This window comes from Spirosoma soli (assembly GCF_042684525.1).
Classification (GTDB): Bacteria; Bacteroidota; Bacteroidia; order Cytophagales; family Spirosomataceae; genus Spirosoma; species Spirosoma soli.
In genome coordinates, this window is the sequence record NZ_JBHULN010000001.1 from 691,248 (window position 1) to 748,918 (window position 57,671).

Sequence of the window (57,671 nt, forward strand, 5' to 3'; positions counted from 1 at the left end):
CGTTGTAGCCCACTTCCATTTCGTGATGGGGGGCGTATCGTCATTCGGTTTTCTGGCGGGTATTTATCAATGGTTTCCGAAGATGTTTGGCCGGATGCTTAACCCAAAACTAGGGTATATTCACTTCTGGGGGCTATTTATTGGCATCTATCTGCTCTTTTTCCCAATGCACTACATGGGCATTGCCGGGTTTCCGCGTCGGTACTACGCGTTCACGAGTTACGACTGGCTAAAAAATACCTATGCCGACATGAATGTGTTTATAACGCTGGCAGCCTTATTGGTTCATGCAGCCAATTTCACGTTCCTGTTCAATTTTATTCACAGCATCTTCTGGGGTAAAAAAGCGCCCCAAAATCCCTGGCGAGCCAATACGCTGGAGTGGACAACCCCTGTTGAGGAGCTTCACGGCAACTGGCCTGGGCCGATCCCAGCAGTATATCGGTGGCCTTACGATTATAGTAAGCCAAACGCTAAAGAAGATTATATTCCGCAGAACGTACCTTACTCACAAACGCCTGAGTCCAATCTGGCTCACGAAAACGAGCTCATTGAGCTGGAGAAACAAATTAATGCTCAAAATCTGAACGACCAATTCAAACAGCCGCATTAAACCAGTAGCGCTTACGGTATTCGATCTAAGGACCATTTCATGCCGGATGGTAGGTCGAATACTGTATTTTCTACCACCGGTAATGTAGTTGGTGTGAATACTAGCCGTCTTGTTTTACTCCTTCAATTCAGCAAACGGTATTGGCCGATTCACACTCTCTTCGAGCGATATAAAGGTTTCGGTACGTTGAATACCGCTTACCTTCTGAATTTTATCGTGCAGTACTTCGCGCAGGTGTTGCGTATCACGGCAAACGATCTTGGCGAAGATGCTGTAAATGCCCGTCGTGTAGTGAATATTGACGACTTCCGGAATCTTCTCCAGTTGTTTAGATACCTCGGCGTACAGCGAACTCTTGTCCAGGTAAATTCCCAGAAAAGCGCTGATGTCCCAACCCAACTTAGTATGATCGATCACTAACTGTGAGCCGCAAACGATGCCCATCTGCTTTAGTTTGTTCATTCGGACGTGAACGGTACCGCCCGATACAAAAATACGTTTACCGATTTCGGTATACGCCATATTGGCGTCCTGCATCAACAAACTCAGGATTTTCAGATCAGTATTATCAATTTCTAAATTTTTCTCGACCATTTTCAAAGACTTTTTGATGAGTGCTAACAAATCTAGCTATATTTTGAATGATTTGTAAATTTATAGAAATTTATATGCAAAATTTGCAATGAATTGCGTAGCTGTATTACCTTTGCATTGTCAAGTTGATCGAGCGGGGTCACACGCCGGTCTTCTTGATGTTTTTCTCACACTGTAGGATGTCGAAATTGGCAGACGTGCCCTCCTGTCTCGGGGGTGGTGATAAGGGATAAACGCAGTATAATGCCGCCTTTCGGGGCGACTGGGGTTGACCACCAGGATTTGTATTGTGGCTAACTGCACCGTGGGCGGTTCGAGTCCCCCTCCTACAGCATTGGTGTTCTAATTAGAACGCCGGATTGATTTTAGTTTGTTGATGAAGTGTAATTGAACACGCCGGTCTCGTTGAGGTCGGCGTTTGTTTTTTTGGAACACGGATTAATTACGGCTAGATGACTAATAATTTATGGTTAATCCATAGAATCCGCTCAATCCGTGTTCCATTCCTTATCATCCTGCAGCTACCGGACTTTTTTGCCTATTTTTGCGGTTATATTGTCGTATGATTTAGCGCATAGCTTCATACTCCATCCATCGTATTTCGTAAATTACTTACGTGAAACATATCCGTAATTTTTGCATTATCGCCCACATCGACCACGGCAAGAGCACGCTGGCCGACCGACTACTGGAGTTTACAAAAACCGTTGGTGCCCGCGACATGCAGGCACAATTGCTGGATGATATGGATCTGGAACGGGAACGTGGCATCACCATTAAGAGCCACGCGATCCAGATGAATTATACGTACCAGGGCGAAATCTACACGCTTAACCTGATTGACACGCCAGGCCACGTCGACTTTTCGTACGAGGTGTCACGCTCGATTGCAGCTTGCGAAGGTGCGCTGCTGCTCGTTGATGCCTCACAGGGGATCGAAGCTCAGACCATCTCGAACCTCTACCTGGCCATGAATAACGATCTGGTCATCATTCCTGTCCTGAACAAAATTGACCTGCCGGGCTCTATGCCGGAGGAGGTGAAGGACGAGATGGTGGACCTGCTCGGCTGCGAACGTGACGAAATCATTCCGGCCAGCGGGAAAGAGGGCATCGGCGTTCCTGAAATTTTGGCAGCTATCGTTGAGCGAATTCCCGCACCGAAGGGTGACCCGAATGGTGAACTGCAAGCGCTTATTTTCGACTCGCACTTCAATTCATACCGAGGCATTGAGGTCATTTTCCGGGTTAAGAACGGCCGCATCCGTAAAGGAGATCGGGTTAAGTTCATGAACACCGGCAAAGAGTACATTGCTGATGAAGTCGGCACACTAGGCCTGGAACAGGTACCGAAGAGCGTTATTGAGTGTGGCGACGTAGGTTACCTCATTTCGGGGATTAAAGTTGCCAAAGAAGTTAAAGTTGGAGATACGATCACGGAGCTTGACCGTCCGGCAAAGTCGGCCATTCAGGGGTTCTCGGAGGTTAAGCCTATGGTTTTCGCGGGTATCTATCCCGTAGAAACCAGTGAGTTTGAAGATCTCCGCGAAGCGATGGAAAAGCTTCAGCTTAATGACGCAGCGCTCGTTTGGGAACCTGAAACGTCGGCGGCCCTTGGCTTTGGTTTCCGTTGCGGCTTCCTGGGCATGTTGCACATGGAGATCGTGCAGGAGCGGCTCGAACGCGAGTTTGATATGACCGTCATCACAACGGTGCCATCCGTACGCTTTGAAGTTATCACGACCAAAGACGAAACGCTCATTGTTTCTGCCCCGGCTGAAATGCCTGATCCCAGCACAATCAGTTGGATTGAGGAGCCGTTTATTAAAGCACAAATCATTACAAAGGCCGATTACGTTGGCGCCATCATTGGTCTGTGCATGGATAAGCGTAGCCTGCTAAAAAATCAGGTATATCTGACTCAAGACCGGGTTGAGTTGCAGTTCGAGATGCCCCTGGCCGAAGTCGTTTTCGACTTTTTCGACAAGCTTAAGACGATCTCTCGTGGTTATGCCTCTCTTGATTATGAGTTCATTGGCAACCGCGAGTCGACGATGGTAAAATTAGACATCATGCTCAACGGCGACCGTGTTGATGCGCTTTCGGCCATTGTTCACCGTGACAAAGCGTATGAGTGGGGCAAAAAGCTCTGCGAAAAACTGCGTGAGCTGTTACCCCGCCAGCAGTTCGAGATTGCCATTCAGGCGGCTATTGGTCAGAAGATCATTGCCCGCGAAACGGTAAAAGCCCTTCGCAAAGACGTATTGGCGAAGTGTTACGGTGGTGACATTTCGCGTAAACGGAAACTGCTCGAAAAGCAGAAGAAAGGTAAAAAGCGGATGCGCCAGGTCGGCAACGTCGAAATCCCGCAGGAAGCGTTTATGGCCGTGTTGAAGATCAACTAACCCATTAAAAAAGCCAGCCTTCGTACGAAGGCTGGCTTTTTTAATAAAACAATCCCCAATCGTCGGGGGCGTCGTTGTCTTTATCAAATCCGTTGACCCACTCTACAAATAGTAGTCGAAACTGTTCAATCTCATCGCGTAGCACATTGAGATAAGCGGGGGTCGCTAGCTTCTCAGCTTTGCAATATGAGGTTTGAGCTAATAGCTCGCGGGCATGCATCTTAATGATGACTGCGTTCTCCATCCGGAGCGTATACAGATCTCCGCCTTCGGCGCCAACAATCTTAGGAGCCAGCATCATGGCATTGGCCAGCATCTGCTCGTGCATCATCAGCACGTCATCCTCCTTATTAATCGTTTCAACAATGGCCTGGGTCAACTCCATAAGTTCGTTGGCCTTGCGCAAAATAGGAAGGTTCTTGATCCGCCGGTTTTCGGCTTCCATTTCTGCACGAGCTTCTTCAGGGTCGTAGTCTTCATCGAAACCGTCCCAGTCCATAAAGTTGTCGTCGTCCTCGTCGTCAAAATTCATCGCAAAACGGGCAAAGGGGTTGACTATCTTCTATCTGACAAAGTAACAGAAAGGTTTACCAAAAACAAACCTTTCTGGGCAAAAACTGCCTCTGCACAAGACAGTTTACAAACCGTTGCCGTTGATAGTACTACTGCCCAAATCCTCTTTGCTTAATTCGTTGTAGAGAAGAATATTTTGCTGAATGCTTCTGCGTAAGTTGTACAGTATATGTACGTGTGAATGCAGGAGAAGAATTAGAAGTGGCCTTATAGGGACTCGAACCCCAACCAACAGTTCCGAAGACTGTGATGCTATCCATTACACCATAAGGCCAGCTTATTGCCGCTATCTCATCTCTTGGTAAGCAGGGATTAGATAAGACGAGTGAGGGACAAAGATAGAAAGAGTTTCTCAACAATCGTCTTGTCTGTATCTCTGAACGTATACTATTCTCTAAATAGGTCTGCCCAAAGACTGGCCTCATAAGGCATTAAAAAAACCCCAGTCGAAAAAACGCTGAGGTAAACAAGACGTATGAAAACTAAACGCTGCATATGCAGGTTTATTGTGCGTGCTGAAACAGGATGCCACTAATTTTTCAGTTTTTTGCTGGCGAAAATTTATAGGCATGCAATCTGAAATGTACAGACTAGCGGAAGCCCTTCAATGCTGATTACCAATGCCGCTGATTATATCTCCAAAGTGTGTTCCAAGCATTCATGGAGATCTGCGTACAATGAGCTAACGGTCCCTGCTCTTATTTCTCCTCTTATCCTGCCCCAAAGTAGCCTCCGAATAATAAATATTAGAACTATTTATATATTAAATGGTGGACTTCCAAAATGTTTTGCATCAATCACGCCAATATTAAGTTATTATTAACTACACATCATATATAGATTAAACAATTACAATTTTCGCTTGACGTACTTATTAAATCCGCTTACCCATAAGGTTAATCGATGGCAACGGTTAACATGTATCGATTTTCTCCCATCGGTACAATCATCTCTTGTATACATTGTCTCGCCAATTCGCTATTTGTTAGCAGTGTTACTCATCCTAGTCACGTTTACGCTGGGTATAGCTCAGAAGACCTACTACCTGGCGGCCAACGGTAACGATACAAACAATGGTTTATCGGTCAACGCACCTTTCAGAACGCTCACCCGCGTCAATAAGCTTCTATTACAGCCCGGCGATACGCTTTTGCTAAGACGGGGTGATACGTTTCGGGGCAGTTTACAGATCCGGCAATCGGGTTCGTCAGGCAAACCTATTGTTGTAGACGCTTACGGAAGTGGCAGAAAACCTATACTATCGGGTTCGGTACCTGTTACCGGCTGGAAGAGCCTGGGCAGTAACCGTTGGCAGGCCGTTTGTAAAGAATGTGGAGACCGTGTTACAGGGCTGTTTAAAGCGGATTCAGCCTTGCCACTGGGCCGTTATCCCAATCTAAATGATCCGAACAAAGGCTACTTAACTGTGCAGTCTCACAGTGGCGCCACCCAACTTACGAGTCAGCAACCCTTAACAAATGACTGGACAGGTGGGGAAGCCGTGATCCGGCCAACGCAGTGGATACTTGACCGAACTACTATTACAAAACAGACTGGTAATACACTGTTACTTAACAACAAGTCGAGCTATGCCCCCACTGATGGATTTGGTTATTTCATCCAGAATCATCCGGCGGCACTCGACCAGCCAGGCGAATGGTGTTACAATCCAGCCGATCAGACCATTAAACTTTACGCCAACAAAGGTAACCCCAATGCGCTGGTCATCACGGCAACAATACTCGACAAAGGGATAGAACTTACGAACGCGTCCTTCATAGTCATCCGCAATTTGCACATCACACAAACGCTTAGTACGGGGCTGTACATATCCAATGCATCGAGCTTCACTGTAACCGGCAATGATATTACGTCCTCGGGCGAAGATGGCGTGACCATTGTGGCAGGTGGCAAAGACGTTCTCATTGAGAACAACCGCGTTATCGATGCCAACAACAATGGTTTTCTACTTGACTCTTATCACGACATCATTGTCCGGGGCAACGAATTTCGCCGGATGGGGCTGATTCCTGGTCGGGGTCGGTCGGGCGATGGCCAGTATAATGGTGTTCGCTTTGGCCCTACCCTGAATGCGCTGATTGAAAACAACCGAATTGATAGTGTTGGCTTCAATGGACTTAGTTTCATGAGTGATGTGATGATCCAGCACAACGTCATCTCTAACTACTGCATGACGAAAACCGACGGGGGCGGCATCTATTCGTGGAATGCCAATAAGCTACCTACGCAGAACATCCACATTGTCTCCAACATCATTTATAATGGCATTGGGGCTCCAGAAGGCACCTTACAGAACGGGCACCACGGCACCAACGGCGTTTTCCTCGACGACTGCATGGAAAATGTCGATTTGATCAATAATACCGTATTTAGTAACCGGGGCTGGGGTATTTTCATGCGGGGCGACCATCACATTAACGTACTGGGTAACACGTTTTTTGATAATGCCGATGCACAGTTTGTGATGTATCACAACGGAGGTTTCTGTCCGTTTCGGGAGAATGTAGTCAAACAAAATATATTCTTCAGCAAATCTTCGTCGCAGCTCGTCGCCCGCTACGAATCAAATACTGATGACCTCGACCAGTATGGCCTGCTGGATTATAATTATTATGTTCGTCCCTTTGCCGACGTGTTTACCATTCGGGCGGTGTACAACTGGTGGCAAGTCAACGAGGTTACCCTTGACCAATGGCGAAATCGTTTCAAACAGGATGCCAACGCTAAAAACAGCCCATTAACTTATCCGGAGTATACGGTTAAGAGTGTAAATCCTAAACTACGTATCAATACCGACTTCGCGAAAGATGGGCAAGGCTGGTCTACATGGAGCCCATATAATAACGGGCAGGCAATATGGGACCCTAAAAAAGGAAACGGCAACGGAAGCCTATGCGTGACATTTCCAACGCCTACCACGGCCACTAACTCCTACGTATTGGTTACTAAGGATATCGGCTCCGTAACTAAATCCCGCAGTTTTTTGCTTCGGTTCGATGCCATAGCATCGGCCGATAAAAAGATACAGGTCTTCATTCGGCAACGAGATGCTCCTTATCAAGATCTGGACAAACGATTTAACTTGCTGGTTGGGCCGACGCGCCAACACTACGAAATAGCATTCACGGCCTCAGCGGATGAAGCAAATGCGCTGCTTACGTATCAGCTTAACGAAGACGGACAGTCGGTCTGGTTCGATAATATCCAGTTACAGGAAGCTACCATTACACCGACGAATACGGACGACCATATCCGGCTGGTCTACAACCCCACCTTAAAAGACAGTCTTGTTACGCTGCCTGGCCGGTATCGGGATGTACGAAATCGCTATTACGACCGCCAGGTTAGGGTGCCTCCGTTTAGATCAGTAATTTTACTAACTGACTCGCTGCCCCCCATTGACCTTAGCTTAAAGCTACGAACTGATAAGCAAGCCTTACAAGTAGGTGAGGTTACGTCGTTTTCGTTAACCGTTCGTAATGACCGACCGAGCAAAACAACGGAACAGGCGCAGTGGACCTGTCGCCTGCCTCCTAATCTAGAGGTTGTTAGTGGCGCTGGCCTTCAATACAGCGAAGGTGTTCTAACAGGTACGGTTCAGAATCTACTGACCGATACAACCTTTGTTTTTCAGGCTAAATCGACTGTAGCGGGAACGTATAAAACAGCCGCTCAGGTAACGACAACGACTCATGGCGATCCTGACAGCACACCAGATTCTGGAACGAGCGACGGTGAAGATGATACGGCAACCGCCACCTTTCGAGTCGGAGAACCCAATGACAAAGTGTTTTCCTCCCCTAACCCTGGCCAGATGATACTACCGTCGCTCGTGTCTACGCCCGCTTCCGTTGACTTAAGCCTTCGCATGGCCCTAAGTAGCCGTACACCCGCCTACAGCCAGACCGTTACCTGCACAATATGGGTTAATAACACGGGTGAAAGCGCTTCGGGAGCCGTTCAGATTCAGAACTTACTCCCTGCTGGCTTGCGGTTTGCAGGCGGAACAGGTTGGACAGCAAATGGCAATTTGCTCATAACTAACCTCACAGACATTCCGGCCGGGAAAACTATAAGTGTTTCTTTCCAGGCACGGGTAGTTGGCCTGGGTCAAATGATTAATCAGGCTCAGATCAGTACGTGTGCTACGAGCGATATAGACTCGACACCAGGCAATGGCTTTGGCAACGGTGAAGATGACCAAGTGCAGGCCGACTTCCGGGTTCGGTTAACGAATGGCGGCAGCGGTATCTTTAGCCCAGACTAGAAGCTTCCTGGCGTTTGATATACCGACAGCAGTGCACAACAAAACGGCTACCAATACAAGGTTGATCAATGGCAGGCAAGTTGCAGCAGTTTACTATAGCCCAGCAGTTTTACCTAAGATTCTGATTAACTAAACTCTCCCATTCTTCTTCCAATGAGCCATTGAAGAAGGACGCACCCGCCCGTCGGTACCAATAATTAGCGTTGAAGCGGTCGCCTTCCTTACGGTGCAGATACGCATGAAGTTGATCGTAACGGGGTTCGCCTTCCCGACTTTGGGCAATATTATGGGCCTGTTCCCAATCGTCTTTGGCGTCGTACCAAAGTGCTTGTAAAATCGGATGAACATCAGCAGGCGGCTCTGTCTGATTGAGCGTAGCGGTAAATTGTTGACGTGTCATTTGAGAATAGCGTTCACGTAAGGTTCGTAGGCTGGCGAGAAAAACAACGTGTACGTCTCTAACCGACGAGACCGTAGGGGTTGCTTCATAACGCGTGGCATTCGCTCGCCTAGCTTTTGAAAATCATTATTCGGAATAATGGCCAGGTCGGCTTTTTCCCATTGTTTCTCCGTTGGCCAGATATTGTAATGTTTGTGAAAAAGTGGAATCAGGTAGTCAAACACAAAAACATTCGAACGGGCGGGAATTGTTTGCGCTAACTGCTCAATAATGGCCACATCGTTATCTGGTAACATGGGCTGCTTCTGCGGATCGAACCGATGAGCGAACGTATCACGAAGCTCAGCTGACCATGTAAAATCAGGCCGGGCATAAGGCACAATTAACAATTGAATCAGGAATAAACCACTGGCTAGCGCCGTAGGTTGCCAGGAAGCTACCGGTCGCATAGCTCGTTTGAAAACGAATACTGCGGCCAAAATGTAGCATACACTAAACGCATAGGTTAACACAAACCGGGGCGGCCAGGTCAGCGACACCAAATGAAAGAAAGGGTTGGAGCCGTAATACGTAGCGCCCTGCACCCAATTTGACATTAAAATGCCGATCTGAGCAACCATATACACCAGCACAATGCTACCAATTTGGCGAACCTCAAACCGCCATAACAGATACAATAACAACAGGAACGAGGGTAAAATGAGCAACACTACGTGCCCCAGCAATGCCGCATGGATACGCACGAACTCGGTTTGATGGAGGCCAGTAGTAATGGCGTTTAAGGCTTGCTGCAAACGAGGCTCGGGTTCAACAGCATGGTTTTTGTAGGACAAAAAAAGCATACCGGCCACGAACAACACCGCCCAGCTGACAAGAGTGACCCAGAAACGAGGGTGAGTCAACACACTAAAAATAGACGTGTGCGGGTTGTTCTTAAGGTACTGTAAACAGACGTAGGCCAAATGAATGCTTCCCGCCAATAACGCGCCGTCTTCTTTGACCAACACAATAAGTGCCCCGGTTAGCACTACCCAGCCTTTTTGTCGGCTATCGAGGGCTAGAATGAACAGAATCGATAAAGGTAGGTAAGTAAGCTCAGGGTGCCAGCCAATACCTGGATGCTCGTTGAACCAAAACCAGACCGGACCGAGCAATACCGTAAACAGCATTGTCCAGCTAAGCCAACCGGGTAAACCATTTGAGAGCTGCCGAATCAACAGCGTATAACTGACAGTATAAAGCGCTGTCTGAACGATGAATGCCCCGTAAGCCCCCCAAACGTAGATGAGTGGTCCCCATAGAATCAATCCGTAATTATTATGGATGCGATCGTCATAACCCCAAATGTTCTCGTACAGCAGCGGTCGACCGTCCATCCAACTGCAGGAAGCCTGAAGAAAAATGTACATGTCGTTGAAGACATAATACAGCGCTTGAAATCGAAGAACTTTGAACCCCAGAAACAAGAGCAACAACACGCTACTCACGATGGCGACATACATCCATCTACGCATAATTCATAAAACGAGCTGATACCCGCTGATACTGTGTAGTGCAAAACTAATAGCCGTTGCAACGAGTACCTGATTTTAATGCACACATTGTTCGACAATGTGTTCGTACGGAGTTGAAACGTACAAGTTGTAGGCGTTTAATCGAATGATGCGGTAAGGGTGACGTAAAGGCATTTTTGTTCGCAATTTCTGCGGATCATCAATGGGTAAGAGTGCGATATCGGCCGGACGGTACTGTTTGCCCGTCGGCCAGATCTCATAATTCCGGTGAAAGAACGGCACCAGATAATCAAATGCAAAGACATTTGATTGAGCGGGTAGCCGATCGGCCAGGCAACGAACAATGGCCAAGTCGGCAGCCTGTAGGTACTTCGAATTTTTTTCGGAACTATATCGTCCTCTGAAGGTAGAAATCAGTTCATTCAACGATATAAAATCAGGCCTTGCCAGGTAAAGCAACGGCAATTGAACGGTAACCAGTGTTGCGATTAATAGCCAGGCTAGCGTTGGCCGAGTTTTCTTCTGCAGTTGATCGGCAAACTGCCCAAGCAGCAGGGTGAAAAAAGCCGCTGAAAACGCCCACAAAAGTATAAACCGAGGAGGCCAGGTCAGCGATACCAGGTGAAACAAGGGTTGCCCATAGTAGTGAGAACTCTGCACGAAATTAAGCCCGGTCAGTAGGCCAACACCTACCCACCACAACAGGAGCAGCTGAGGAGTAGAACGCGTTTTTAGTTTACCTGCTACCCAAGACAATGACCCGGCAACTGGCAATAACAAAACTAGTGATTGCCCGGTGATCATGCCTATTTGTCGCCAGAACGTACTTTTGCCTACGTTATCCCCGATTAATTTCAAGGCAATCTGGAGTCTGGGTTCCGCAAAGTTGTTCTTGTAGCTAAGCCAGATCATTCCAGCCACAAAGACAACGAACCAGCCCAACGCAATGAACCAGAAGCGACGTTGGGTTACCCATCCCCAGATAGCTTTGTCGGGATGCTGGCGAACGTAACGTATCCCATCAAACGATAAGTGGATAAGAGCAGCCAGCACAGCGCCGTCTTCTTTGACCAGCACAACACCCAGGCCCGCCAGAAAAGTACCGATCTGACTGTTGCCCATCAGGGCCAGCGCAAAGAGCAGTGCCAATGGCAAGTATGTCAGTTCGGTATGCCACCCGATGTTGGGGTGATCATTCAGCCAGAACGTTACGGGACCAAGCAACACTACCCCTAACAACGTATAGCGTGCCCAGTTCGGCAGTTTAGATCGTACCAATCGCTCATTAACCAGGGCATAACTAATGAGCAACAAACCCGACTGCACGGCAAATAAGCCATAGGCCCCAAACAGTCGGCAAAAGGGCCCCCAAAGCAAAACGGTATAGTAATTATGAATTTGATGGTGATATCCCCAAATGTTTTCATACATGAATGGCCGACCGTCCATCCAACTGCGTGACATCTGCAGAAACGCATACATGTCGTTAAATGTATACGCCAGCGTTACGAAACGTAATAGTTTAAACGCAAAGAAACCAAGTACGGCGAGGCAAATCCAATAAGTTGAACGATGCATGGCGGGAGCATTGCAAATCGCAAACTTAATGTTTGCTACTATTTTTTAAGCAATATATTCTCGATGGTCTGTTAAATGATTCTACTTTTTTATAAAATTGCAACGTACTCACCACTATAGGCTTATAGTCTAAAGAATTTACTACTCCACTCTTATGAACGGCCCTGAACGCGATCGCTGGATTCGTCGTAACCGCTATTATTACCGCTGCCTCGTTGACTTTCTCCGCTACAACATTCCTGCAAACAGCTCCGTGCTGGAAATTGGTTGTGGCACCGGCTATGTACTTGACCAACTCGACCCTTCCCGAGGAGTAGGCATTGATGTGAATCAAAACCTTATTACATACGCCCAGGAGAAGTACCCGCAGCACACCTTCTACACGCTCGATGCCAAGAACCTGGACGTTAACGACGAGTTGTTCGATTATGTGGTACTTAGCGATACCATTGGTGCATTCGACGATGTGCAGCAAGTGTTCTCCCAATTGAGCAAAGTATGTCATGCCAATACGCGCATCATTATTACGTATAAAAACTTTTTGTGGACACCAGCGCTGAATGTTGCTGAGAAAGTAGGCCTGAAAATGCCCGAAGAACGTCAGAACTGGTTGGACCGGGATGATATTGTCAACCTGCTGGAGATTGCCGATCTGGACGTTGTTCGCACGGGCCGCAAAGTGCTACTACCTTACTACATCCCTCTGTTGTCCTGGCTGTTTAATCAATACATTGTTAACCTTCCGTTGTTCAACCGACTGGGCTTGTTCACGTTTATTGTAGCGCGTAGTGTGGATGGCCTAAAACCTGCCTTGGAACACAGCGTCAGCGTAATTGTTCCGGCTCGCAATGAGAAAGGTAACATCGAAGCCATCGTCCGTAGAACTCCTAAAATGGGACGGCATACCGAACTCATTTTTGTGGAGGGCAATTCTACCGACGATACCTGGCCCGAAATACAGTCAATCTGCCGAAAGTACCAGCACATACGGGATATTAAATGCGTTCAGCAGGATGGGAAAGGGAAAGGCGACGCCGTTCGTAAGGGATTTGGCATGGCATCGGGCGACATTCTGATGATTCTGGACGCGGATATGACCGTACCGCCCGAAGATCTACCGAAGTTCTTTGATGCCATCGCAACGGGTAAAGGAGAGTACATCAACGGCACCCGCCTGGTATATCCAATGGAAAAAGAAGCCATGCGCACGCTCAACCTGATCGGCAACAAATTCTTTTCGATTGCCTTCTCCTGGTTGCTCAACCAACGGATTAAGGACACCCTTTGCGGAACAAAAGTACTGTCGAAAACAAACTACGAACGGCTCATTCGCAACCGTTCTTACTTTGGCGACTTTGACCCCTTCGGCGATTTCGACTTGATCTTTGGAGCAGCCAAGCTGAATCTAAAATTTGTCGAGATTCCGATTCGTTACCGGGCCCGCACGTATGGAGAAACTAACATATCACGCTTTAAGCACGGTTGGCTGCTGCTGAAGATGACGTTCTTCGCTTTAAACAAAATCAAATTTGTTTAGCGCACCCATTTCACTTACAACCAATCGTCGCGCAGAATACCATTTAGTTGCTCGTAGGGCACGGTTACCTGAATCGGACCAACAGCGTAGGCAGCAATTTCGTAGGGGTTGTAATAAAAAATCATGCCGTCGCGGCCCATGGCGACATTAGCCGGCAAAAAGAATCGACCATCCCGCAGAAAATAACCTCGTTCTTCGAGGTTATACTGCGGTAAAAGTTCCTGTTGCTTACGGAAGGCCTTTTCAACCACGCCCAGCAACGCGGTCGTGTCTGAGACCATATCGCCCAAAGTTAATGACCGACCGGTTTCTCGATCGAACGTATAGAACGATAGGTTAGAGTTAGGATGTGCCCCACCCGTATAAGCGTAGGTTTCAAACTTAACGCTCAACGCTTTTTCACCAGCATAAACCGTATCGGCTTTCGTTTTTAGCTCCCAGCACCCGCCCAGTCCGCCCATTTCCTTGAGCATGGTTTCGTAGTCGGCAGCAAATAATGTAGCCGCTTGGGCTAAGTCCGTTTGAGCCGTTGGATTGTCGGCCACAGTTGTGCTGTCAAGCCAACCCGTAATGCTGCCAACAGCTACCCGGCGTAGTGTATCATTAATCCGCTTCGCTCCATCTGTATTCTCTTTCAGGAGAAGGTATGACACCAACACGTCTACGCCTTTGTTTGTCGTGGTGTCACAACGAACGGTCCCCCCGAACTTATAATGGTGCCAATCCAGCGCGGGAGGCCCCGGGTGCGTTGGCCGGCAAGCCGAAAACAAACCGATGAATGCGAAAAGAAACGTTATGAGTAGAAACTTCATGAAGAAGGCACGATTGACATAGCAAGTCAGCCGTCGTAAAATAAGTCAAGCTTATGAAACCGCTTTACCGCTTTTTGTAACGCTGATTTTCACAAACTTAACAAATCTTTAAACCGAATAGCTTGCCGACGGCTTATTTCGATTTTATCGCCCCCGCGTAACGTAACCAGCAACCCTCCGCTAAACCACGGCTCAATTTTTTCGATCCACTGTAAGTTGATAATGTGTTTGCGATTGGCCCGGAAAAACGTCGCCGGATTGAGCCGATCCTCGAGCGCATTCAACGATTTGAGCACCAATGGCTTTTGGTCATCAAAGTACAACCGGACATAGTTACCCATTGACTCGAACAGCCGTACTTTACCCAGCTTCACAAACCAGCATTTCTCGCCGTCTTTTACGAAAACCTGGTCATTTTCACCCAAGATTTTGGCCGACGTATTTGGCGCATTACCGGAGGGTTCATGCACATGCTGCTCCTCTTCTACCCGATGGATCGCTTCGGACAAGCGAGCTAACTCGACAGGTTTCAGCAAATAATCGAGGGCATTAAACTCAAAAGCCTTAATGGCATACTCATCGTAAGCCGTGGTGAAAATTACCTCGGGCGTTTTTCCTTCAATGGATTGCAGCAGCTCAAAGCCATTTTTCCCCGGCATTTGAATGTCTAGAAACAGGAGTTCGGGCTCCAGTTCTTCAATCATGGGTAAGGCTTCATCGGCATTGGCCGCTTCACCGATTACCTGAATTTTTGGGAAGTTTTCGAGCAACCGACGCAGTTCATTACGGGCTAATCGCTCGTCGTCAACAATAAGGGTTTTCATGGTAATAATTAATAAGTCAGCGAAATAGCCAATCGGTTTACGGTTTCACCAGCACTGGCTATAATACAGAATGAGTGACTGATTTTCGGAATATTCCCTCCGACTGGGCAGGAATCGTAATGTAGGCACAAACGATTGGTTCGCCGTTATGCGTATCGTTTTCCTGCACAATTTGAAATGTGGCATCGGGTCCATACAGCAACTCGAGTCGTTGAGCAGTGTTAGCCAGACCAAATCCGCCCGACGCTTCTTTGTCGCCCAGAACGCCGGTATTTCGAATCATAATGTGCAATTTATCGGCTTCAATCTTTGATTTAACCTCAACAAACCCTCCACCCACTGCTTTTGATACGCCATGCTTAATGGCGTTTTCAACCAGCGTTTGGAGCATCATCGGTGGCACCTGCCAGAATAAGGTTCGGCCGTCGAGTTCAATGCGTGACGTAAGCCGGTCTTCATACCGCACCTTTTCAAGGGCCAGATAATCTTCTACGGTCTTTATTTCTTCGCGCAATTCAACCGTTTTACGTCGATCGGCCAACAAGGAGTTGCGGAGTAAATTAGAGAGCTGCGTAATGCCCTGCTGTGCTTTATCGGGGTTTTCGTAGACCAGCGCCCGGATGCTATTCAGCGCATTGAACACAAAATGCGGATTCAGCTGCGAGCGCAATACCTTAGCCTCTGTCTCGCGAATGTTCGTCTTAAGGAGAATTTTCTCGATCTCGGCATTACGGGTCTGTTCAACGTAATGATACACGGTATAACTCAAGACCCAGGCCAGCATCGTTTTACCCCAGGTCATGATATAACCGAAGAAAACCCAGGGTTCGCTGGCAAGGTACTGCGGTACAATCAGCCGGTCGATGGGTAGGTTGACCATCGTCATGATCAGCGCCAGCACGAAAACCGAGAATAACACTCGGGGAGCTAATTTGAAGAACGGTAGCCGTACCCAATTCCACCGCTTAATCATCAGCCGGTAAAGGTGGGTCAGCGTAATGCCGAGGAAAATATTGGCAATTGCCAGGTAGAGCGTATCCGGATCAAACCCAAGTTCCAGCAAATAAGCCAGATACTCCACTGTGATGAGGAGCGTCCAGCCAAATAACTGACAAAACCAATATATTTTTTGTTTAGACATACCCATTGCTATACACACCCACTACCGGACAATGAGCGAATATACAAAAACACCCATCGGAGTTGTCATCCATCCGTTATCAGTGGGCATTTAGCTGGATTATTGGTCAGTCTACCCCGCTAACTGGTAATGCGCCGTTAGGCCAGGGCCAGTGATAGCAGGTGGGAGGTATCGTTGGCTACTTCTATGGTGAAAGCCGCCGTGTCGTAATCGTATCGAAGTTTGTACAGACAGAGGTTGCTGTGCTCGAATTGATCCATCTGAGCCAGCGGCTGGTTGGTAAGCCAGCAAAGCAAAATTCGCATGGCGCGGCCGTGCATGGCCACGAGCACCGTTTGCTCATCGGGATGCGAGACAATTACATCAATGGCGGCCCGCTGTCGAGTAGCCACTTCTTCGGGACTTTCGCCACCGTCGGTAGGCAGGGCCGTATTACCCGAAGACCAGGCCTCGATCAGGGTACGGTAATATTCGTTGTCGAGATTACCCGGCACTTTCCCTTCCATAACGCCCCAACTAATCTCGTTGAGCCCCGTTAATTTTTCGTAGGGAATACCAAGTTCGATAAATAGTTCGGCCGTTTGATACGTGCGTTTCAGGCCGGAGATATAAATTTTGTCGAACGGCACGTGCTGATAAGCTTGAAAAAAAGCCATCGCCTGCGCCCGGCCCATATCGTTGAGGTCCGAATCAACACCACTGCCTTGCACTACGCCCCGCCGGTTGTAGTCTGTTTCGCCGTGGCGAATCAAATAGATTGTCTTTTGTGTCAAGTGTATTGCCTTGCCCTCTGGCAAATTTACCCCAAATTTGAAGCGCAAAATTACGTAAAAACGCGCGCATTATGAAAGCTGGCTTCGACCTTAGCAATCTTGATTTTGTTCATTCTGCTTCAATCGTCAACCATTTGGGCATTGAGTTCACCGAAGCGGGAGAAGGTTATTTGGTGGGCCGCATGCCCGTTGACCAACGTACGCACCAGCCGTTTGGCATCCTGCACGGTGGTGCATCAGTCGTTTTAGCCGAGTCGTTAGGTAGTGTTGCTTCGTTCATGGTGCTCGACGACCCAACGAAGCAGCGGGCTGTGGGTCTGGAAATCAACGCCAATCATATCCGTTCGGTACGTAGCGGTTGGGTATATGGCCGGTGCACCCCCATTCACCTGGGCCGCACAACGCACGTCTGGGACATTCGGATTACCGATGAGCAGGATAAGCTGGTCTGTGTAAGCCGGATTACTATTGCAATAATCAACGCAGGTTAGGGGTGCCACCAACACGAAACCTCAGCTAACAACCGCAAACAAAATATATTTCCTACTGTTTTAATAGACAAATAGCTGACTCGGTTTCTGAGTCAGCTATTTAATTATATACTCAACTAATCTTTCATGTTAACTCAACCGTTATGCGATTCATCCCAACAAAAGTTCATGGCATTCTAGATTATGTAAGCGGGGGCTTATTTCTGGCATCGCCCTGGTTGTTTGGCTTTGCCGATAAACCCGCAGCCAAATGGGTTCCACTAGCAGCCGGTGGTGCGGCCCTTTCGTCGTCGTTGTTTACCGACTATGAGCTAGGCGCTGTCCGGAAGATTCCAATGCCCGCTCACCTCGGCCTAGACGTGGCCGAAGGGGCTCTACTCGCGGCCTCGCCCTGGTTGTTTGGCTTTGCGAAGAAAGTGTACTTACCCCACGTAATTTTTGGTGCCTTTGCCCTTGGCGCAGGTTTGCTAACGCAGAAAACACCCAAAAAGTAGAGTAGCATCAAGTTAAGGTTTTCAAAGCCGTGGTATCAGCGTTAATCATGCACTGATACCACGGCTTTTTCGATGCCAGCCCTTTTCTGAACGGTTTTCTTTTATGTTTAGTCGTGTAAATATGTGCTTAGCTTAACGTGAACAATGGGGTAGTTTTCTAAGCTCAAACAAGCATTCTTTGTCATCCCGACGAAAGGAGGGATCTTCTGTCGCCGGACGGAATGGTAGCCTCACCGGAAGATCCCTCCTTTCGTCGGGATGACAAAAGATATCTTCGCAATAAATTGACTACTAAAGTTTTAGATCGTTCGCTATCCATTATTCACGTTGGCTTAGGAAAGAATAGTGAACCTCGCCCTGCCACGAGCAAGTAAACACTGAAGGTAGTGCCCTGGTCAGGTGGCTACGAGCCGTAATAGCTCCGCCGTGCTTAGGTGCTTAGCTACTACGTTGGCGCATATGGCCAGACCAAGGCCCGCACTGCTATCCGGCGCTTCTGGCCGTTGGTTAAGATGGGGTAGTCCCGGTCACTATCAATAACCAGCGCCTAAAGAGCATGATTCGCGGTGGAACTGGGTTGAAGTATGTTTGAACTAGCCGCTTGTGAGGAGTTGGGCTTAGCATTGCTTTTTATAGGTCAAAGAGCTCGGGAACTACGGACGAACTCCAGCACGACCGTACCGACTTACAAAAAGCGTTATCTGTTGCCTACTGTTTGCCCGATTCGCTTGGAGAATCAAGATTAAGAGATTTAACGTAGATGCTCAATGGCTGATAAACGCTGCCAACACGTACTTACCGAAGCTAAAACCTCCTGTAAGGAAGAAAAGTCAGTTGGCTTGGTTAAGAATCCCTCTGCGCCTAAAGCCAGGCACCGGTCTTTATCCACCTGATGATCCGAGGTTGTTAACACCACCACATCTATGCTAGCCCAGTGGGAATGATTTTTCAGGGCGACTAAAGTGTCAAAGCCGTTGAGTACAGGCATGTTCAGATCTAGCAAAATCAAGGTGGGTAGCGGCAAGCCAGGATGCATCCGTAGAAAGGCAATCAGCTCCTGACCATCATGGAAGGTCTTAAGTTCACAGTCCGCTCGGGGGTTAAGTGCTATTTGAGCCAGGTAACAATCGTCCTCATCATCATCGACTAAGTAAACGATATGCTTCATAGTTGTACAAAAAACGTTACGGTTATTCTGGCAAATATACCAAATTAATCGACTAACTATTCGTACTCCTAAGCCTCAATTGCGTTACTAATTACTGTTTGTGATGATAAAAAGTACAACTCGATTAAAGAGCGTGGACGAAAAGCTAACATTACGATCACCGGTATTGACTCGCTGGTATTCGTACATAAAAGGTAGCTCCCTGACCCGGCATCCCCTCCGCCCAGACACGCCCCCCATGGTTGAGTACTACCTTTCTGACCAAGGCCAAACCTACGCCTGTACCTTCGTACTGGCTTTTACCATGTAATCGTTGAAACATGCCAAATAGCTTATCCGCCTGATGCGGATCAAAACCGATGCCCTGATCGCTGACGGCAATCTGGTAAAACAACCGGTTAGTGAGTGGTTCTGAAAGGATTTCATTGCCCCTGACCTGCTGGCAGGTAATACGAATGTGGGGCGGCTGGTCCGTAGCAGTAAATTTCAGCGCATTGGCCAGTAGGTTATAAAACAACTGATGCATCTGGTAAGCCGATGCCTCCAGCGTTGGCAGCGACGAAACCTCCAACTGGGCCTTGGTCTCTCCAATCACCAATTCCAGATCGTCAAGTACTGCCCGCAGCACCTGATTAAGATCAACCACCTCAAAGTGCTCGGGCTGGCTCAAGCTGGCATAGCGTAGCACATCCCGCAAGGCCTCATTCATCCGGTTAGCCGACTGAATTACGCGCTCCAGGTGATGGCGGGAAGTATCGCTTAGCTGCTCACCACTCTCCGACCTGATGAGCTGGCTAAAGATTTGAATCTTGCGGATGGGCTCCTTGAGATCGTGGTGAGACACATAGGTAAACTCTTCCAGCTCACGCGTTTTAGCTTCCAAAGCCCCGGTGCGCTCGCGAACTTTCTGCTCAAGTAACTCTTCGGCTTGTTTGTGGGCATCAATGTCGGTGTTGGTGCCCACCCATTGCAGCACCCGCCCGGCATGGTCCTTAACCGGATAAACCCTGGTCAGAAACCAGCGGTACTGGCCGTGCCGGTCTCGCAGGGGAAACGTCAGCTCCCAGGGCTGATTTCCGCGCCAGGCCTCCTGTACAAACTCCACCACCCGATCCAGGTGCTCCGGATGATGCACGGCTTGCCAGCCCCAGCCCTGCATTTGCTCAATAGTAGTGCCGGTGTAAGCATACCACCGGTCATTGTACCAGTGTATCCAGCCATCAGCCCCTGCAATCCAGGCCAGCTGATCAATTGAACTGGCCAACGTCCGAAAGCGCTCTTCGCTTTGAATTAGTGTAACTTCTGACTCCTTGCGCCGGGTAATGTCCTGCATGGAACCCAGCATGCGGTACGGCTTACCCGACTGATCATAAAGGGTATAGCTCCGGTCATGGACAATGGCATAGGAGCCATCCTGACGGCGGAACCGGTACTCGGCGGACCAGTGCTTGCCGCCCTGGTCGATTACCTGATGAATGCCTCCCACAACTCGCTCAACATCATCGGGATGCACTCGGCCAGACCACGAAATACTGGTCGGTTCAATGGCTTGGTTCTGGTAGCCAAAGAGTTCGTTAAAGCCTTCATTCCACCAGATCTCGTCGGTCAGCAGGTTCCAGTCCCAGATGGCATCCTGAGTAGCTTTACTCAACAGATCGAAGCGCTGTTGGCTGAGCAATAACGCCTGCTCAGCCTCCTTTTCGGGCGTGATGTCCAGCACAAACTCGACGTATTCGTCTTCATAAAGGCGCTTACCGGCAAACAGCCCCCACCAACGAGAGCCATCGGGGCGGATGTACTGCTTCTGATACGGCGTGTTCTCACCTCTAGTGCGATACTCCTGCTGAGCAATCTGGGTGACGGGCATAAACTCCGGTGGTGTCAGTTCGTCCCAGCGCACACGTCCCCTCACAAAATCGTCCTTAGCGTAGCCACTCATGCGCTGAAAGGCTTCATTAGCATCGGTGATATCACCGCCTAAGCTAAAGTAGATAACCCCAACGGTTTGGATGGACAAAACTTGTTGCAACCGTTGTTCCGACAGTCGCAAGACTTCCTCTGCCTGTTTACGTTGGGTGACATCCCGAAAAAAAACCGACAACCCACCCTGACTGCCCGGATAAATAAGGACATCAATCCAGGCCTCCAGCAACAGCGATATTGTCTCATAGTGAATGGGCTTTCCTTCCTTGACCGCCTGATAGTGCTTATGGTACGATTCGCTGCCGACCGCATCAGGGAACTCAGTCCAGTAGTGACGGCCGATGAGCGAATCGCGGTCACGTCCCCAAAGCCGGGCCGCTCGTTGGTTGACGTAGGTGAAACGGAAATCTTCATCCAGCGCGTAAAAGGCATCGGTGGTGCTTTCCAGGATGTCGACTGTCTGCTTCTGTGACTGCAGCAGGGAGTCTTCGGTCTGTTTCTGGGTCGTTAGGTCACGCATCACCTTGACCAGGCCGATGTTGGTTCCATTCTTATCCTTCAAAGGTCGGACCATGCCCGATGCCCAAAAGCGGGAACCGTCCTGCCGTAGGTGCCAACGTTCGTCTTCCGCCTTACCTTCGTTGAGGGCTTTTTGTTGTTCCTGCCCCGGAGCTCCGGCAAGCCGGTCTTCGGGCGTGAAGATGCTATCCGCTAATTGATTAATAATCTGCTCCTCAGTATACCCCAGTATGGCCTGCGCCCCGGCGTTCCAGCTAGTCACCCGGCGCTCCAGATCCGTAGTAAAGATCGCAAAGTCCTTGATGCTTTCACTAATCATCGTCCAAAGGTCATGGGCTTCCCAGGCACCAGGCTGCGATAAATTCGAGGGGGTTGATTGGTGTTGGCTACAATTACTATCCATCGTTGTTTTTGCAAGCCATTACCGTCAGGATGGCATTCATCTTAGACCACTGGCTCAGCATTACTTAGTGTAGCTCTATACACTAACGTTTTCAAACTAACTACATATTAATCCTATGGACTTACCTTTTTTATAAATTGTTTTATGAACACGAAAGAATTACGTACGCGGTTGAGGAGATTAATACCTTAATGTCTGGATGCTGAAGGATCGTTGCGCATGTTGTTCGACACGGGTTAGTGCCAGCATTTTCCCGACGTAAATCCTCAATTACCCTGATTTCTTGGTGATTTCTCAGCTGATTTCACCATTCTAGGGTAAGCCAGACCATCCGTCATTATTCCTTGCATCAACCACCTCAATACCCCTAAACTTGTTTAAAACAAGTCCAATCGCTCACGGCAATGACACCGGTAAGCCAACAGGAAATGCAATTTAAGGTCCGATCCAGCCCTCTGCTTATCTGGGGCGCTACATCACTGCTGCTGTTCGTAGCATTGGTCTTCATTCCATTTATGATTGCTACGAATGGCCAAACGTATCCTGATCTCGATACATTACTAATTTTCTATTCAGGTACATGGCTAATCTGGATTCTGATGGTCAGAGACCTGGGACGGCAAACAACTTCAGTGTGGTTGCATGATTACACATTCACGATCAAGAAATTATGGCAACCGCCCAAACAGTTCGGCTACGACACCATTACCGGTTGGAATGAACGCCCAAACCCAGACCGGGGTAAACCATCTATGGCTTTGACGTTTTACCTTAAAAATGACGTCTTCGTCATCAAATCGAACGAGTTTGCGGACTATGGAATACTAAAAGCCCGTCTTAGTCAATACGCTGAGCCCGTCCTTTATCAGAAGGTAATGACGCTGCGCGAACGGAACCGACTGCGTTGGCTCATCGGGGGACAGGCTCTGTTAATCAGCGCAAATATTGCGTTTGGGTACCTTGCTCACACGTCTGCCGATAAAGAGCCCGCGCCATTAGCGGCCGTAACCGACGTAGTCGACCGCGTTACGGAAGATCGTTACAAAGGCCGTTTGAAAGGGATTGATATTCGGTTACGTACTTATCCAGGTCACGCATTCTACGTAGGTCGCAAATCGTACGATGTGAGTTTAGAAAATGTACAATCAGCGATCAGGCCCCGGCAGTCCATTACGCTGTCAATCCGTGAAAGCGACTACCGCAGAAAGATTGCCCAAACGAAGCCGCTTACGTTCGGGGATAAATTCAGCGACTACAAACGAATCTTCGTCTTTGGCATTAGACAGGGCAATTCTGTGCGGCTTCAAACGACTAAACCGGTTTATGAGCCGACCCATACCAGCCCATTTCTGCGTACATTTTTTTCGTGCATACTGCTCTTAATTTGCTGGGCGGGTTGGGTCTATGCGGACCAGCATAAGGTACTTAGAGGAGATTGATACCTTACCCCGCTAACTTTTTTTCTTACCTTCGCCCTCCTAAAGCATATAGCAAGATTCATCAGCAACCAATCACTATGCAGCAAAAGATCCGGCGCGAAGATGCCCTTGATTACCACGCCAAGGGGCGTCCGGGTAAGCTTGAAGTTATCCCGACTAAAGAATACAGTACCCAGCGTGACCTCTCCTTAGCCTACTCACCAGGTGTGGCTGAGCCCTGCCTGGCTATCGAAGCCAACCCCGACGACGCGTATAAATACACCGCCAAAGGCAATTTAGTAGCTGTTATCAGCAACGGTACGGCCGTACTGGGCCTGGGTGATATTGGCGCTTCGGCCAGTAAGCCCGTTATGGAAGGGAAAGGACTTTTATTTAAAATATACGCCGATATTGACGTCTTCGACATTGAGCTGAATACGAAAGATGTCGACGAATTTGCCCGGACGGTCAAGATTCTGGAGCCAACGTTCGGCGGGGTTAACCTCGAAGACATAAAAGCACCTGAGTGTTTTGAAATTGAAGAACGGCTCAAGCGTGATCTGAACATTCCGATCATGCATGACGACCAGCACGGTACTGCCATTGTTAGTGGAGCCGCTCTACTAAATGCACTCGAACTGGTTAACAAACGTATCGAAACAGCGCAATTTGTGTTCCTCGGCGCCGGAGCAGCCGCCATCTCGTGTGCTCGTCAGTACGTTGCCCTCGGCGCTAAGACGGAAAATATTGTCATGTTCGACGTGAATGGACCGCTCCGCGCCGATCGTACTGATCTTAACGAAATCATGCGTGTCTTCGCCACCAGCCGCGACATCAACTCACTAGCCGATGCCTTTGCCGGTGCCGACGTGTTTGTTGGTCTGTCGAAGGGCAACATTGTGAATCAGGAACTCATTCGCTCGATGGCTAAAGACGCCATCGTGTTCGCCATGGCCAACCCCAACCCTGAAATTAGCTATGAAGATGCGATGGCCTGCCGACCCGACATTATTATGGCGACCGGACGTTCTGACTACCCGAATCAGGTAAACAATGTACTGGGGTTTCCATACATTTTCCGGGGAGCACTCGATGTGCGGGCCACCGAAATCAACGAAGCGATGAAGTTAGCCGCTACCTACGCGCTGGCTGATTTAGCGAAAAAATCCGTACCTGATATCGTCAATCTGGCTTATGGTCAGGATAATATGATCTTCGGCCGAACTTATATTTTACCCAAACCAGTCGACCCGCGTTTGCTAGCGACTGTTGCGCCAGCCGTAGCCAAAGCTGCTATGGAATCAGGAGTGGCCCGGCAACCGATTGCCGATTGGGACGTCTACGAGCAGCAACTGGCCCGGCGACTAGGTCACGACAACCAGATTTCCAGAGTAATTCTGACCAAAGCCAAGACGAATCCAAAACGGGTAGTCTTTGCTGATGCCGAAAATCTGAAGGTGCTGAAAGCCGCTCAGCAAGTTCGGGACGATGGCATAGCTTACCCTATTCTCCTGGGCGAAACGTCAAAAATTCAGCACATCATTAAGGAAAGCGGTCTTGATTTAGGGCAAATTCCAATCATCGACCCACGAGCCCCCGAGCAAAGTGAATTGATCCAACGCTTTGCCGACATTTACTTCAACAAGCGAAAACGCAAGGGTGTTAATGCCACCGAAGCCCGGAAACTGATGTATTATCGCAACTATTTTGGGGCGATGATGGTCGAGACGGGCGAAGCCGACGCGCTTATTTCAGGTCTGACACGTAGCTATCCCGATACGATCCGGCCAGCCCTTCAGGTAATTGGTAAGGAGCCGGGCGTTCAGAAAGTGGCCGGGATGTACATTTTGCTCACCAAACGGGGACCGCTCTTTTTCTCGGACACAACGGTTAACTTCAACCCAACTGCCGATGAAATTGTGGAGATCACCGAAATGACAGCTCGCACCGTTGAGCGTTTCAATGTCAAGCCGCGCATTGCGTTAGTAACGTATTCTAACTTTGGTAGTGCCAAAGGTGAAGACGCTGAGAAGATGAACCGCGCCGTCGAGATCCTACAAAAGAGGAATCCGGACCTGATCGTTGATGGCGAAATTCAGGCTCACTTAGCCTTTAACACGGAGTTGCTGGAGCAGAATCATCCGTTTAGCAAACTAGTTGGCGAGGGAGCGAACACACTTATCTTCCCAAACCTATCGGCCGCCAACATCGCTTACAACCTCATGAGCGAAGCCGCTGGTTTCGACGCTATTGGCCCAATTTTGCTCGGCATTCGCAAACCAGTGTATGTTTTACAGTTAGGTTCGTCAGAACGCGAAATTGTCAATATGGTAGCCATTGCCGTCGTAGAAGCACAAGGTAAATAAGTTTTACAGTTGGAGAGTCGTAAAGTTGTAGAGTTAGTGGCGCGTCGAACAACTGTACAATTTTATGACTCGACAACTTTACAACTATAAAAATGTCACGCATATTAACCGGAATTCAAAGCAGCGGGCGACCGCACTTAGGCAACATTTTAGGGGCTATTAAGCCCGCCATTGACTTATCGAAGCAGCCCGATAATGAGTCATTCCTTTTCATTGCCGATCTCCACTCGCTAGTCTCGATCAAAGACGGCCCAACACGGCGGGAGTTCACCCGGGCGGTGGCCGCTACGTGGCTGGCGTTTGGCCTGGACACCCAAAAGAACACATTCTGGCGACAATCGCGGGTAGCCGAGCATACGGAGTTGGCCTGGCACTTGGAGTGCTTCACGCCGATGCCCATGCTTAACAACGCTACCTCGTTTAAAGAAAAGTCGGATCGCTCGAGTGGACCGGTCAACACGGGCTTGTTCGTTTATCCGGTCTTGCAGGCGGCTGATATTCTGCTTTACGACGCCGAAATTATTCCGGTTGGTAAAGACCAGCGGCAGCATATCGAGATGACCCGCGATATTGCCAGCGCGTTCAACCGGCAGTATGACGAGGAAGTCTTTGTATTGCCTGAAGCGCAGATAGACGATCGCCTGATGACCATTCCGGGTATTGATGGGCAAAAGATGAGCAAGTCGTATAACAACTACATCGACATTTTTCAGCCAGAAAACGAGTTGTGGAAAGTTATCAAGAAAGTTAAGTCTGATTCTACTCCGCTGGAAGAGCCCAAAAATCCCGATACAGACATTACGTTCCAACTGTATTCGTTGCTGGCCTCCGACGAGCAGGTCGCTGAAATGCGTAAGCTTTACGAGGGTGGCAATTACGGTTACGGAACAGCGAAGAAAGCCTTGTACGAATTGATTCTCAGCCGATTTGCTACCGAACGCGAGCGTTTCAACTATTACATGATCGAAAATCCGGATGCGCTGGAAGCGGAACTTCAGGCGGGCGAAGAGAAAGCTCGGGCTGTGGCGAGCACAACGATTCGGCGGGTACGCGATAAATTGGGATTTAATTAGCTTTTTCCGACAGGATTTACAGAATGGACAAGATTAGTGAGCGAAGAACCGGCCCATCCTGTAAATCCTGTTAAAACCTTTTCACCTATGCTTAACCTGGGCTTTGTATCGGCCATCCTGGCTGATTATGACTTAAACGGCGTTCTTAACTTCGCATCCGAACATAAGTTCAAATGCGTTGAGCTGATGTGTTGGCCGACCAGCAATGCCGGAACGCCGGGCCGCGACACCCGTCGCTACGCGGGTGTGACTCACATTGACGTCGATAACCTGAATGTAGAGCAAGTTCAGTCGTTAACCGCTCAGTATGGTGTTTCAATTTCCGGTTTAGGCTACTACCCCAACCCACTCGACCCAAACCCGGAACAAGCGGAGTTCTATCGGGAACATATCAAAAAGATCATCCGGGCCGCGGCCACACTAGGTGTTCCAGTCGTTAATACGTTCATTGGTCGCCATCCATCGCTGAACATAGACGACAACCTGAAACTATACGCCGAACATTGGCCCGCCATTGTGAAAGTGGCGGAAGAGTGTAACGTTAAGATTGGTATCGAAAACTGCCCGATGTGGTTTACCAACGACGAGTGGCCGGGGGGCAAGAACCTGGCGACCACACCGGCCATTTGGGACCGTATGTTCGAGATTATTCCGTCGCGGGCGCTGGGGTTAAACTACGACCCGAGCCACCTGATCTTTCAGATGATGGACGAAGTGAAACCCATTTATGATTACCGCGACCGGCTTCACCACATTCATCTGAAAGACGTTAAGTTATACCGCGACAAGCTGAACCGGGTCGGTATTATGGCGAATCCGCTGGAGTACCACTCCCCTAAGCTCCCTGGTTTGGGTGACGTTCGCTGGCGTGATTTCTTCGCGGCTTTAACGGATGTTCGCTACCGGGGCCCGATCTGCATTGAGGTGGAAGATAAAGCGTATGAAGGCAGCCCCGAAGACGTACAGACGGCGATTCTGACCGCCCGAAACTACCTAAGCCAGTTTCTGGTTTTGTAGCGTTTTCAGTCCCTTGTTTTGTATATTGGAGAAAAATTTATACGGTCATGGTTGACACGACATCGCTTGCTGAACAATTGAAAGAGCGGCTTAAAAACGAGCCGATTGTGTTCATTGACGCATCGCTTGATGAGTACTGGTCTGTGCTGGATGAACTGGGAGAAGAACCGTTTCCGCTGGAGTACGACATTGAGTATATAAACGGTCAGATACGAGCACAAATTGGTATGGCAAGCGACAGGCACGAAACAATAGTTCTGAATATCGGAGGAATTCTACGGACAGCCTTTTATGACACTCCCAACATCCGTGTCATGGGCAGCAACAAACTGGTATATGTCCCGGTCTGTGAATTGGCCGTAAAGCCCGATGTGCTGGTCATGAACGCAGCCAGCCAGTTGTTTCCCCGTAAAGGTCAGGAGTCTGGTATCATTAATCCGTATATGGTCGTTGAAGTTCATTCTGACTCGACGTATCACGAAGATATGCACGTCAAGCTCCGCTGTTACAAGCAACTCGAATCCGTACAGTACATCATTTACATTGAGCAGGGTGTTCCTTTTGTTTCCATTTACACCAAACAACAGGACAGTCGCCACTGGCTTAACGAAGACTATGACCAGTTAGACATGGTGGTGCAACTTGACGGCATCGAGTTACCCATGAAGGATATTTACCACAAAGTAGCCCTGACGAGTGCGCGAAACGCTTAACCAACTCGATACCGACCTTTTTTTGTGGCTGAACAGCCATTACGCCCCCTGGCTCGACCCAATCATGGTTTTTGCTACGGAGCGAAATACCTGGTTTCCATTCTATGCCCTGCTCATTGGTTGGTTGGTCTACCGCTATCATAAACAGGCAATATGGTTTATACTAACGTTGGTTGCTGCCGTTGCCATTAGTGATCAGACAGCCTCGGCCCTACTCAAACCGTTGACATTACGTTTACGGCCCTGCCATGTTCCGGCCTTGCAAAAACTCATTCATCCGGTACTCGAATGCGGTGGACAATACGGTTTTGCCTCCTCTCATGCCGCCAATACGTTCGCCCTGGCCACGGGAGTTTGGCTCCTGACGGGTCAGCAGTATCCGTGGACGAAGTGGCTGTTTCTGTGGGCGTTTGTCGTCTCGTACAGCCGAATTTACGTGGCGGCTCATTATCCACTGGATGTTTTAGCAGGGGCAGGCATTGGGGTACTGGCGGCTGCGCTATGCGTTTCGGGGTTTCATTACCTACAAGCACGCCGTAAAACCAGCAGAACGCGATGATTGCAGTAGTCAAAAGGCGCTGGCCACCGTTACATCATCTAAGAAAATGAAAACAACTCAAGCCCAAATGCCTTTTTTTCGTACCTTTGCGGGAAATTTATCCGCCACCGATGGCTTCGTTTAATCCAGTCAAGATTTTTTCGGGTAGTCAGTCCACCTATTTAGCTGAAAAAATTGCGCACTACTACGGCAAAGACTTAGGAGGTTACACCTGCCGACGGTTCAGTGATGGCGAAATGTCGCCTAGCTTCGAAGAATCGATTCGTGGCTGCGACGTATTTCTGATTCAGTCAACACCCCCACCAGGTGATAACCTGATGGAACTGCTGCTGATGGTGGATGCCGCCCGGCGGGCTTCGGCTCACTACGTTACGGTTGTTATTCCGTATTTTGGGTACGCCCGGCAGGATCGTAAGGATAAACCTCGGGTGGCTATTGCCGCTAAACTGGTAGCCAATATGCTGGCGGCTTCGGGCGCAGATCGGTTAATGACAATTGATTTGCACGCTGGTCAAATTCAGGGCTTTTTCGACTTCCCGGTGGATCATCTGGAAGGCACTTCGGTCTTTGTACCGTACATCAAAAGCCTGAACCTGGAGAATCTGGTGATTGCTTCGCCAGACGTGGGTGGTGCCAACCGCGCCCGCACGTTTGCCAAGCATTTCAACGCCGACATTGTGCTGTGCGACAAACACCGCAAACGGGCCAATGAGATCGCGTCGATGCAAGTGATTGGTGATGTGGAAGGCGCTAACGTAGTACTTGTTGATGACTTGATCGACACGGGTGGTACCATGGCGAAAGCCGCTCAGATCATTCTGGAAAAAGGAGCGTTGTCGGTTCGGGCGGTGTGTACGCACCCCGTCATGTCGGGCAAGGCGCACGATAACATTGCTAACTCGGTATTAGAAGAGTTAGTGGTGGCGGATACGTTGCCTATGCAGCAGCCGAATCCAAAAATTAGAGTGTTGTCGGTAGCGGAGCTATTTGCCAAAGCCATCGGCCGCATTCGTGACCATGAATCTATTAGTTCATTATTTATACGTTACTAAAGAGCGAAAGAGTGAGAGAGTGAGAGCGAATAAATCGTTTTAACACTCTTTCGCTCGTTCGCCTTTCACTCTTTAAAGTTTACAAACATGAAAAAAATCGAGATTGTAGGGTATCAACGAGCGAATCTCGGCCGCGCGGAATCACAGGCGATTCGGGCCGAGGGTAATGTTCCGTGCGTATTGTATGGCGGTCAGGAGCAGGTTCATTTCTATGCACCCGCTATCCTGTTCCGCGAATTGCTTTATTCGCCCAATATTTATGAAGTAGCCTTGAACATTGAGGGCACCGAATACCGGGCGATTCTTCAGGAAGCACAATTTCACCCAGTGAGTGACATCCTTCTCCATGCTGACTTCCTGCAGGTAACGGACGGTAAGGCCGTTAAAATTGCAGTTCCAGTTCGTCTGGTGGGTACGGCTCCGGGTGTACAAAAGGGCGGTAAACTGGTAACGCGCGTTCGGAAACTGCGCGTGAAAGGTACCGTTGAAAATATCCCTGATTTTATTGACGTCGACGTATCAGGTCTTGACCTGGGTAAGTCGGTTCGGGTTAGCCAGATTCCGGTAAAAGGTATCGAAATGCTCGAACAAGCGTCAAACCCAGTAGCTAGCATCGAAATCCCACGTGCACTGCGTGGTACGGTTTCGGCCAAGTAAGTAACGCGGCTGCAAAGTCGCATTTTTGTCAAACTAATAGATACAAAAAACCTCGCCGATGTTTCGGCGAGGTTTTTTGTTTGTAAAGCCCTTTTAGGAAAGCGTCAAAAAGTGCAGGGCAATCGTTTGCCCTCAAGGTATAGAGCCAGGTTACATTGCCACATAGTGTTATGGCCCCCACTTTTTGATGCTCATCCATTAGGTCTCTATTACGTCATAGGACCCAGAGTTATCTCATTCTTTACTTAGTTGAGTAGCTTATCTGAAACATTCCGTACACAGGTTGATGGTTCGGCACAGCGGGTCAGCCAGTAGTTACTTCTCACTACTGGGTATCGAAGTACTTTCGCTTAAACTGGCTAACCAATCCCTGGCTTTGGTTGATCCGGGCCTGAATTGCCTGGCTCAACAGAACACTGGCGCTTACGCGGTTCGTTACTCGTTGTTTCAACAAGTATAATTTCATACTAAATTGATTCAATAGGACTTGGTTGTACATTGGATCGATCGATAGTGCGGGCAGCTGGGTTTCCGGAATTGGTCTTTTCAACCTGGAATAAGGCCCATCCGTTGGAGCAGTATCAACGAAATCTAACTGCCAATCCAGTACCAGCTGCTCCACTAAATTCATTAGTTGGCCATAATTTGAGGGCTTGGTCAGAAAACCAGTAGCGCCTAGTTCGAAGGCTCTTATATGATCTGCCGGCTCGGCAGAGGTTGAGAAAACTATGACGGGAAGCTGTCGCCAGCCCTCCACTTGTCGTAACTGCTGAAGGGTATCAAACCCATTCTGATAAGGCATGTTAATGTCCATCAAAATCAGCCTGGGCAGGGTAGACGCTTGCTCAAGAGCTGGCACCAGCTCCTGCCCATCAGTCAACAGTCTGATAGGGGTTGCATGTTTTAGAAAGGCAGATTGGATCAGAAGCTGATCGTCCTGATCATCATCCACCAGCCAGACCCTGGGGTCGGCTGTAGGTTGATTGTTCATCCAATAGGAATATTACTAATGGCAGACAAGGGACACAGCCCTTGGAGAAGCAGAGAACCGACTGGTTACGGAATAAAATGAGCCAGGCTGAGATGTCAAGAAGGCGGTCACGAGGAGTCTACACTGCGGACTTAGCTGCTAAGGCAAGCAAGAAGATCGTCGTACGCGGCAAGAATAATTCTTATTCTGTCAGCAAACAAGTTGGTCGTTGCTTTCATTATTGTAGGGCTACCAAAATTACTTTACTCCCTAAATAAGGGTTGCTTTACTGTTTCGTATCACTCCTGCGGCCCGGCGCGAAATCCGCTACGTTAGATCCGCCGTTACAACCTTGCGTGGCTGTGGTCAATCTAAGGCTTTCTAATCTTCGTTCGTGACACAACTCGTCCACAAGACTCTTCCTTTAACCAACCGTCAGTATATCAGACCACTATTTTAACATATAATAACTTTTTTCTGGCTAACTGGTTAATTTCTTGATTAGAACTGGTATGACCTATCCAAAACAAATTTGACCAGCTTGTTCGATGAGTCCTCCGTTTTCTGATTCGTCTGCGTCCTTAACAGCACTTGTTGCTTTTCTGGATGCCCGACGAGAAACCATTTTGAAAAATTGGCGCATGGCCTGCGCTCAGGACCCAACGTTAACTAATGCTGAAGTTCTAAGTCATATTGATTTTAATGATTCCCTGCCCACGGTCTTAACGATCCTGCAACAACGCTTAGTCGGAAAATCGGAGGAAGGAGATATAGCCCGGATAGCCATCGCTCATGGGTTGCAACGTCGCCATAAAGCGCACCTTATTATCGAGACGGTGCGGGAGTTGAACCATCTAACCCAAACTCTATATAACGAACTCACTCATTTCCAGCAATTATTTCCTGATACCGATCATAAGCTGTTTTGGCAGGTGCAGCAGCACATGACCCAAATCATGGCCGAAATCATCAATGGGAGCATTCAGATTTATGATGAGCTTCAGCGCTCAGAAGCGGCCGAGCGAGCGGCTGCGCTGCAAAAGGCGCTCGATCAAATGAGGACTCTGTCCAACGAACGGAGTGATCGGCTTAGAACCTCCATGCACGACTTAGGGAGTGGTTTTGGGATCATTAGCGGGGCCGCCAACCTGTTGAATCGAGAGGGAGCAAGTGCGCAAAATCAGGCACATTACCTGGACATGCTAAGCCGTAACTTAGGCAGCGTACAAGCGATGCTGACCAATTTAATGGACTTGTCGCGGCTGGAAGCAGGGCAAGAAACGCTTCGGATTCAACCCGTTAATGCCGCTCAGTTGCTGAAAGACATAAGCATGAGTGTGCAGCCCATAGCCCAGCAGCGAGGGTTGGTGCTTCGAGCCGAGGGCCCTAGCTCCTTACCGGTCGAAACCGACCCGATCAAACTCCAGCGAATCATTCAGAACCTGCTCCTCAACGCCTTGACGTATACCTCGGCTGGGTTTATTGAAGTCTCTTGGGCAAGACAAGACGACCAGCAATGGATGTTTCGGATTCACGATTCGGGCCCCGGTCTACCAGTTCATATCGCTACGGTGCTGACGGAACACCTCAAGCCAGTCAGTAACGCTCTTGATCCCGTAAAGCCTAAACGGCACGAACCGTCTTCGGTGGTCGCTGGGGCTATGAACGAACGAAAAGCGGTCTCGGCCCTGGATCAATCTGCAAGTAGATCAAGTAAGGGAGAAGGGATCGGTTTAACGATTGTGAAAGAGTTCAGTCAGCTGCTTCAGGCCAAGTTAGAGGTGGAAACTGCTCCAGGCCAAGGCACTTCGTTCGGCCTTTGGCTACCGATGCGTTATCGCGGAGGAGGCCATTAGCTTGTTTTACCCAGACCATTTGCAAAGAATGGTGTTTTACTTACAAATCGGCTTAATGAATTACTGATTAGTAAGCACTTTACTTCCCCTGGCTGCCCAATAGGGATATACCACTTCCAACAGCGGACCGTTCAACCGGATGTTGATCTCTTACCAGCCTCAATATGACCGCTGCTCCCTTAGTCTGTATCGTTGATGATACAGCCGATTACCGCTTCTTACTTGAGGAGCTGTTTAGCCACTACTTGCCCACCTACTCGGTACGTTTCTTTACGGATGGGCGAGATTTTTTGAATCAGCTTCCCTTCTTAAGTTCGTTACCCAATCTGGTTTTACTGGATCAGCATATGCCGATCCTGGATGGTCATGAAACCTTGCTTTTTCTCAAAGAGCAGTCCCGATACAAGAAAATCCCAGTGGTGATGATGAGTGCTGACGCTTCGGCTGAGGAAATCAATGATTGTTTTGAAACGGGTGTCAATTCATTCCTGAGAAAACCAACCGATTTTACTCTTTTGAAAGAGCAGCTCGGCCTTACTTGTCGATACTGGTTAGAATTTAACCTGAAACAGGTTGAAGGGGTATAAACTTGAGCAAGCTAAGTTCCAGGAGAAACGTTATGCGCCACCTCGTTCACTGTTCAGGATGAATAGGCTTATTGAAATCGGCTAACTCATGTTGCTAATGCATGAATAAAGCTTGACCGCTCCCGGCGGACCGGTTGTTTTGACTACATACGTAACTGTTAAAGTTTTACTCCTTTCAGCCGCAGACTATTGCTAACAACCGATACAGAGCTTAGCGCCATAGCGGCTCCGGCCAGCATTGGGTTAAGCAAAAAGCCAAAAGACGGATAAAGAATTCCGGCGGCAATGGGAATACCAATAATATTGTAGATGAACGCCCAGAACAGATTTTGCCGGATGGTTTGCACCGTTTTCCGGGACAACTGTAATGCCTTCGGTATGCTGTTTAGATCTGACGTAATGAGCGTCATTTTGGCAACGTCCATGGCAATATCGGAGCCTTTTCCCATAGCAACACTGACATCTGCCTGGGCCAACGCCTGCGAATCATTGATGCCGTCGCCTACCATAGCCACTACATAACCCTTTGTCTGCAATGCTTTGACAAAGTCGGCTTTGGTAGCGGGCATAACTTCGGCCCTGTAGTGTTTGATGCCTACCTGTTCGGCTACGGCAGCTGCGGTTTGCGCATTATCACCCGTGAGCATATATACGGCAATACCTCGCCCCTGAAGGGTGTTAATAGCCTGTTTTGCAGTGGCTTTAACAGGGTCAGCAATGGCAACAATAGCGAGCACTTGCTGATCTTTGGCGAAGAAGATGACCGTTTTAGCCTCTTCCTGCCACTGATTAGCTTGCCGACTCAGCTCGTCGCCGACTGGAACGGAGTGATCCTGCAACAGCTTTTGATTGCCAACGTAATACTCTTCTCGTTGGTAACGCGCGCTCACCCCCCTACCCGTTACACTCTCGAAGCCGTCCAGCGTAATAGCCATCCTGTCACTACTGCTTATATAGCGCGTTATGGCTTCGGCCAAAGGGTGCTCCGATTGGGCCTCCATAGCGTAAAGCACGGCTTCGGGTAAGGAACGCTCATCCGCAGGAACTGTCCACAAGCAATCAGTGACTACAGGCTTGCCTTCGGTGATAGTCCCTGTTTTATCGAGTACCAGCGCATTGACTTTATAGCCTAATTCCAGGCTCTCGGCGTCTTTAATGAGCAAATTATTTTCGGCGCCCTTACCCACACCAACCATAATGGCAGTGGGCGTGGCCAACCCCAATGCACAGGGACAGGCAATGACCAATACCGTAACAGACGTCAATAGCGCCGTAGTAAGCGCGTCTTCGCCCCCAAATGTCATCCAGGTAATGAATGTTAAAACGGCTATGCCAATAACAATTGGCACAAAGACACCCGCAATTTTATCGACCAGGCGCTGCACGGGGGCTTTACTACCCTGGGCGTCCTGCACCATCCGGATAATCTGCGCCAGAATGGTGTCGCCACCCACACTCTGCGCCCGAAATCGAAAACTTCCTCGTTGGTTAATGGTCCCGGCAAACACCGGAGCACCTATCTGTTTCTCTACTGGAATCGGCTCTCCGGTAATCATACTTTCATCGACGTATGACGCTCCGGCTTCAACCATCCCATCCACCGGTATTTTTTCGCCCGGCCTCACCAGCAGCAACTGCCCCACCTGCACGGCCGTAATGGGGATCTCCCGTTCCGATTCCCCTTCGATCACCCAAACGGTCTTGGGTTGTAAGCCAATCAGTTTTCTAATGGCCGAAGACGTATTCGACTTTGCCCGCTCTTCGAGCAGCTTACCAAGCAAAATAAAAGCAATGACGACCGAAGCCGCTTCAAAATAAACGTGCGGGCCGCGTTCGGTTGAGTGCAAACCACGCTGGTGCCAGAATTCCGGGTATATCGTATTGAACGCGCTAAACAGAAACGCAATACCTGTGCTTAAGGCAACCAGCGTATCCATGTTGGCCTTACCATGGCGGGCCTGTTTCCAGGCATTCGTGAAGAACGACCGCCCCAAACCAAGCACAACAGGCGCTGATAAGGCCATCATGATCTCATTGGCGTAGGGGATCGGCCCACCGTTTGAGTCCATGAAGAACATGCCGATCACCACAACGGGTAGCGACAAAGCAAACGCCCAAATGGTGCGCTGGCGGATGGTTTTGTAGTGACGCTGCTGGGCTTCTTCCTGCACCTGCCGGGGATCTTCGGCGTCGATAACAATGTCGTACCCCACGGAGCGGATCGCGTTTTGCAGCGCTTCAGGCGTCACGGCGGCCGGGTCGAACTGCACCCAGGCGGATTGATTAGCGTAGTTAACCCCCGCATCAATAACACCGGGGGTGCTTTTTAGGGTCGATTCGACGCTAACAGCGCAGGCAGCACACGACATCTCCAGCACTGGATACGTTCGCCGGATACCGGCCGAGGGCTTGGCTTTAGCTGATCTTTCAGGAGAAATGGTTGTGTTGGTAGCCATAATTACACGGTAGCTACTTAACTCAATGGCTCGGCTTTGTAACCGGCTTTTTCAATGGCCTGCTTCACTTTGGTAGCTTCAGCAGCGTCGGCGGTCAGAACCTTATCAGGGTTCTGAATATCTACCTGCCAGTGGCCTTCGCCAACGGCTTCGTTGAGAAAAGGCGTCACCGTAGCGACGCAGGCACCACACTTAATATTGGTTTTGAATTTTACAGTTTCCATGGCGTTTACTGGTTTATTCGTCGGTTATGTACAATAGCGGTACGACCAACATTGCGGACTAATAACACAGCAAAGGTCGCAATGGTGCTTGAGGTCTGCGTTACAGAATTGCAGCAGAGACGTACAACATTATCTGGAAGGGTACCCCGAAAACGGCTAAAGTCGAAGCTTTCGGGCCAATGGTTAGGAAAGCGGGGTTACTTAAAGTGAATCGGAAATCGAACCCGGATGAGGGTTCCCTGCGGTGATGTTTCTACATCGAGGTTAGCTTCGAGTAGTTCACAAAGCCGCTTAACGATATGCAGGCCGATGCCTTCTCCGTGCCCCTGCGATTCATTCGATTTTTTGGTATGAGCGGGGGCTTCCTCAATCGGAGGCTCTTCCAGCGGCTTGGCTTCATAAACAGATGACGCTTCTGTAGATGGGCTTAGCTTACCGGCAATTGCCTCTACAACCTCCCCGGGCAAGCCAGGACCCGAATCCTGCACGCTGACCGTCCAGCGATAATCGTCTTCCTTCCCCCACGAAACCGATACAACGCCCGATTGAGTGTACAATAAAGCGTTCATTAACAGGTTCTGAACAATACGCCGAACTTTAAGCCCATCACTTTCTACGATAAGCTCCTCAACCCCATCGCCCATAAGCGTTAGCCCCCGGTCGGCCGCTATTGGTTCGGCGCTTTGGGTCAGTTCACGAAGTAATTCGGCAACGTTGAAACGACTAATGTCGGGGTTTTCCTGACCAGCATCGAGCCGGGCGAGGCTCATCAGGTTCTGTAGCATTACCTGAACGTTTGTCAGGTTGCGGTTCAGCATGTCTATCAGACGAGTACGTTCTTGAGGCTTCTGGTTTTCCAGATCGAGCATAAACGCTGCTCCTTGAATGATGCCCAAACTACTCCGCAAATCGTGACTGGATGTCCGCAGCATATCGGTTCGTTGGCGTGCCAGTTCGTTAACGCTATCCAACGCTTCCTGAAGCGTATTAGCCCGAGCCGTTGCCGACGCCCGCTCTAACTCGTCGTATCGGGCAACGCTGCCTTCAATAATGTCTTCGTTTAATTCGGCAAACGCATGATAGGCTTTGTATATTAGTTTCGGATCAGCAGCCGGATACAATTCTTCATACGTTTGAAGCTCACCGGAAAGAACGCCCCGCAGGTGTTTAACTTCTCGTATTAGCTGCCGGAGTGTATAGCCCTTATGCCAGCGATGCAGCCCGTGTTCACTGGCCAACAGCAACGGCTCGGTTTTTTCCGGTTCATTACGCAGCCGTTGGGTGAGCCCATTAAGAATGGTCGGTATCATGTCGTTAAACTCCTCGCGCGACAGCATAGGCAACGTGCGGAGCATCGAGTCCTGCTCGCAGGCCACCCGCCAAGTATCGAGTATAGCCTCTCGTCGGGCAAATAAGTAGGTAGCCAGATCTGGCTCCAACGGAATTGACGACGACGAAGCTTGTGTCATGAGTTAAACTGTCTCGTTTCTACGGCACTACTGCGAAACCAGTTCTGAGAGCTGCCACCAGCCTGGTCCCTCGGGTACCAGTTCGTGAGGATTATTGCCGGTTGCTAACCGTCCAACCAGTTCAGCCAGCTCGGTGGGACGTAGCTCGCCCGTGCTCACATCAAAAGCACCCGGTTCATATACGCCTTCTTGCCGCGTTAGCAGGCAATGCCAGTCATAAGAGCCCAGTAAGGCCCAGGCCGTTACGGCGCGTATATCGGCCCCAGCCGCTTTAGCCTGTTCAGCTTCTTGCCACATGTCCCACAGCCAACGCATTTGTTCATCGACAGTACAACCAAGGTGCGCTTCGGTAACGGCGATGGGCAGCTTGTAGCGCTCCCAGGTTTGCAGTAAGAGTCCGGCCAGGCCAACGCGCTGATCGGGCGCGGCCCGTACTACCTCTGTATCGACGTAACGGTGCCGGGTATTGCCACAGTGCAGGTGCGGTGGATAGTCTACCAGGTTCTCATCGAGATACCGCTCGCTGGTGATGTAATGATTGACTCCAATGATAGACGGCGGACACGGGTTTTCGACCAGGAACCATAGGTCTTTTTCGGGAATTCCAACTCGCCGGAAGTACGTCCAGAAGGGGTGCTCAGGCCCTACCCAGCCGCAAAGCAAATCCCAGGTTAACCACCGACGTCCATTTTCCCAGTCGGCCTGATACGACAATAAGGGCGTGCTATGCGTCTGCCCCAAGTCGTCGGTTTGTATCAGTTGAGCATCGGGTTGAACGAGCCGGATTTGCTGCATAGCTTTAACTGTGGCCCGGCACTCCCGCAATAAAATCTCGGCAAAGGCCCGATCCGACTGCGTATGCGGATACCAGAATCCATACAGGCCTGAAAACCGGGCGGTTGTTAAGGGTTCATTAACGGGTGTATAGGCCATAACCCACGGATACCGCTCAGCTACCTGGCGGGCATATTTCGGTAGTTCTTCCTCAAACGAAGCCGTATCGAAAGAAGCATAGTCTGGACCACAACCGTGATGCACCAGGCCTAAGATGGGATCGATCTGCAGCTCGCGGAGCCGGGCTAACCGCTCGTCGGCCCACCGCCAATCGGGTTCACCTGACTGATTCGGCTTGGTACGTTCCCAAATCATGGGGTAGCGCAAGGTCCGCAACCCAAGGTCAGCCAGCGCGGTCAGATCGTCGAAACGGTGATGGTGCCCATTACGTAGCAACTGATCCTGGTACCGATCGCCTACCCGATTAACGGTGCATTCGATTCCACCCCATAAGGCCATCGGTGTGGTTGTAGTGCTTATGTCCATACGTACCTATTTACTGTTCAGCAACAACGGACAGTTGAGATTGCATGATCCGTTGCATAGTAACCCACGTATTGTCCCAGGTGTTTTCTCGCAGGTACGCATCCACCATAGTCCAGTCGGTAGGGCAATTCGACAATTGTTTATCGAGCGCCTGCTCAAATGGGTACACAGAATCGGCAATAAGCACATGAGGCATGCTCCCATACGTTCTGATGACATCCCGAATTGGTGTCGACACCACGGGCAAACCAGCCGCTAAATATTCCGGTGTTTTGGTTGGGCTGATGTAACGCGTAGCATCATTGATCGCAAAGGGCATGATGGCGGCATTCCAGTTTCCGAAGTATGAGGGCAGCTCTTCATACGATTTCATGCCCAGATAATGCAGGTTTGGCCCCTGCGGCAAGGTGGCCGGGTCAATCTTAACCACGGGGCCTAACAGAACGAATTGCCAGTCGGGCCGACGTTCGGCCAGGCCTCGGAGCAAATCAAGGTTCAACCGTTCGTCGATAACCCCACAAAAGCCAATACGAGGCCCCTCAATGTGACTCATGTCGGCAGGGTCGGCCAATGCTTGTCGTGATTCCGCAAAATGCACGTGGTCGATACTGCTCGGGAAAGCAAACACCCTCGGATGCTTAGCCTGCTTGGCTTCGTATAAGCTGATTCCACCCGTGAAAACAACATCAGCCTGTTTCAATAAACTCTTTTCTTGTGCGATTAAGCTTGGCGGAGCGCCGTGAAAAGCCGATAGCTCGTCCATGCAATCATACACGGTTAACCGAGGGCGCAGGTGGTTGCTGAAGGCCAGGGCCATTGGCGTATAATACCAGGCAATGAACTCATTAATGTTTTGCTGCTTAAGTAATTGATCGACCAACTCCCGCTGGCATTGTATGGTCTCCTCGGGGTTTGTGCCGTGCGCCAGGTGAGGCACTACTACCGACAGCGTATCGGTAACATGGCACACGTCTAAGCGGCACTCATCACCGTACATGGGTTCTTCAACGAACCAGATATGCCATTGGCGGCTAGCCCGCGAAAGCAGGTGTTGAGGACGCTGGTAAACAAACTTCCAGCGCAAGTGGGAAAAGCAAACCAAATGCTCTACGGATGCAGCAGCACGGGTTGCTATTGATTGTATTTTCTGATCACTAAGACGATTAGACGTAAGTAGCGGTTGCTGCGTTGAAGTAGTACTGTGAGTCGATTCTAAATAATTCATGCGAGTTTAATTAGTCGGTTAGAAATACAGAGAGCCGTTAACGCTGGCAAACTCCTATTTTTCAGTCGATCATATAGACTATATAGCATAACTAACTCGCGACCCTTTTTGTAAGTTGGTTACCCCTAAATGAAGTTAGGCAACGGCACCCCTATGATGTCGCTGCCTAACAAGGGCTTTCATTATCGTACGTGGTTATTAAACTTCGCTGCTCTCTCCGTGTAAGGCCGCATTCCGGTCAGTTAATGACTGACCAAGATCAGCGGATAACGTTTCCTGGGGCTGATCGGTGACCCTTTCGCTCCGTTTAGTTTTTGCATTATAACGTTGCCCTTCAACGTCAAGCGCCACAAACCCATCGTCTGTCAGATAAGGTTGCGCATCCCGTAGCTGGGTTTTCTTATGTCGCTTTTTCTTACGTGCTGTAGTTGCCGGTAGATACTCAGCCGGTTTCGTGAAATAGGTTAACAACCCAGAGGCAATCAGGAGTCCAGCCAAGGCCAGAACAAGTTTTAGTGCTTCATTCATTATAGTGATGTTTTGTTGAGTCGATTACTTATAAAACACAATAACGAAAAAACCCGTTTACTATAGACCCAGGTAATCAAGTATTGAGGTAACGGCTTAAGTGACCATATGAAACAGGCCTTTGCTGATTACATCAGGCAAACTCCTCCCAGTCAATCAGGGCCAAGTAAGGATTCAGCTCGTTAACGTTCCTGAAGGGGTGCAGGTATTTCAATGTCCACTCTTTGTCCCAGCTGGCTTCGACATAAAACGCCCCCAGACTGTATAATACCGCGTGGTGCTTGCCCATCATGACTCGCCACATCAGCGGAACTCCTTCTTTCAGCAAAAGAGCGCTCTGAATACCTCTTGGTAACTGGCAGTACTCCGAAAGTGACAGGGTCATGCGAATAGTCTTTGGCTGAATCTTCAGGAAGCAATCACGGCCTATAATATACGTAACGTTACTAATCAGTACAGGAGTATTTATGCTATACTGCTCGTGCATTAGCCTAACTCCCAAACCAAGCACCGTATGACGAAATCTTCCCATAAATGAGGATTCGGTCCCTCTCATAGCCAAGGCCGTTGCCTTATTTCTTACGGCTTTACGTTACCGCTCTATTTTGTACTAGGTTGGCTAGGAGTACCTGTACAACCGAACTATGAAACTGGATAACGACCATTCTGATCAAGAGTCATCAACAAACATGGCTCAGATCGTTGAACGGAATATAAAAGCTCTTCTCGAGCGTCGACTAGCCGAACAGGCCCGAAAGAGCTGGCAGGATGAGCTGGCCGATTCAATTACCCGATTTGCCGGTAGCCTGAACTTTGTGCTGGTTCACTTGCTTCTGTATGGCACCTGGATTATCTGGAACCTGGGCTGGCTGGGGCTCAGGCCCTTCGACCCCTCGTTTGTGGTGTTGGCGATGGCGGCTTCGGTAGAGGCTATTTTTCTGTCGACGTTTGTGCTCATCAGCCAGAACCGCATGGCTGTATTGGCCGACAAGCGCGCCGATTTAGACTTACAAGTCAGTTTACTGGCCGAGCATGAGATTACCCGGCTGGTGATTCTGGTTACGGAGATGGCCAAGAAAATGGACGTTCAGGAAGCCCATGACCCGGAGATTTCTGAACTGGCCAACGATGTGCATCCCGAACGGGTACTCGACGTACTCGAAAAGCACGAACAGTCTTTAAAATAAGGAAGCCTCCTGCGTCTCATCCCAGGAAAATGAATCTTGCTGACCTCAAGTTGACGGGACCGTTTGCTCACTAAGCCCTACAAAAATACTTAACCTACGTTGAAGGTAGGTAATTCAGCATTAACGTACATACAGGACAGGACATCGCTCAAGCTTAACAGACATGGTATCAATACCTCGCGAAAATGCGTTCGATAGCTCGTTGGCCGTCCTCAAAGACGGCTTCACCTTTATTCAGAAGCGCTGCCAACGCCACGGCTCCGACATCTTCCAAACCCGGTTGATGTTTCAGAACACAATCTGCATAAGTGGTGAAGAGGCTGTTCGGCTGTTCTACGACCCCGAGCGATTTGTGCGCAAAGGGGCCATTCCGAAACCGATACAAAAGACGCTGCTGGGCCAACGAAGCATCATGACGCTCGACGATGGTCAGCACCGTCGTCGGAAAGAAATGTTCATGTCACTCATGGGACCTACCAGCATTCAGACGCTGATGGATAACATGGCCACCGAGTGGCAGGCCGCGATCAGTCGGTGGCAGCAGCGGAACCAGGTGGTTTTTTTTGAGGAGGTGCAGGAAATCTTGTTCAGGGGCGTCTGTGCCTGGGCGGGTGTCCCCCTGGACGCAACGGAAGTTCACCGGCGAACCCGGCATTTTGCCGCCATGGTTGATGCATTTGGTGCCGTTGGCCCGCGCCATCTGCGCGGCCGTTGGGGACGGCAACAAAGTGAATCGTGGATGCAAGGTATTATTGAGCAAGTACGTAGTGGCCAGCTGACTGCGCCCGACGGAACACCCCTTGACACACTGGCCGTTTACCAGGAAGCGGACGGTCAGCCGCTCCCCGCCCGAATGGCAGCCATTGAGTTAATAAACCTGATTCGCCCTACCGTGGCTATTTCCTGGTACATCACCTTTGCTGCCCTGGCCTTGCACGAACACCCCGACTGGCGAAAACGACTTCAGACGGGCAACGGAGAAGAACTGGACTGGTTCGTTGACGAGGTCCGCCGGTTCTACCCATTTGCCCCATTTACGGGTGCCCGCGTACGTTCGGAGTTTAGTTGGAAAGGCTATTTATTTCCGAAAGCAACGCTGGTACTGCTGGACATTTATGGCACCAACCATGACCCCAGACTTTGGGAACAACCCGACGAGTTCCGGCCCGAACGGTTCCAAAACTGGCAGGGAAACCGGTTCCGATTAATTCCTCAGGGCGGTGGCGATTACCTCACCGGACACCGGTGCGCGGGCGAGTGGATCACGATTGAAGCAACCAAGGTAGCCCTGCGGTATCTGACTGGCGCTATGGAATACAATGTTCCCGAGCAGGACTTTCACTACAGCCTCTCGCGGATGCCGACTATGCCCAAAAGCCGTTTCATCATTCGTCAGGTACAACCCATAGCGACTTCCTTCCCAAAGGAAAGTGTACCCGTAAGGCCTTTGGTGTTAGACACGTAATTGGTTTTACTCTCAAGCTATTAACCCGGCGCGGTACTATACAAAATGCAATTGGTGCCCCACCCAAATCAACGGCCAAGTGGCCCGCGTTGCCCGGCGGTTTCCGCAGGTGCGTAGTTAAGGAGGTGTGGTCATTGATTGTCATTACGTGGTCATAAGCCTTTTATCAACATTTGGCAATAAGTGACATTACATAGGCTAATATTACAGTTCTCGTGCTTCTATGGGCTGCTTCCCAACAGTTCTATTCTTTTAAAACGGATCATTTACCGAGTTATCCTACATCATAACGCTTTCACATCAACCGCCTTGTATAGCTATGAACCGGCATAAACAACCCATCCGACTACTCGTCGTTGACGATCAGGATGACCAATGGCATCTGATAGAATGGGCATTCAGACAGGGCTTACCAACCGCTCACATCACCCGGGTTACCACCCACAGTGAGGCCGTTAGCTATTTAACGGATTGCCTGGCGCAGGGCTGGAATTTTCCTGACTTGGTTCTGCTGGACCTGTACATGCCCAAGCGGCAGGATGGATGGCAAACCCTAGAAGCCATTCGTACCTTACCTGTTCCGCTGGATCGCATTCCAGTCGTGATGCTAAGCAGTTCCGATGAACCAGACGACATCCGCGAAGCCTATGAGCATGGCTGTTCATCGTACATGATAAAGCCCACAACCCAGCTCGAATGGCTGAATTATTTTCAGGCTTTACAAACCTACTGGTGGGACACGGTGTCTGCACCGCCTATGTCACACCTGATTTAAACGCTCACTAACGTACTAGGTCTGGGTAGAGGTAATGCGGTTACAGAGAGCCAATAGCGGGCTAGCTGAGTAACTTTCTGCACAAATAGGGTGTGCTGTCCAGCCGCGTGCTGGCTTCCTTTTTCTGGGTACGCAATAGGCACAACCGAATTTGCTTTTCTGGCATATGCTTTCTCGATGATATCATTAGCGTTCTCGGTTACCAGCAGCAGGGTTGGAATGAAGGCCGTTCGCGGCTCTACTTTCAGCCGTTGCAGCGTCGAGAGTCGTTCGCCAGGGTCAGTACTCGCGTCGAGCAGAATCAGCACCGGCAATTCGTTGTCGGGCAAAATCCGGATCAGTTCGGGCAGCGGCACCTTTGGTTTAACCGTATGCACTAAACAGTCAGGACACTGTTTTTCCAGCGTTTCTTGAAAGAGTAGCGCTTTTGTCTGCTCGTTCGTCTGGAATATGATGGAACGATACTCCGATTCGGCAACAGCGACTGGTTGTTGGTTCTCCTCAGCGGCCAATAGCTGTTGCACAACGTCGTCCCACCGACGTCGTCCCACGGGCAGCTCAATGTTACCCTGCATCCGGATGGTTCCGGCCATTCGGCGCCGGGGTGGTTCCTGCCAATCCCGAACGTATTGTGGATTGACCAGGGCCGTTTTATGAACGCGCAGGAAACCGGGCAGATGGCGCTCAAAATAACTAAGCGATTTGCTAACCAGTTGCCGCCGACCATCCCTAAAATTCAACCAGGTATAGTTATTAGCACCCGTCATGTACGTAATTAAGACTGGGTACTGAATGGTTTCACGAATAAGTCCCATAAGCCAAGTAAGTATGGTCAGGTATTGTCAGAACTTGTTACAAAGCGTAAGCTTATAATCAGTAACATCCCCTGACCACACTTGACAACAGCTGACCATAAATGACTGCCTACTTTGCGGGTTGCTTAAGTGAGGAAACGGTCCGGATGGGTACCTGCCGAAGCGCGCTGTCGAGGCATTGCATGAATCTTTCAGGTTCTTCGAAAATAGGGCTATGCGCCGAGTTAACGAAGGTGAACAGCCGTTTTTGCGGGGCCTGCACTCGGTTAAAATAACGGCTAGCCACCGGATAGGGCGTCTGATAGTCGTGAATACCCTGAAACAGAAAGTAGGGAACCGATAAGGTCGGAGCTACCTTAAATAGATCAGTATCGACAACGGGTGGCCACAACCGACGTACCGTTTCCATAGCTCCGAATCCGTAATGAATTTTGTCTAGTAAGGTATACTCCGGGCAAAGCAGAATACTCCGGATAAACAACGGGTAAAAATTTGACCTATACATCCCTCCGCCGTAGTCAGCCACCAGGACCCGCTGCCAGCTCAGGTAGTCGAGCCAGGCATTGGCGGGGTAAGGGGGCCTCCCCTGCTCCCTAAGCTTCCGAACCTGACTCGTTTTTTCGTGTTGTTGAGCCTGCTGCAACACCCAGTCATACGAGATTTGCTCGGCCTCTAGCTGATTGGCAATCTGACTGATGCTGAAATACGCTCGAAACAGCTCCGGATGTTTTTTCACCAATAAAATACCCAGAAACGTTCCCCACGAGTGAGCCATCAGGAAGAGTTTAGGCTGGTGAAACCGTCGCGCCAGTAATCGGCTAACCTCAGCGGCATCGTCAACAAACGTATTTACGGTAAAGTCATTATTGAATACATCAGCACTGTACGATTTTCCGGCTCCTCGCTGCTCCCAGTTCACGACCACAAACTGCTTTTCCAGCTCATGGCCCGACAACAGCGACAGCTCCGGCAAACCCGGTCCACCGTGGAGAAACAGCAAAACAGGCTTCGTTCGGTCGTGCCCCCGGATGAGCAGCCATTGGGTCGTGCCATTGATCTGCACCGCTTCGAGCTGGGCAATGCTGTTAGGAAGGGGCTTGTTGTCGGAGCCCAGGATAGGGGACGTTTCGCCCGGGCTGTTCCAGGCGATGTACCCTACAAAGACCAACACCAGCCCAAGCACAACCAATGCCCCCCACCCTATTACCCTCCAAACACGCTTCATTAGCTAGCCGAAACTGGTTTACTCACTAAACCACTATTTATAATCACCGGAGGCCAGCAAACCAGCCGCCACCGACAACTCACCCGTGTGCGGATCGATCAGACCATTCCGTTCGTCTTCGATGTTAGTGGCCTGTGTGTACACATCGCCGGCAATGGGCCGCTTGCGCATTTCCTGCTTGAAAAGCCGGATCCGTTCCTCACGCTCTTCAGATTCCTTAGGCCCACCATAATCAGCGAAGCCAAACCCGCCCCACTCACTGACAATCAGCGGAACCTGCCGTCGGAAGAAGAACGGATCTCCCACCACCAGTGGATTTACTGCTACGTTTGCTAAATCGCCCGCAATGAGCCGATCGAGCAGTTCCCGCCACCGCTCGGGATCGGGCGTGTACAGGTGAGCCGTCATTAAATCCGATTTGAGTCGGCCTTCAAGCGAAATATGGTGCCAGCCGTCGTTGTCTACAACCAGAAACTGCGGATAGGCAAGTTGCATGAAATGATACATGTCAATAATGTACTGACGCGTATCGGCATTGGTGGCAATGTCCTGAGCGCCCCAATCTTCGTTATACAGGCTCCAGATCACCACTGATGGGTGTGTACCAATCAGCGATACCATGCGTAACAGCTCGGCCCGGTGGTTCTCGCGACTTCGGGGAGTTGAGCTGTGGGGGCTGGGAACTTCAACCCAGAGCAGCAGACCTAGTTTGTCGGCCAGGTTATAAATTCGCGGATCGACACCCGCAATGTGAACACGTACCAGATTGCAGCCCAGTTGTTTCATGGCCTGCATGTGCCGCTTCATTTCTTCGTAGGTAGCCGTACCCGGCTGGTAGAGAATACCATCCAGATATACCGCCTTGTTATTGAGGTAAACGCAACACCCCCGGGCTTCGATCTTGCGCAAACCAAACTGCGTTTCAATCTGCGCGATGTAGCCGTCAGCGTCGATCAGCTGAGCGACCAGCTTGTATAAAGTGGGCGACTCCGGCGACCACAGTTCTGCGCCTGGCAACTCAATTACCACCCGCTGTTGTTTTTGACCCGCTTCGAGCAGCAACGGGAAATCGGAGGTAGCCAGTGGTGTTGAATCAATCGGCGCTTTTCGTTCAAACACCTTCAGCCGTAGTACGTAATTGCCCGGATCGTGAATACGGGTCGTTACGCTGAACCGAACCAGCTGGTCTTCTACAATGCTGACCACGCCAATGCGGGAACGCAGCCGATTCCGCTCCACCGTTTCCAGCCAGACACTACGCACCGCGCCCGTGTACGTCTGGTACCAGATGCCGCCCCGTTTATACACGTGCGACTCCTGCTTGCCGCGGGGCGTTTCGGCATCCATCGTGTCAGCAATACGTACCGTCAGTCGGTTAACCGGCCGCAGCAGCTGGTCGGCCAATTCGTACGAAAAAGATGTGTACTCGCCATAATGAATGTCCTCGCCTTCGATGGTTCGGAGCGGGTATCCGTTGAGCCAAACGCGGGTTTCGTAACCGCAGGCCCCAAACGTAAGCTGAATAGTCGATTGGGCTGTTGGTCCGCTACGTTCGGGCAAGTTGAATTCGCGCTCATACCAAACAATGACTTTATCTTGCCAGACGGCAGGATGGGGCAAGCCTTTGGCTTGGGCCATATGTTCTTCCACCGAACCGGGCCAATGAGCCGTCTGTTGATAGTTATGTCCCAGATACCATCGTTCGCGAATCCCGCAATCGTCGTTGTCGAAAGCAATTTTCCACTCACCATCGAGCAATACGTGTGAATTAGGACGCAGAACGGCCCTTGGTAACGGATTAATGGCTTCTTCAAGTTCAGTAGTTTCTTCTCTGCTTTGTGCGAAGCTGAAATTAGATTGGTGATCAAGCATAGTAAATCAAGTAGGTACTGCCGCCAAACGGTTTTACTAACGTGTACAACCCATAACTAATCGGATACCAGATGAACCCGAATTACTGCTTGAACGGTCCGCCAACTCAGCCTTTTTCCTGCTTATACGTCCCCTTGGTGGGTCTTACTTTTGACCGCTATTGAGCACGATAGTAAGTAGCCCATTGCCTTCTTGGCGTAGATGCCGAACGGTGCTATTGGGGAGAAGCGAGAAGCCTGAAGCAGCCACTAGAGTTACGTAACTCAAAAAAAAGACAATTAGAAGCTTTATAAGAGGGTTTAATCATAACGTACAGATTACCAATACTTAACAAAAAACGGATTAGGACTCCACGTTTTAACTTATTTCTCTACCCATTTTTTGGCAGTCCACTCAATCATTTTTTTCGGGTTCAGTGTCAAATTGGTGTTAGTATAGTATCTTAATAGGTTAAACCACACAAACAAGTCATGACTAACCGGCACAATCAACCAACCAGCCTCCGGAACTTTCGCCATGCCAGTTTGCTGGTTGTAGAGGATAACAAGGACCATTGGTTCCTGATAAAAATGGCACTTGAGCAGTCGCTACCCGAAGTGGAGCCCATGTGGGCGGCTAACCGAGAGGAGGCCTTACAGTACCTGAACAGCTGCCTGCTGAACGGCACTGATTTACCTAAATTAATTTTACTGGACCTGTACTTACCCAAGCGAGAAGACGGTTGGGAGCTGTTGCAGGAGATTAAAGATCAATCGTCTTCCTTCAAGCAAGTACCCGTTGTTGTGTTGAGTTATTCAAATGCTCAGGAAGATATTACGGAGTCGTACTTTCACGGCAGTACATCGTATGTCACTAAACCAGCGGATGCTCAAGCCTGGATGGAATACACGCAGAAGCTGCGGACATACTGGTGGGAAACGGTTACGCTACCCAGCGATCGCTATATGACCTAAGCTAAGCAAGTTTAACTTGCTTAGCTTACCGTAGCAACGGGCAACTCGGCGAACGAGAGCCAGTACTGACACACTCGTTCAACAATCTTCGCAAACTCGTTATTGTCGGCAATCTGCGGAATAACCGAGTTGGCACCCGCTGCGTAACAGATTTCAATGTCGTTGCCCGACTGGCCATTGATGAAGACCACCGTTGGAATCACCCGCAGTTGCTTATCGGTCTTGATGTACTCCAGGGTGCTAAGCCCCGACCAGCCAACGGCCCGTACATCCAGTAATACCAACGCCGGTAGTTCCGAAAAAGCCATGTGCCCAATATGATCCGTGAGGGTCGCACCGCTGGCAAAGAAGCGGACGTTACAATTTGGCCATTTCTCTTCCAGAATTTGACGCAACAACAGGCTTTTCACATCGTCGCGTATAATAGCGCACACCTGCCGACTGGGCGGATTGATTAGATGCTTTGCCTGTTTAGTTTCCTGTTCAGCCTGCCCCCGCATGGGCATCTTATTAACCAAGCCGGGGCTGTTGAGCCGGGTAAATTCGGAATTCTCCAATCCGCGCATCGCCAACGTATCGGCTACCTGATTCCAGCGACGACGACTGACAGGTAATTGCGCTCCCCCCTGCATAATAATAGCGCCCGGCGTTTTGGTACGCAGGGGGCTCTTGATCTGATGGACATATTTTGGGTTGACCAACGCCGTCTTGTGAACCCGGACAAACTCGGTTAGTAAAGCCTCAAAAGAAGATAAAGGCTTAGACAGTAAGAGTGTCGACCCATTCCTGAAATGCAGCCAGGTATAGTTACTGGCACCCGTCAAATGAGTAATTAGAGCCTGGTGACTGACTACATCGTTGATATGCTTCATAGACTATATAAATAAATGCACTTACTTTTTGTTCGAGCCAGTTTGGTTAATTTTTCTGGCCGCTTTTTCAAAAAAATGTTTAACTGTCTTTTAACCGCAGGTTAAGACCGATTTAAGCCGGGGATGGGACTTTTGCGTAGGTATTATTACGCACACCACCTTTTGCTTATGAACAAATTCATCAAAAATATCCTGTCGTTCTCCCTGAAGAACAAGTTTTTTATCTTCTTTCTGACGGCTCTGGCGATTGTTGCGGGTATCATCAGTTATCAGAATACGCCTATCGAAGCGTTTCCGGACGTAACAAATACCCAAATCACGCTGATCACTCAGTGGCCAGGCCGCTCCGCCGAAGAAGTTGAGAAGTTCGTTACGATTCCGATCGAGATTGGTCTTAATTCCGTTCAGAAACGCACAGACATCCGCTCCACGTCTCTGTTTGGCTTATCGGTAGTAAAAGTACTATTCGAAGACGGTGTTGACGATGCGTTTGCCCGTCAGCAGGTCAATAACCTACTTAATGGTGTCGAGCTACCCGAAGGCATTAAACCCGACGTTCAGCCCCCGTATGGCCCCACCGGCGAAATTTTCCGCTATACACTTCAGTCGCCTACGCGCACGGCCCGTGAACTGAAAACCCTGCAGGACTGGGTTATTGAGCGCCAGCTGAAAAGCGTGCCGGGCGTAGCCGATGTTGTCAGCTTCGGTGGCGAAGTAAAAACCTACGAGATTTCGGTAGACCCGCGTCGGCTGATTGATTACAACATTACGCCCCTTCAACTCTATCAGGCAGTAGCCAGCTCGAATGTCAACGTAGGTGGGGATGTAATCGAGAAAAACTCCGAAGCATACGTTGTGCGGGGTATCGGGTTGCTCCGCAATCAGCAGGACATCCAGAATATAGTGATCAAAAACGCCAACGGAACGCCTATCATGGTGCGTAACGTAGCGCAGGTATCCGAATCTGCCTTACCCCGGCTTGGTCAGGCCGGCCGCGACAAGAAAGACGATGTGGTGGAATGTATTGTCGTGATGCGCAAAGGCGAAAACCCCAGCGAAGTCATTGAGCGGGTAAAAAACAAGATTGAAGAGTTAAACACGAGGATTCTGCCAAGCGACGTACAGATCAATACGTTCTACAACCGCGAAACACTGATCAACTTCGCGACCCATACAGTCACGCACAACCTGATCGAAGGGATCGTATTTGTTACGGTGATTGTCTTTCTGTTCATGGCCGACTGGCGCACTACCGTCACCGTGTCAATTGTGATTCCGCTGGCATTACTGTTTGCCTTTATTTGCCTGCGTCTAAAAGGCATGTCGGCCAACCTGCTCTCGATGGGTGCCATTGACTTCGGTATCATAGTAGACGGCGCTGTGGTCATGGTGGAAGGTATTTTTGTTACCCTCGACGAGATGGCTCATGAGCAGGGCATGGCCAGGTTCAATAAATTAGCGAAACTGGGGATTCTGCGGAAAACGGGCACCGAAATGGGAAAGGCCATTTTCTTTTCCAAACTTATTATCATCACGTGTCTGATTCCGATCTTCTCCTTCCAGAAAGTAGAAGGCAAAATGTTTAGCCCACTCGCCTGGACGCTGGGATTCGCCTTATTGGGGGCGCTGATTTTCACCTTAACGCTGGTGCCTGTGCTGGCCAGCATCCTTCTGAAAAAGAACGTCCGCGAAAAGCACAATCCGTTTGTTAATCTGGTCACCAAATACTCGACCAAAGCCTTCGGGTATACCTTCGCCCACAAAAAACTGAGTTTGCTCGTAACGGCTGTGCTTGTCGTCATTGGTTTATCGGGTTTTAGTTTGCTGGGTACCGAGTTTCTGCCCGAACTAAATGAAGGCTCAATCTACGTCCGGGCTACCATGCCCATGAGCATTTCGTTGCCCGAATCGGTGAAGCAAACGGTGCAGATGCGCCATATTTTCGAGGAGTTTCCGGAAGTAAAGGGGGTTATCTCGCAAACCGGTCGCCCGAACGACGGCACCGACCCCACGGGCTTCTATAACATTGAGTTTCTGGTCGACATTTATCCGCAAGACCAGTGGAAAAGGAACATCAGCAAAGAGCAATTGGTCGATGAGATGCAGCATAAGCTCAGTGTTTTCCCAGGGGTAAACTTTGGGTTCTCGCAGCCCATCATGGACAACGTAGAGGAAGCCGTCTCGGGCGTAAAAGGCTCCATTGCCGTTAAAATTTACGGGCCAGACCAGGGCATTCTGGAAGAGAAGGCTGGTGAGATTGACAAGCAACTGGCTACCGTTAAAGGCATTGAAGACCTGGGGGTTATTCGTACCACTGGCCAGCCCGAGATGCGGGTTGAGCTCGATGAGCGTAAACTGGCACTCTATGGAGTTGATAAGGCCGACGCGGAGGCCGTTATTGAGATGGCCATTGGCGGAAAAGCCGCCACGCAGATTTACGAAGGGGAGCGTAAATTTGATTTACGCATTCGCTACGACCTGCCTTTCCGTTCTAACGAGCAGCAGATTAGCCAGCTCATGGTTCCGACGGAAAGCGGTACTATGATTCCGATCAAAGAGATTGCCCGGGTGTACACCCAAACCGGGCCAGTACTGATTTTCCGCGAAGCCGGTCAGCGATACGGAGCTGTTAAGTTCTCGGTACGCGGTCGCGACATGGGTAGCGCCGTAGCCGAAGCCCAGCAGAAAGTGCAGACTAATGTCAAACTCCCGTCGGGCTATACGGTTAAGTGGGCCGGTGACTTCGAGAATCAGCAACGGGCTACCCTCCGGCTGGAGCAGGTGGTTCCGGTCAGTTTGTTAGGTATCTTCTTTATCCTATTTGTTTTATTCGGTAATGTAAAAGATGCTGGGTTGGTGCTGTTCAATGTTCCGTTCGCTATCATCGGAGGCATTGCGGCTTTGCTGATCACCCACGTTAACTTTAGCATCTCGGCGGGCATTGGCTTCATCGCCTTGTTTGGTATCTGCATTCAGAATGGTGTAATTCTGATTTCGGTTTTTAAGAAAAACTTACGAAATAGTCTATCACTAAACGATTCAATCCGGGAGGGCGTCGTCTCACGAATCCGGCCAGTGATTATGACTGCCATGATGGCGGGTATAGGTCTGATTCCGGCGGCCGTCTCGCACGGGATCGGTTCAGAGACCGCCAAACCCTTGGCTATTGTTGTCATTGGTGGCCTCATTACGGCTACATTACTGACATTATTCGTCTTTCCACTGATTTTTTACGCTTTTTATCGTCGGAAATTCAGCGAGATATAAGGAATTCGATATAATTTACTACGTTAAGTAATTTTTAACTCGACATTAACGTTAATTTAAAAAGATGTCGCCAAATTTGTGACATAACGTAAGACAGCATTTGACGGCTGTTTTACCCCGAAAGAGAAATTGCTTAGTTTCGCATAAAGATCCTTTACAAAGGGAAGGTTGAACATCAAGATTCGACGGCCGCCCGGTCGTCAGTCTTGAAATGGTGTGGATAGAAGCGGAAAGCCGCCCCGACATTCGGGACGGCTTTTTTGTTGGCTGTGCTTCAAGAAAACAACGCTGTTGTTTGGTGGCCAGAGGACCATTACTTCTCTTTCCAAACGAAAGGTAGCCGAAGCCGGTTACGTTCGTATGGCAACTACTTCGTTACGTTCTTTGCTAGCTCGGGTTGGGCTCGACTGGTTCATTCTGGCCCTACTGGCTATGATTGGTCTGGCTAAGGTTATCCCCGCACCGGGCGTCCAGGAGGGGCCGTTTTCTTTATCAGCGCTGGCTAATTACGGCGTTTCGCTTATCTTTTTCTTTTACGGCTTACGGCTAAATTTCGATCAGCTCCGGGCTGGCCTGCGCAATTATCGGTTGCATCTGGTGATTCATCTCACCACATTCGTTGTGTTTCCGGCTGTAGTACTAACCGCCCGCTCGCTGTTCATAACACCCGAAAATGAGTTGCTTTGGCTCGGCATTTTTTACGTGGCAGCATTACCCTCCACGGTTTCGTCGTCGGTGGTCATGGTGTCTATAGCCGGTGGTAATATCCCGGCCGCCATCTTTAACGCCAGTATTTCGAGCTTGATTGGCGTATTCATTACACCCTTGTGGATGAGTTTACTATTAACCGGCAGCAATGGGCAGTACGACTTAAAGGGCGTTATTCTGAAGTTAACCCTTCAGGTGATTGTACCGGTCATACTCGGCCTTGTCCTGAACCGTCGGCTGGGCTGGTTTGCCGAACGACACAAAACAGCCTTACGCTACTTTGATCAATTTATTATTCTGCTCATCGTTTATACGGCCTTCTGCGAATCGTTTACGCTCAACCTGTTTCGCGACTACTCGGCTGGCGATCTAGTAGGTCTGGCAGGCATGATGCTGGGCCTGTTCTTCCTCATTTTTGGCTTTGTTACGCTCCTCAGCCGCATCATGCATTTTAACCGGGAAGATCGTATTACAGCTTTGTTCTGCGGGTCAAAGAAGTCATTAGTGCAAGGGAGCGTTATGGCGAATGTGTTGTTTCCGGGCAGTGTTGCCGGTATCGCACTGCTGCCAATCATGATGTATCATGCCCTTCAGCTGATTGTAGCCAGTATTCTGGCACAGGCTATGGCACATCGGCAAGGCGAAATAAATAAAGTCATTCGGTAATGATTTCGGCCGGTTCAATGCACGAAAATCGGCATTCGACCAGAAGGCGGTATGGGTCGATTAAACGCAATGGGCTCATGGGCCTCTAACCATCAGTTAACCACATAAACAAGTAACTGATCATGAAAAAGACAATCATAGCCGCCTTTGCATTGTTGACCTTAACCGCCGGTAGCACCATGGCTCAACGGGTTTATTCTGCTCCTTACAACAACCGTCCTACGCAATACAATACACCAAACGATGAGTTTCGCGAAGAGCTAAAAATCGAACGTATCGACGCCATTGTCGGCCTGTCACGGAAGCAGGAACGCCAGTTGCACCAGATTGAAGATCAGTATGACCAGCAGATGGCGAGGGTTCGCACAACCCCCGCCGGATACCGTCAGCTCAGAGCGCAGAAGCAGCAGGCCATGTTGTCAGTGCTGACCAGAAAGCAACGGGAGCGCCTGTTTGCTCAGCAACAATACAACCAGCGCGGTCAGTATGGCCCTTACGGTCGTCGCGGGTAGTCTTTATAAACAGCTGATAACATTCCCTGGTCTGGTCAGTTAATTTACCAGATCAGGGAATATCATTTTAGGCCAAACGGCTAATTTTGATTCCACATCCTACAGTAACCTTGTCTGCCAACCCAGCTACCCAACTGCCTATTAGCCCGGTCATAAGCCGCCATGACTTCGGCCCAAATTTTGTCTGGGGCACCGCCACAGCCGCCTATCAGATTGAAGGAGCCGTAGACCGGGACGGACGTGGACCGTCGGTTTGGGATACGTTCTGTCGCCAGAAGGGTAAAATTAAAACGGGCGAACATGCGGATGTAGCCTGCGAATTTTACGACCGTTACGCGTCCGATCTACAGATCCACAAAGAGCTAGGGTTCGACGCCTTTCGCTTCTCCATATCATGGTCACGAATTTTGCCCGATGGCTTTGGCCCTAGTCAGGGCGGACGTATCAATGAGGCAGGACTCGTTTATTATGACCGGCTTATTGACCGTTGCTTAACGTTAGGCATCACACCCTGGATTACGCTCTACCACTGGGATTTACCACAAGCACTCGAAAACAAAGGAGGCTGGCCTAACCGCAAAGTTGTCGGCTGGTTTGCCGAGTTCGCCGACATTTGCACCAAGGCATTCGGCCATAAAGTCAAGCATTGGATTATATTGAACGAGCCGCTGGCTTTTTCGGTACTAGGCTATTTTACGGGTCAGCACGCTCCTGGTCGCCGGAGTTTCCGAAACCTGTTGCCCGTTATTCATAACACGGCGCTGGCGCAGGCCGAGGGTGGCCGGATTGTTCGGCGTAACATCCCTGATGCGCAGGTCGGCACGACGTTTTCGTGCTCGCCGATTGACCCGTTTACCCCCCGCGACCAGGCCGCAGCCACTCGCGTCGATGCCCTTATGAACCGGCTTTTCATCGAACCGGCGCTGGGGCTGGGTTACCCCACAAAAGAGCTACCTTTTCTGGAGGGTATCGCCAAAAAAGTAGCCAAACCCGGCGATATGGAGCGGCTTGCGTTCAACTTCGATTTCATTGGGCTGCAACATTACTTCCGGGCTGTGGTCGAACAGTCGTATTTTATGCCGTATCTGTGGGCCAAAGACGTATCGCCCCTCCGGCGGGGTGTTCAGGTTATCACCGAGATGGGTTGGGAAGTATATCCCGAAAGCATGTACCGCATCATTCGGCAGTTTAGCCAATACAAGGGCGTCAAGAAGATCTACATCACCGAAAGCGGGGCCGCTTTTTTCGACACCGTTCAAAACGGCGCGGTGAACGACGCTGCCCGAACCGAATACCACCAGAATTACTTACAGAACGTATTACGGGCCAAGCAAGAAGGCCTTCCGGTTGAAGGGTATTTCGCCTGGACATTCCTCGACAATTTCGAGTGGGCCGAAGGCTACCGACCGCGTTTCGGCCTGGTTTACGTCGATTTCCGGACTCAGCAACGGATTGTGAAAGCGTCAGGGCGTTGGTTTCAGCAACTGTTGACTAGCCAGAAGCCTGTCCATCGTCATTAACTCGTCGTTTGCGGTCAGGAAGTAGTCAGGTGTTGTTAATACTTGATATCTCCTGACAAAAACAGACCATTAATAACCACGAATGACAACCAATGGCCTACTCAGCGAGTTGTATTCCGAAAACTATCAACGTTATGCAGTATCCAGAATTTTTGCACGAAGCGAAAGAAAAGCTCGGCGTACAAACGGAGGAAGAAGTCCTCGACATCACCCGTGCTTTTTTGCATACCCTTACGGAGCACCTAGCCGGAAATGCCGCCGATAACCTGGGCGCACAACTGCCCGCTCCCCTACT

General features: G+C 49.7%; 48 protein-coding genes and 1 tRNA gene (2 of these 49 cut by a window edge). 25 read left to right on the forward strand and 24 right to left on the reverse strand.

What is annotated here, in order from left to right:
* Positions 1-613 carry the end of a cytochrome c oxidase subunit I gene (locus ACFSUS_RS02825; protein ID WP_381518759.1) on the forward strand. Its footprint begins 1,361 nt before the window's first position, so the window shows 613 of its 1,974 coding nt (coding positions 1,362-1,974); its start codon lies off the left edge, out of view; it ends in the stop codon at positions 611-613.
* Between the two features lie 114 nt (positions 614-727).
* Here ACFSUS_RS02825 and ACFSUS_RS02830 read toward each other — a convergent pair whose 3' ends face one another.
* Positions 728-1,207, reverse strand: coding sequence for an Lrp/AsnC ligand binding domain-containing protein (locus ACFSUS_RS02830; protein ID WP_381518761.1), 480 nt, complete (start codon positions 1,205-1,207; stop codon positions 728-730).
* Positions 1,208-1,823: 616 nt separating this feature from the next.
* Between ACFSUS_RS02830 and lepA the strand changes: the two genes are divergently transcribed.
* The gene (gene lepA, locus ACFSUS_RS02835) at positions 1,824-3,611 is read left to right on the forward strand and encodes a translation elongation factor 4 (RefSeq protein ID WP_381518764.1); all 1,788 of its coding nucleotides are present in this window, start codon (positions 1,824-1,826) and stop codon (positions 3,609-3,611) included.
* Between the two features lie 40 nt (positions 3,612-3,651).
* On the opposite strand, the gene ACFSUS_RS02840 is transcribed toward lepA, so the two are convergent.
* The gene (locus ACFSUS_RS02840; protein WP_381518766.1) at positions 3,652-4,143 is read right to left on the reverse strand and encodes a hypothetical protein; all 492 of its coding nucleotides are present in this window, start codon (positions 4,141-4,143) and stop codon (positions 3,652-3,654) included.
* Positions 4,144-4,386: 243 nt separating this feature from the next.
* Positions 4,387-4,458, reverse strand: a tRNA-Arg gene (locus ACFSUS_RS02845).
* Between the two features lie 717 nt (positions 4,459-5,175).
* On the opposite strand from ACFSUS_RS02845, the gene ACFSUS_RS02850 reads away from it, so the two are divergent.
* Positions 5,176-8,472, forward strand: a complete 3,297-nt coding sequence (locus ACFSUS_RS02850; RefSeq protein WP_381518769.1) for a right-handed parallel beta-helix repeat-containing protein — start codon at positions 5,176-5,178, stop codon at positions 8,470-8,472.
* Positions 8,473-8,581: 109 nt separating this feature from the next.
* On the opposite strand, the gene ACFSUS_RS02855 is transcribed toward ACFSUS_RS02850, so the two are convergent.
* From ACFSUS_RS02855 to ACFSUS_RS02865, 3 genes are all read right to left on the reverse strand, one after another.
* Entirely contained in the window at positions 8,582-8,872 is a 291-nt protein-coding gene (locus ACFSUS_RS02855) for a hypothetical protein (protein ID WP_381518772.1), read from the reverse strand.
* Positions 8,869-10,386, reverse strand: coding sequence for a hypothetical protein (locus ACFSUS_RS02860; protein WP_381518774.1), 1,518 nt, complete (start codon positions 10,384-10,386; stop codon positions 8,869-8,871). The genes ACFSUS_RS02855 and ACFSUS_RS02860 overlap by 4 nt, the downstream gene beginning before the upstream one ends.
* Positions 10,387-10,461: 75 nt before the next feature.
* Positions 10,462-11,964 (reverse strand): glycosyltransferase family protein, encoded by a 1,503-nt coding sequence (locus ACFSUS_RS02865; protein WP_381518777.1) that lies wholly within the window; start codon positions 11,962-11,964, stop codon positions 10,462-10,464.
* Positions 11,965-12,118: 154 nt separating this feature from the next.
* Here ACFSUS_RS02865 and ACFSUS_RS02870 point away from each other — a divergent pair, with 154 nt between their 5' ends.
* Positions 12,119-13,501, forward strand: a complete 1,383-nt coding sequence (locus ACFSUS_RS02870) for a glycosyltransferase (RefSeq protein ID WP_381518780.1) — start codon at positions 12,119-12,121, stop codon at positions 13,499-13,501.
* Positions 13,502-13,515: 14 nt separating this feature from the next.
* Here the strand turns inward: ACFSUS_RS02870 and ACFSUS_RS02875 are convergent, their stop codons facing one another.
* From ACFSUS_RS02875 to ACFSUS_RS02890, 4 genes are all read right to left on the reverse strand, one after another.
* Complete coding sequence (locus ACFSUS_RS02875; RefSeq protein ID WP_381518782.1) at positions 13,516-14,313, reverse strand: DUF3298 and DUF4163 domain-containing protein; 798 nt, start codon at positions 14,311-14,313, stop codon at positions 13,516-13,518.
* Positions 14,314-14,402: 89 nt separating this feature from the next.
* Positions 14,403-15,137, reverse strand: a complete 735-nt coding sequence (locus ACFSUS_RS02880) for a LytR/AlgR family response regulator transcription factor (protein ID WP_381518785.1) — start codon at positions 15,135-15,137, stop codon at positions 14,403-14,405.
* A 58-nt stretch (positions 15,138-15,195) separates the two neighbouring features.
* Positions 15,196-16,278, reverse strand: coding sequence for a sensor histidine kinase (locus ACFSUS_RS02885; protein WP_381518789.1), 1,083 nt, complete (start codon positions 16,276-16,278; stop codon positions 15,196-15,198).
* Between the two features lie 137 nt (positions 16,279-16,415).
* Positions 16,416-17,051 carry a histidine phosphatase family protein gene (locus ACFSUS_RS02890; RefSeq protein ID WP_381518792.1) on the reverse strand — a complete coding sequence of 212 codons (636 nt, stop codon included), beginning with the start codon at positions 17,049-17,051 and terminating at the stop codon, positions 16,416-16,418.
* A gap of 71 nt (positions 17,052-17,122) precedes the next feature.
* Between ACFSUS_RS02890 and ACFSUS_RS02895 the strand changes: the two genes are divergently transcribed.
* The gene (locus ACFSUS_RS02895; protein WP_381518794.1) at positions 17,123-17,542 is read left to right on the forward strand and encodes a hotdog fold thioesterase; all 420 of its coding nucleotides are present in this window, start codon (positions 17,123-17,125) and stop codon (positions 17,540-17,542) included.
* A gap of 143 nt (positions 17,543-17,685) precedes the next feature.
* Entirely contained in the window at positions 17,686-18,036 is a 351-nt protein-coding gene (locus ACFSUS_RS02900) for an SPW repeat domain-containing protein (protein WP_381518798.1), read from the forward strand.
* Between the two features lie 751 nt (positions 18,037-18,787).
* Here the strand turns inward: ACFSUS_RS02900 and ACFSUS_RS02905 are convergent.
* Positions 18,788-19,204: a response regulator gene (locus ACFSUS_RS02905; RefSeq protein WP_381518800.1), complete on the reverse strand. Its 417-nt coding sequence runs from the start codon at positions 19,202-19,204 to the stop codon at positions 18,788-18,790.
* Between the two features lie 157 nt (positions 19,205-19,361).
* Positions 19,362-22,049, reverse strand: coding sequence for a PAS domain S-box protein (locus ACFSUS_RS02910; RefSeq protein WP_381518803.1), 2,688 nt, complete (start codon positions 22,047-22,049; stop codon positions 19,362-19,364).
* A 404-nt stretch (positions 22,050-22,453) separates the two neighbouring features.
* Here ACFSUS_RS02910 and ACFSUS_RS02915 point away from each other — a divergent pair, with 404 nt between their 5' ends.
* The 8 genes from ACFSUS_RS02915 to ACFSUS_RS02950 all read left to right on the forward strand — a co-directional run bounded on the left by ACFSUS_RS02915 (position 22,454) and on the right by ACFSUS_RS02950 (position 30,904).
* Positions 22,454-23,488, forward strand: coding sequence for a hypothetical protein (locus ACFSUS_RS02915; protein WP_381518806.1), 1,035 nt, complete (start codon positions 22,454-22,456; stop codon positions 23,486-23,488).
* 77 nt (positions 23,489-23,565) lie between these two features.
* A complete protein-coding gene (locus ACFSUS_RS02920; RefSeq protein ID WP_381518809.1) occupies positions 23,566-25,833 on the forward strand; it encodes an NADP-dependent malic enzyme in 2,268 nt (755 codons plus the stop codon).
* Between the two features lie 92 nt (positions 25,834-25,925).
* Entirely contained in the window at positions 25,926-26,906 is a 981-nt protein-coding gene (gene trpS, locus ACFSUS_RS02925) for a tryptophan--tRNA ligase (protein ID WP_381518812.1), read from the forward strand.
* Between the two features lie 87 nt (positions 26,907-26,993).
* Positions 26,994-27,923, forward strand: a complete 930-nt coding sequence (locus tag ACFSUS_RS02930; RefSeq protein ID WP_381518815.1) for a sugar phosphate isomerase/epimerase family protein — start codon at positions 26,994-26,996, stop codon at positions 27,921-27,923.
* A 47-nt stretch (positions 27,924-27,970) separates the two neighbouring features.
* A complete protein-coding gene (locus ACFSUS_RS02935) occupies positions 27,971-28,636 on the forward strand; it encodes a Uma2 family endonuclease (RefSeq protein ID WP_381518819.1) in 666 nt (221 codons plus the stop codon).
* Positions 28,620-29,195, forward strand: a complete 576-nt coding sequence (locus tag ACFSUS_RS02940; RefSeq protein WP_381518822.1) for a phosphatase PAP2 family protein — start codon at positions 28,620-28,622, stop codon at positions 29,193-29,195. Before ACFSUS_RS02935 ends, ACFSUS_RS02940 begins: the two co-directional genes overlap by 17 nt.
* A 110-nt stretch (positions 29,196-29,305) precedes the next feature.
* Entirely contained in the window at positions 29,306-30,247 is a 942-nt protein-coding gene (locus ACFSUS_RS02945; RefSeq protein ID WP_381518825.1) for a ribose-phosphate pyrophosphokinase, read from the forward strand.
* Positions 30,248-30,334: 87 nt separating this feature from the next.
* Complete coding sequence (locus ACFSUS_RS02950) at positions 30,335-30,904, forward strand: 50S ribosomal protein L25/general stress protein Ctc (protein ID WP_381518828.1); 570 nt, start codon at positions 30,335-30,337, stop codon at positions 30,902-30,904.
* 325 nt (positions 30,905-31,229) lie between these two features.
* Here ACFSUS_RS02950 and ACFSUS_RS02955 read toward each other — a convergent pair whose 3' ends face one another.
* Positions 31,230-31,895, reverse strand: a complete 666-nt coding sequence (locus ACFSUS_RS02955; RefSeq protein WP_381518831.1) for a response regulator — start codon at positions 31,893-31,895, stop codon at positions 31,230-31,232.
* A gap of 527 nt (positions 31,896-32,422) precedes the next feature.
* Between ACFSUS_RS02955 and ACFSUS_RS02960 the strand changes: the two genes are divergently transcribed.
* Positions 32,423-33,730, forward strand: a complete 1,308-nt coding sequence (locus tag ACFSUS_RS02960) for a sensor histidine kinase (protein ID WP_381518834.1) — start codon at positions 32,423-32,425, stop codon at positions 33,728-33,730.
* Positions 33,731-33,894: 164 nt separating this feature from the next.
* Entirely contained in the window at positions 33,895-34,317 is a 423-nt protein-coding gene (locus ACFSUS_RS02965; RefSeq protein ID WP_381518836.1) for a response regulator, read from the forward strand.
* Positions 34,318-34,475: 158 nt separating this feature from the next.
* Here ACFSUS_RS02965 and ACFSUS_RS02970 read toward each other — a convergent pair whose 3' ends face one another.
* The 7 genes from ACFSUS_RS02970 to ACFSUS_RS03000 form a co-directional block, all read right to left on the reverse strand.
* Positions 34,476-36,773 carry a heavy metal translocating P-type ATPase gene (locus tag ACFSUS_RS02970; RefSeq protein ID WP_381518838.1) on the reverse strand — a complete coding sequence of 766 codons (2,298 nt, stop codon included), beginning with the start codon at positions 36,771-36,773 and terminating at the stop codon, positions 34,476-34,478.
* Positions 36,774-36,790: 17 nt separating this feature from the next.
* Positions 36,791-36,997: a heavy-metal-associated domain-containing protein gene (locus tag ACFSUS_RS02975; RefSeq protein ID WP_381518841.1), complete on the reverse strand. Its 207-nt coding sequence runs from the start codon at positions 36,995-36,997 to the stop codon at positions 36,791-36,793.
* Between the two features lie 197 nt (positions 36,998-37,194).
* Entirely contained in the window at positions 37,195-38,466 is a 1,272-nt protein-coding gene (locus tag ACFSUS_RS02980; RefSeq protein WP_381518844.1) for a sensor histidine kinase, read from the reverse strand.
* Positions 38,467-38,493: 27 nt separating this feature from the next.
* Positions 38,494-39,786, reverse strand: coding sequence for a family 1 glycosylhydrolase (locus tag ACFSUS_RS02985; RefSeq protein WP_381518847.1), 1,293 nt, complete (start codon positions 39,784-39,786; stop codon positions 38,494-38,496).
* Between the two features lie 10 nt (positions 39,787-39,796).
* Positions 39,797-41,011: a glycosyltransferase family 1 protein gene (locus ACFSUS_RS02990; RefSeq protein WP_381518850.1), complete on the reverse strand. Its 1,215-nt coding sequence runs from the start codon at positions 41,009-41,011 to the stop codon at positions 39,797-39,799.
* A gap of 198 nt (positions 41,012-41,209) precedes the next feature.
* Positions 41,210-41,539 carry a hypothetical protein gene (locus tag ACFSUS_RS02995; RefSeq protein ID WP_381518853.1) on the reverse strand — a complete coding sequence of 110 codons (330 nt, stop codon included), beginning with the start codon at positions 41,537-41,539 and terminating at the stop codon, positions 41,210-41,212.
* A 133-nt stretch (positions 41,540-41,672) separates the two neighbouring features.
* Positions 41,673-42,071 (reverse strand): hypothetical protein, encoded by a 399-nt coding sequence (locus ACFSUS_RS03000; protein WP_381518856.1) that lies wholly within the window; start codon positions 42,069-42,071, stop codon positions 41,673-41,675.
* Between the two features lie 112 nt (positions 42,072-42,183).
* Here ACFSUS_RS03000 and ACFSUS_RS03005 point away from each other — a divergent pair, with 112 nt between their 5' ends.
* From ACFSUS_RS03005 to ACFSUS_RS03015, 3 genes are all read left to right on the forward strand, one after another.
* Positions 42,184-42,726 (forward strand): DUF1003 domain-containing protein, encoded by a 543-nt coding sequence (locus ACFSUS_RS03005; protein WP_381518859.1) that lies wholly within the window; start codon positions 42,184-42,186, stop codon positions 42,724-42,726.
* Between the two features lie 163 nt (positions 42,727-42,889).
* Positions 42,890-44,191 (forward strand): cytochrome P450, encoded by a 1,302-nt coding sequence (locus ACFSUS_RS03010; protein ID WP_381518862.1) that lies wholly within the window; start codon positions 42,890-42,892, stop codon positions 44,189-44,191.
* A gap of 319 nt (positions 44,192-44,510) precedes the next feature.
* On the forward strand, positions 44,511-44,966 hold the full coding sequence (locus tag ACFSUS_RS03015; RefSeq protein ID WP_381518865.1) for a response regulator: 456 nt from the start codon (positions 44,511-44,513) through the stop codon (positions 44,964-44,966).
* Here ACFSUS_RS03015 and ACFSUS_RS03020 read toward each other — a convergent pair.
* From ACFSUS_RS03020 to ACFSUS_RS03030, 3 genes are all read right to left on the reverse strand, one after another.
* Positions 44,963-45,781, reverse strand: coding sequence for a LytTR family transcriptional regulator DNA-binding domain-containing protein (locus tag ACFSUS_RS03020; RefSeq protein WP_381518867.1), 819 nt, complete (start codon positions 45,779-45,781; stop codon positions 44,963-44,965). The two genes, ACFSUS_RS03015 and ACFSUS_RS03020, sit on opposite strands and share 4 nt — an antisense overlap.
* A 109-nt stretch (positions 45,782-45,890) precedes the next feature.
* Positions 45,891-47,006 carry an alpha/beta fold hydrolase gene (locus tag ACFSUS_RS03025; protein ID WP_381518869.1) on the reverse strand — a complete coding sequence of 372 codons (1,116 nt, stop codon included), beginning with the start codon at positions 47,004-47,006 and terminating at the stop codon, positions 45,891-45,893.
* 33 nt (positions 47,007-47,039) lie between these two features.
* On the reverse strand, positions 47,040-48,878 hold the full coding sequence (locus ACFSUS_RS03030) for a glycoside hydrolase family 2 protein (protein ID WP_381518872.1): 1,839 nt from the start codon (positions 48,876-48,878) through the stop codon (positions 47,040-47,042).
* 470 nt (positions 48,879-49,348) lie between these two features.
* On the opposite strand from ACFSUS_RS03030, the gene ACFSUS_RS03035 reads away from it, so the two are divergent.
* Positions 49,349-49,831: a response regulator gene (locus ACFSUS_RS03035; RefSeq protein WP_381518875.1), complete on the forward strand. Its 483-nt coding sequence runs from the start codon at positions 49,349-49,351 to the stop codon at positions 49,829-49,831.
* A gap of 20 nt (positions 49,832-49,851) precedes the next feature.
* On the opposite strand, the gene ACFSUS_RS03040 is transcribed toward ACFSUS_RS03035, so the two are convergent.
* Entirely contained in the window at positions 49,852-50,703 is an 852-nt protein-coding gene (locus ACFSUS_RS03040) for a response regulator transcription factor (RefSeq protein ID WP_381518877.1), read from the reverse strand.
* Between the two features lie 168 nt (positions 50,704-50,871).
* On the opposite strand from ACFSUS_RS03040, the gene ACFSUS_RS03045 reads away from it, so the two are divergent.
* The 5 genes from ACFSUS_RS03045 to ACFSUS_RS03065 all read left to right on the forward strand — a co-directional run.
* Positions 50,872-53,970 (forward strand): efflux RND transporter permease subunit, encoded by a 3,099-nt coding sequence (locus tag ACFSUS_RS03045; RefSeq protein WP_381518879.1) that lies wholly within the window; start codon positions 50,872-50,874, stop codon positions 53,968-53,970.
* 360 nt (positions 53,971-54,330) lie between these two features.
* A complete protein-coding gene (locus ACFSUS_RS03050) occupies positions 54,331-55,344 on the forward strand; it encodes a bile acid:sodium symporter family protein (RefSeq protein WP_381518882.1) in 1,014 nt (337 codons plus the stop codon).
* Between the two features lie 122 nt (positions 55,345-55,466).
* A complete protein-coding gene (locus tag ACFSUS_RS03055; RefSeq protein WP_381518885.1) occupies positions 55,467-55,856 on the forward strand; it encodes a hypothetical protein in 390 nt (129 codons plus the stop codon).
* 134 nt (positions 55,857-55,990) lie between these two features.
* Complete coding sequence (locus ACFSUS_RS03060; RefSeq protein WP_381519156.1) at positions 55,991-57,376, forward strand: GH1 family beta-glucosidase; 1,386 nt, start codon at positions 55,991-55,993, stop codon at positions 57,374-57,376.
* A gap of 134 nt (positions 57,377-57,510) precedes the next feature.
* Positions 57,511-57,671, forward strand: the start of a protein-coding gene (locus ACFSUS_RS03065) for a DUF2267 domain-containing protein (protein WP_381518887.1). 253 nt of this gene lie beyond the right edge of the window; 161 of the gene's 414 nt are visible here — the first part of the coding sequence; its start codon is at positions 57,511-57,513; the stop codon falls past the right edge of the window.

Bases quoted from the DNA above. Each gene is read 5' to 3' on its own strand.
- ACFSUS_RS02830 (WP_381518761.1), bottom strand. From the start codon at position 1,207: ATGGTCGAGAAAAATTTAGAAATTGATAATACTGATCTGAAAATCCTG.
- ACFSUS_RS02840 (WP_381518766.1), bottom strand. From the start codon at position 4,143: ATGAATTTTGACGACGAGGACGACGACAACTTTATGGACTGGGACGGT.
- ACFSUS_RS02855 (WP_381518772.1), bottom strand. From the start codon at position 8,872: ATGACACGTCAACAATTTACCGCTACGCTCAATCAGACAGAGCCGCCT.
- ACFSUS_RS02860 (WP_381518774.1), bottom strand. From the start codon at position 10,386: ATGCGTAGATGGATGTATGTCGCCATCGTGAGTAGCGTGTTGTTGCTC.
- ACFSUS_RS02865 (WP_381518777.1), bottom strand. From the start codon at position 11,964: ATGCATCGTTCAACTTATTGGATTTGCCTCGCCGTACTTGGTTTCTTT.
- ACFSUS_RS02870 (WP_381518780.1), top strand. From the start codon at position 12,119: ATGAACGGCCCTGAACGCGATCGCTGGATTCGTCGTAACCGCTATTAT.
- ACFSUS_RS02875 (WP_381518782.1), bottom strand. From the start codon at position 14,313: ATGAAGTTTCTACTCATAACGTTTCTTTTCGCATTCATCGGTTTGTTT.
- ACFSUS_RS02880 (WP_381518785.1), bottom strand. From the start codon at position 15,137: ATGAAAACCCTTATTGTTGACGACGAGCGATTAGCCCGTAATGAACTG.
- ACFSUS_RS02885 (WP_381518789.1), bottom strand. From the start codon at position 16,278: ATGTCTAAACAAAAAATATATTGGTTTTGTCAGTTATTTGGCTGGACG.
- ACFSUS_RS02895 (WP_381518794.1), top strand. From the start codon at position 17,123: ATGAAAGCTGGCTTCGACCTTAGCAATCTTGATTTTGTTCATTCTGCT.
- ACFSUS_RS02900 (WP_381518798.1), top strand. From the start codon at position 17,686: ATGCGATTCATCCCAACAAAAGTTCATGGCATTCTAGATTATGTAAGC.
- ACFSUS_RS02905 (WP_381518800.1), bottom strand. From the start codon at position 19,204: ATGAAGCATATCGTTTACTTAGTCGATGATGATGAGGACGATTGTTAC.
- ACFSUS_RS02910 (WP_381518803.1), bottom strand. From the start codon at position 22,049: ATGGATAGTAATTGTAGCCAACACCAATCAACCCCCTCGAATTTATCG.
- ACFSUS_RS02915 (WP_381518806.1), top strand. From the start codon at position 22,454: ATGACACCGGTAAGCCAACAGGAAATGCAATTTAAGGTCCGATCCAGC.
- ACFSUS_RS02920 (WP_381518809.1), top strand. From the start codon at position 23,566: ATGCAGCAAAAGATCCGGCGCGAAGATGCCCTTGATTACCACGCCAAG.
- trpS (WP_381518812.1), top strand. From the start codon at position 25,926: ATGTCACGCATATTAACCGGAATTCAAAGCAGCGGGCGACCGCACTTA.
- ACFSUS_RS02930 (WP_381518815.1), top strand. From the start codon at position 26,994: ATGCTTAACCTGGGCTTTGTATCGGCCATCCTGGCTGATTATGACTTA.
- ACFSUS_RS02935 (WP_381518819.1), top strand. From the start codon at position 27,971: ATGGTTGACACGACATCGCTTGCTGAACAATTGAAAGAGCGGCTTAAA.
- ACFSUS_RS02945 (WP_381518825.1), top strand. From the start codon at position 29,306: ATGGCTTCGTTTAATCCAGTCAAGATTTTTTCGGGTAGTCAGTCCACC.
- ACFSUS_RS02950 (WP_381518828.1), top strand. From the start codon at position 30,335: ATGAAAAAAATCGAGATTGTAGGGTATCAACGAGCGAATCTCGGCCGC.
- ACFSUS_RS02955 (WP_381518831.1), bottom strand. From the start codon at position 31,895: ATGAACAATCAACCTACAGCCGACCCCAGGGTCTGGCTGGTGGATGAT.
- ACFSUS_RS02960 (WP_381518834.1), top strand. From the start codon at position 32,423: ATGAGTCCTCCGTTTTCTGATTCGTCTGCGTCCTTAACAGCACTTGTT.
- ACFSUS_RS02965 (WP_381518836.1), top strand. From the start codon at position 33,895: ATGACCGCTGCTCCCTTAGTCTGTATCGTTGATGATACAGCCGATTAC.
- ACFSUS_RS02970 (WP_381518838.1), bottom strand. From the start codon at position 36,773: ATGGCTACCAACACAACCATTTCTCCTGAAAGATCAGCTAAAGCCAAG.
- ACFSUS_RS02975 (WP_381518841.1), bottom strand. From the start codon at position 36,997: ATGGAAACTGTAAAATTCAAAACCAATATTAAGTGTGGTGCCTGCGTC.
- ACFSUS_RS02980 (WP_381518844.1), bottom strand. From the start codon at position 38,466: ATGACACAAGCTTCGTCGTCGTCAATTCCGTTGGAGCCAGATCTGGCT.
- ACFSUS_RS02985 (WP_381518847.1), bottom strand. From the start codon at position 39,786: ATGGACATAAGCACTACAACCACACCGATGGCCTTATGGGGTGGAATC.
- ACFSUS_RS02990 (WP_381518850.1), bottom strand. From the start codon at position 41,011: ATGAATTATTTAGAATCGACTCACAGTACTACTTCAACGCAGCAACCG.
- ACFSUS_RS02995 (WP_381518853.1), bottom strand. From the start codon at position 41,539: ATGAATGAAGCACTAAAACTTGTTCTGGCCTTGGCTGGACTCCTGATT.
- ACFSUS_RS03000 (WP_381518856.1), bottom strand. From the start codon at position 42,071: ATGGGAAGATTTCGTCATACGGTGCTTGGTTTGGGAGTTAGGCTAATG.
- ACFSUS_RS03005 (WP_381518859.1), top strand. From the start codon at position 42,184: ATGAAACTGGATAACGACCATTCTGATCAAGAGTCATCAACAAACATG.
- ACFSUS_RS03010 (WP_381518862.1), top strand. From the start codon at position 42,890: ATGGTATCAATACCTCGCGAAAATGCGTTCGATAGCTCGTTGGCCGTC.
- ACFSUS_RS03015 (WP_381518865.1), top strand. From the start codon at position 44,511: ATGAACCGGCATAAACAACCCATCCGACTACTCGTCGTTGACGATCAG.
- ACFSUS_RS03020 (WP_381518867.1), bottom strand. From the start codon at position 45,781: ATGGGACTTATTCGTGAAACCATTCAGTACCCAGTCTTAATTACGTAC.
- ACFSUS_RS03025 (WP_381518869.1), bottom strand. From the start codon at position 47,006: ATGAAGCGTGTTTGGAGGGTAATAGGGTGGGGGGCATTGGTTGTGCTT.
- ACFSUS_RS03030 (WP_381518872.1), bottom strand. From the start codon at position 48,878: ATGCTTGATCACCAATCTAATTTCAGCTTCGCACAAAGCAGAGAAGAA.
- ACFSUS_RS03035 (WP_381518875.1), top strand. From the start codon at position 49,349: ATGACTAACCGGCACAATCAACCAACCAGCCTCCGGAACTTTCGCCAT.
- ACFSUS_RS03040 (WP_381518877.1), bottom strand. From the start codon at position 50,703: ATGAAGCATATCAACGATGTAGTCAGTCACCAGGCTCTAATTACTCAT.
- ACFSUS_RS03045 (WP_381518879.1), top strand. From the start codon at position 50,872: ATGAACAAATTCATCAAAAATATCCTGTCGTTCTCCCTGAAGAACAAG.
- ACFSUS_RS03050 (WP_381518882.1), top strand. From the start codon at position 54,331: ATGGCAACTACTTCGTTACGTTCTTTGCTAGCTCGGGTTGGGCTCGAC.
- ACFSUS_RS03055 (WP_381518885.1), top strand. From the start codon at position 55,467: ATGAAAAAGACAATCATAGCCGCCTTTGCATTGTTGACCTTAACCGCC.